The sequence below is a fragment of the Serratia sp. 22264 genome (assembly GCF_052045345.1).
Classification (GTDB): domain Bacteria; phylum Pseudomonadota; class Gammaproteobacteria; order Enterobacterales; family Enterobacteriaceae; genus Serratia; species Serratia plymuthica.
The window spans coordinates 391743-445547 of record NZ_JBQEOY010000001.1; the positions used below are offsets into that span (position 1 = coordinate 391743).

The window sequence follows — 53805 nt, forward strand, 5'->3', positions numbered from 1 at the left end:
ATGCAACGGCGGAGACAATACAGGGCTGTTTGAAGACAGCACTCAAGCCTGTTTTTATGGTCATACCGCGCCGATGGCTCGAGCTTTCAACATCACACCGATGCACTGGAGCAAATACCGCAAGGGCAAACTTGATGCCCGGGCAGCGATCGCAAGTCTGTCTAGGTTGGTAGATGCGGAATGGTGGGAACGCCAGTTAAAAGCCCAGCGCACGCGCTGGCGCGAGGCGTTGCTGATTGCCGTCGGCAATGTGAACCGTGGGGCGTCGTCCTATGCCAGCAAGCAGGCGATCCGTGAAGTGAAAGCTCGTCGCCAGTCTAACTTTGATTACCTCAACAGCCGCGAGCTGGAGAACGTCGAAACCGGCGAGCGATTCAGCCTAATCGATAAGGTAATGGCGAGTATCTCTAACCCGGAGATCCGCCGCATGGAGTTAATGACGATAGTTGCCGGGGTTCAACAGGCTGCCGAGATTAAAGGCGATAAGGGGATGTTTATCACTATCACCACGCCATCCAAATACCATCCGACACGTACCGTCGGCAAAAACAGCCCGAAGGTGCAGTTTAACCACAATTGGGATGAAGAGGCGTATACGCCGAAAGACGGCCAGCGCTACCTTGTGAGCTTGTTTAGCAAGATCCGCACTGCGTTTAAAGATGCGGGCCTGCAGGTCTACGGCGTGCGCGTTGTCGAGCCGCATCACGATGCAACACCTCACTGGCATATGATGCTGTTTACCTCCAAAGAGCAGCGCCAGCAGGTGATCGATATCATGCGCCGTTATGCCATGGCTGAAGATGGCGACGAGCGTGGTGCAGCTAAAAATCGCTTCGACTGCAAACACATGAACAAAGGCGGTGCAGCGGGCTACATCGCCAAATACATCGCGAAAAACATCGACGGCTACGCGCTGGACGGCGAGCGCGATCATGAAACCGGCGAACTGTTGACTGATACGGCCGCAGCGGTCACCGCGTGGGCGTCAACGTGGCGTATCCCACAATTTCAGTTTATCGGCCTGCCGTCGCGTGGGGCATGGCGTGAATGCCGCAAGATCCGCTTTGTCAGTTTGGCCGATGAGTTCGACGAAAGCGTGGAGGCGGTACGCGCTGCCGCTGATGCCGGTGATTTTGCCGCTTACATTTTGGCGCAGGGTGGGCCGAACATTGGCCGCGATGATCAGACCGTGCGTGTTGCCCGCCGGGTTGCCGACGAACTCAACGCCTATGACGAAGAAGTCCAGAAAATCACAGGGATTTTTGCCCCGCATATCGGCGCCGATCGAGTTTATGAAACTCGCACGACGCAATGGCGCATTGTCGCTAAGGCCGTTGCCGTTGAGCCTTTGACTTTGAAAAGCGCCTCCGGCGCGCCTCGGAGTCCTGTCAATAACTGTGGGTTGGCCGATAGCAAAGGCGTGACAGATACGCAGGATAGTGAGCCTGTAGAGGCCGTGGATGTGCTGGAACACCCGCCGGAAACCCCAATTGACTGGGATGATATGACCATTACACGGTCTGTTATGAGCCGTATACGGGCTATTCCTTCACAGATAAAGAAACCCCAGCGCAGTTTTGACCCTTATAGCGTTCCAGATGTTGCCCCTTCAGCAAGATTGACCTCGGTAGAACGTGAACGGCTGGGAGTAATTCGGGCCGATTTGGCACTGCACGACATTGTCGCTAAGCGCTGGGAACTGGAAGCGCTAGCTCGTGGTGCTAAAGTCAAATTTGGTGATATTTCAATGCAGTATGCGCCGGTTAGTGATTGGGCAGGTTTTTAATAATTGGTTGCAGAAGCGAAATTTATGGTTGATACTGTATATGCATACAGTAATTAAGCATCGGAGGAACAGGGTGCATTTACCAGCAGTGGAAGAATTGGTTGTTTTGGAACGTATTGAACTCATCGCCCGTCTGGGGGTTTGCTATGAGAGCCAAGCGAAGGATAAAGACATTGCGTTGATATGGATATCAGAACTGGCAGGGGAGATGAAAACCAATATCGCCCCAGAGAAAGCAGCGGTGATCAAGCGGCTTACTAATATTACCGTATGAAACGAGGTTTAGAGGCTACTTAAGCTTTTTTGAGGACAGCCATGCCGTATCGCATGGCTGCTTGGCAATGTAACTATTGAGTTAGTACATTGATCCCGAAAGTAAGAAGATTAGTGACTGCTCCGGCTAGAACCCCGGGAGTTCCTTCCTTAACTGCGCTCATAATGCGTTCTCCCATTGTTTCATCTCCTCCTAATGCTGCAGGTTTCATATTGAGCGCTACCATTGCCTTTTCGGTTAAGCGTACGTTCGAAAAACCATCCTGTCCGCTGTTCAGGATTATGTACCCATTCTCCTCCAGGAATTTGAATGTGCCTTCAACGACACTACGCAGATCCATCGCGGCCTTGGCTTCTGGCGAGTTAATGTTACCCCAGTAGTCATCAGGCAGTTTTGCATCAAATTTCTCATAGGAGATGTACTGAGGCACTGGGAATGTGGAGAGAAGAGTGGTGAAAATCTCCGCAGTGAATTTATTAAATGAATTGAGGTTATCAGACATGAAAAGATCCCTTTCAAGTGGTCAGCAATGGGCGTTACAAATGGCGCATTTTGCCCGTGTGAAAGACCTTAGCTCAAGGGAAATCGAGGAGCGCACTGATAATTTGGTTGCGTGTAGCGAAATAGCTGAACTTAGTGCCGCAATTAAAGTATTGCTGACTGAATTATTAGCACGAGATTAAAGTCATTAGCACTTATTGCCCCATGCATGCATTAGGTGCATGAATTTGCATGATGATCCGGTGTGGGTTTTCCCCTCTTTGCATCAGCACGGGCGCGGAGCGCGCCGGATCATGCATCTGCATGAGAAGCGACACACGAAGCGGGCAGGCGAGGCGGGGATAGCATTGCGCGGGGCCAGTTGTAGATACTATAAAATTGACTATAACTATATCTATCTCGTTCTGCATTTTGTCATGTGTTGCGATTGCAAAGTTGCTCGCTTTTGCTACTCTACAAGCATAAAAATGAGGGTAAAAGGATGGCTATGAAAGATCAACTTCCTAAGCGGCTGGGTAAGGAACCCTTGGTAAATGTGGTTTTTGAATTGCGATTTTTAACTACACTACCGTTGTCAAATATTTTGCCAGGTATGCTTTATAGTAAGTTAGGGTGCAACGGGTTGTTTAAGACGCCACATGCAGAGATACCGGAGATTATTAGAAATGATGATCCCAACTTGGCTTTTGTTCCTTTGGTTTATACAAACTGGGATAACTACCAAATCCATATTGGTGATAGAGTAATAGTTTTATCTTGCAATATTCCATATATGGGGTGGGGGGAATTTAAAAAATATATTCTGAAACTTGTTTCAGAGCTTAATGATAATAACTTTGATGCATTAGTTTCTGGCGTGAGTAGATTCTCTTTGAAATATATTGATATCATTGAAGCAGAGCGGGGGGGGGATTTCTCCGAACTTATTAATATTGATATCAACATGGGAGGTCATGAGTTAAATCTTTCTTCTACTCAAGTGAGAACAGAGAAGAACCAGGATGGAATATTAGTAATTATGCAAATGGCTGGGCAGGCTCAAGCTATTTTACCAGACGGTAAAGAAAAGAATGGTTTGCTAATTGATATCGATTGTATAAATAACAAAGGAAATATTTCATTTTCAGAGTTTCAGAAGTTATTTGAATCAGACTTGGAAATTTTGCATAGTACTAATAAAAAGATTTTCTTTGATTTCTTAACGACGAAAGGTATCACTGAAATGGAGCCTCATTATGACTGACATGATTCTTCCTATTAATAATGCAAGTAACTCTATTTGTAATGCCGATTGGATTGAGGGGAGGGAGTCAAAGGGGAAAGAGAATATAAGTTCTTTTGGTTTTTATTCAAGGGATAAGTCGGAAGGTGATACTAGCAGGAAAAGTAAATCACTCACCCTTGATGCATTCAATAGAAGTCTTTTAAGTGGGGTTGGGGGTATTAGGGGAATATATATTCTATCTGGGGGTGGGTTAGATAGAAGATATATGGTTAAACATTCTAATAACTCAACTTATTCAATTATTGCCAATGGAGATATTCACAATCTTTATATAGGGGCAAGGAAAAAATTGGACAACTTAATGCAGGATATCACTAGTAAAGGACATTTTGACGATGGCCCTACATTAGATGCGGCAATTGATGCTGAGCATTTTATTGAGAACAATCTTCGTATGGAGGGGTTAGTAAGTCCAAAAATTAGAGCTATATCTGGTGGGGAAATTAATTTTTACTGGGATACTGTAAATATATTATTAGACGTGGCAATTTGTGGTGATAAAACGTTCTCTTACTACTCTAAAATAAAAGGGAGCGGTAATGAAATTTGTGCGGATTCACCAATTAATAATAAACTACCTGCGGTCATACTGGAGGAGTTGAAAGTAAAATGATCATGGAGGAGGGTATTGTTATGATCGAAAATGAAGATTCTTTATTAAGACTACTTTTTTCTAATGAGCATTATTTTAATAATGACATTCAAGATCTGGCGATTTCACTAGATGATCTAAAAAGTAGAGGGTTTAGCTTGGATCTTGAAAAAATTTGTGATTTGAACGTGATTGAGGAAAGAATTAAGTCTCAAGCAGAAAAAGCATCTGATGAAAATGCACGACGCGAAGCATTCATTAGCTCTTTAATTAACGGCGTAGTGACAAGTCTATTAGACCAAGATGGTGATGTTCTATTTGAAACATTTCATTCGCCTATCGCTGAAAATTTCGCACATACATCTTTAATTTGTAAGAAAAAAGAAAAGACAAGAAGTCATTACGTATGGGCGAGGAATAAATTAAAGCCGTTATTGACTGAAAAAATTGTTAAAATTTCAGATTTTAAATTGGATCGATGATTTTATTATAGGGCGCGTGGCCTGCCTTTACGCCCAAGAAAATAAATTAAAGCGAGTAAGGGTGGAAATTTATTACTTCATGTCTCATCCATATGTTTATTTCTTTAATTCTTTCTTGAAGAGGGATTAGCTCATTCCGCACAAATACTTGACTAGCCTTTTCAACATCCCCAAACCCCCCAGTATTATTCGGTATAATCCCCATCATCTGAGGCGGTACGCGGTGAGCGCTCAGTAAATCGTCCCGAGTAGCATTCTTGATGTTGAAAAAATCATCTTTGGTGGCGACCTCACTCAGCGGCAAGATTTTTATGCCATCGGGTTTACCGTTCGGTGCATACATAAACAGATTGCGGAAATTACCCAGACCTTTAGTGTCTCGCATGGCTTGGCGCATCCTGTCGACATCACTGGTACTCTGCGCCGCGTCGGTCATATACAGGATATAACCAGCATGTGCGCCGTTCTGGTAATACTTGCGGCGGAACAGCGTCGCCGCTTCATTTAGCCACGCTGAATTCAACGCACTGAGGTACTCCGGCAGGCCGTACAGCTCTTGGTTAATATCCGGTTCAATCAGGTGAAACACGCTCCCCGGCGCAAATTGGTGAGGCTCTTTCCAGTCTTGTACAAACCAATATGTATCTGGTTTAACACCCCGGCGGGTATATTTTGCCGGTGAGCATTGCAGGCGAAGCGGTTCGCCAAGTTGGTTTTTCCTTACCTCTAAAAATGCATTCCCAAACACCAGATAATCTAGCGCGTAACGGCTAAATTCCTGCTGACTCAGCATGGGGTGAGGGATGAAGGTAGACGCCAAAATGTTGCGTTTCACGAACATTGGCGAACTGTGGTGAACGGCGGCCCGCACGCTGCGCGCTAGCCCGTCGAACGAGATCGGCGGCTCGTACCATTTGCCGTTACCGGTGCATTCGATGTAATCAAGAATTTCCCGCTTATCCAACACCGGAGAAGGCTCTCCAAAGGAGAACGCCTCAAAGTCTTGCCCCTGAGTGGTAGGGGCAGGGGAGGTGAGTGCCTTGCGGCCTTTGCGCTTACTCATTAATAAAACTCCAAAATGTTCGGGCTGCTGTGGCCGCTGCCTGCGGTCAGCGGTTCGTTAAGCAAGGCGTGCATGATTGCCCACGCGACATCGGCGTGGCTGGCTTCTTCGCTGCGGCTGGCGGTGTAGGTGGAGCGTGCGCCGCTGGCGGTCATGGTTTTGCGGATCGCCATAAAGGCGGCGGTGATATCGGTGTGGCTGGTGTCGTATTCCAGACAGCCGCGCCCGATGGTGTCTTTGGCTTTCAGCACCATGGCGGTTTTGATTTCAGGGGTGTATTTGATTTCCCGCGCTGCCGGGAAGAATTCGCGCACCAGTTGGAAAACACCTTGCCCGACGGTGGTCGCATCGATACCGATGTACTCCACGCAATATTTTTCGGTGAGGTCTTTGATTTTCTGCGCTTGATCGGCAAAGTTCATGCCTTGCCACTGGTGGCGCTCCAGCACGCGGAACTTGCCACCGGCCACCATAGGCGGCGCGATCACCGCGCACCCGGCGCTGTCGCCGCCGTTGGCTTCCGATGGGTCGTACCCGATCCACACTGGGCGATAGCCGAACGGTCGCACGGCGTACGGGTTGACGTCCTCCCATTCTTCCAGCGTATCGACCATGCAGCTTTGCAGCTCCGCGAACGGGAACACCGACGCGGTATCGTCCACAAATTCGCACATCAACAGGTTTTGATACTCTGATGGCGCGTATTCAAGGGAGAGCTGATTGAGGTCGAACAGGTTACAGCCGCCGGTCAGTGCGTCTTCTACCGTGACAATCTGCCGCCATTGCCCATCCCCGCACAGCACGCCTTTTGCAAGGTGGCTGTGGCTGAGGTCGAGCTGAATATGGTCGTTCTTACTGCGGCGGCCCTTGTTGAACAGTTCCCCTGACCAGAACGGATAAGCGGAATGTGCAAGACTGGACGGCGTGGAAAAGTAGGTGGTGCGCCATTTGGCGTGCAGTGACATCCCGCTGGCGACTTTGCGCAGTTCCTGAAACTTCGGTATCCAGAAATATTCATCCAGATAAAGGTTGCCGGTGTAGCTCTGCGCGGTGCGCACATTGGTGCCGAGAAAAATCAGACGTGCGCCGTTCGGCAACACCATGGGATCGCCTTTTAGGTCAACCTCGACCAACCGGGCAAAATCAATGATGTAGTTGCGGAATACATGCGCTTGCGCCTTTGAGGCCGACAGGAAAATCTGATTGCGGCCGGTGGTCAGAGCATCCATTAGCGCTTCACGGGCAAAATAGAAAGTTGCACCGATCTGGCGCGATTTCAGGATATTGCGGATGCGGTGTTGCATCCCGGCACGGTGCCAGCCGCGCTGATATTCGAAACAATCCCCCAAAAAAATATCGTTGAGCTTGGCAATGGCCGATTCGCTGAACAGGTTACGCTCAACGGGCTTGCGCTCGCCCTTGTTGCGGTTGGCGACATTCGGGTTTAAGTCTGCCTCGTTACCGCTCATTGAGTAGCGATTGACCCGTGCCAGCCGTTCAATCTGGCGGCCGAGCAGGTCAATTTCTTTGAAGTCGATACCCTCCTTTTGCGTTTTCATAATGAGCTGAATCAACCGCGCTTCCATGCTCTGCTCCACGCGGGAAATGGGCGCGATATCGTCCCATTTGTCGCGCAGCTTCCAGCTCTGCACGGTGGGTGCCTTGGCGTTCAACGTCTCCGCAATTTGGCGCACAGAGAAGCCCTGCCAGTAGAGCAAGGCAGCTTGGCGGCGCGGATCGCTGATGATGGTTGTCGTCGGTGTCGTTTTCATGATGTCAAGGCTACGGAAGCGCCGGACACCCTGCATTAAGCCCTTGTTGTGCCTCAGATCTTCCAACCGCAACGCGTTGAGACGCGACGCCATTCCCCTGAAACTAGCTCCAAACCCAACCACCACAACCGGAGCCGTTTACATGGCAAAGAAAGTTTCTAAGTTTTTCCGCATTGGCGTTGAAGGCGACACCATTGACGGCCGCGAGATCGGCGGTGCGGATATTCAGCAGATGGCTGCGACCTATAGCACGAAGGTGTATGGCGCACGTATCAACATGGAACACATCAAGGGCATTTTGCCGGATGGCTATTTCCGCCGTTACGGCGGTGTGGTTGAGCTGAAGGCCGAGAAAATCGACGAGCCGGGCGAACCGCTGTTGCATGGCAAGTGGGCGCTGTATGCCAGTCTGGCCCCGACCGCCGATCTGGTGTCGATGGTCGGCGCAGGCCAAAAGGTTTTCACCTCGATGGAGATCCGCCGCGATTTCGCCAAGACCGGCAAAGCCTATTTGGTCGGGCTGGCCGTGACCGATGATCCGGCCAGCCTCGGCACTGAAATGCTGGAGTTCAGCCGCCGCCATGAAAACATCGAGTTTTCCGCCCCGCTGGAAGTCCATTTTGATTTTGAGCCAGCCGCTGACCCGGAATCCTCATTCTCTGCCCGCGTTAAGGCGATCTTTACCCGCAAGCAAGCTACCGACGATGTGCGCTTTGGTGAGATGGAAAGCGCGGTGTTGACTGTGGCCGAGCAACTACAGGAAGCGGAGGCGCGTTTTACCCAGACCACGGCCGAGCTTAATGAGGAAGTCGCCAACCTCAAGCAACAGGTAGACACCGGCCGCGCTGCTTTCACTGCGCTGAAAACGCAGTTGTCGACCACCGAAGATTTTAGCCAGCCGACGCGCCCAGACGCCACCGGCGGAAACGGCGCACAGGATGTGCTGACCGACTGCTAAGGCAGTCACACCCGATAAAGACGAATAAAAACAGGAATAAAAATGCGCAAGCAAACTCGCTTTAAATTTAATGCTTTTATGTCTCGCTTGGCCGAGCTGAACGGCGTCGACACCGGTGATCTGGATAAGAAATTCAGCGTAGAGCCATCTGTCACGCAGACCATTATGACCCGCGTACAGGATTCCTCCTCATTTCTGACCCGCATCAACATTGTGCCGGTGCCGGAGATGAAAGCGGAAAAAATTGGGCTGGATGTTAGCGGCACGATTGCCAGCAACACCGACACCGCAGGCGGCGATGAGCGCGAAACCGCCGACTTTGCCACGCTGGATGCAGAAGGCTATTTCTGCCAGCAGGTGAACTACGATTTCCACATCCGCTACAACACCCTAGATCTGTGGGCGCGTTATCAGGATTTCCAGACCCGCTTACGCGATGCGATTGTGAAACGCCAGGCGTTGGACCGCATCATGATCGGCTTTAACGGCACGCACCGTGCGAAAACCTCCAACCGCATCAAGTTCCCGCTGTTGCAGGACATTGCGCCGGGCTGGCTGCAGAAATACCGCGACAACGCGCCGAGCCGGGTGATGAATAAAGTGGTTGCCGAAGATGGCAGCGTGGTGTCTGAAAAGCTCCGCGTAGGTGCCGGTGGCGATTACGCTAATCTCGATGCGCTGGTGATGGATGCCACCAACAACCTGATTGCGCCGTGGTATCAGGAAGACCCGGAACTGGTGGTGATCTGCGGTCGCCAGTTGCTGGCTGACAAGTATTTTCCTCTGGTCAATCAGGAACAGCCAAACACTGAAGCGATGGCTGCCGATCTGATTATCAGCCAGAAGCGCATCGGCAATCTGCCCGCAGTGCGCGTGCCTTACTTCCCGGCGGATGCGCTGCTGATCACCCGCATGGATAACCTGTCGATTTATTGGCAGGAAGACACGCACCGCCGTCATATGGTGGAAAACTCTAAGCGAGACCGCATCGAAAACTACGAATCCATCAACGAGGATTACGTAGTGGAGGATTATGCCTGCGGCGCGTTGGTGGAAAACATCGAGCTGTTGCCTGCTAAGCCAACCGATCCGCAGACCAAGGCGGCGCTGACATCCTCCGGTGAGGACATCAAGACGCTGGCCGGTGCCATCGTTGAAGCGGTGAAGGCTGCTGCAGCCCCGGCGGAGCCTGTCGCTGATGTTGAGGTGACAGGCCCGGAGGAAGCTCCAGTAGACGACAAAGCGAAAGGCGGTAAATAACCATGACCAGCCCTGCCCGCCGTCACCTTTTGCTCCAGTCAGCGGTCGAGGCCGCGCAGCGGAAAAATGACCCGCTGCGCCATGCCAACGGCTACGAACTGATGATGCTTAAACTCTATGAAGATAAGCGAAAGCTCAAGCAGATACGCTCTCAAGAGCGCAAGGCCGAGCTCAAGCGCCAACTGCTGCCGGACTATGCCCCATGGGTTGCCGGAGTGCTGACCGAAGGTAACGGCGCGCAGGACGCCATTCTGATGACGGTCATGATCTGGCGACTGGATGCCGGGGACATCCCCGGCGCGCTGGACATTGCCCGCTATGCGTTGCGCCACAAGCTGGCACCGCCGGGCAATTTCGCACGCTCCACGCCGTACCTCATCGCAGAAGACGTCGCCGAGTCTGCCACCCGCGCCCATGAGGCCGGGGAGCCGGTCAATATTGACCACCTCATGCAGACCATGGAACTCACCGACGCAGAAGACATGCCCGACCAAGTGCGCGCCAAGCTGCACAAGATCACCGGGTACGTCCTACGCGAAACGGGCAGGGCTGAACTGGCATTAAACCACCTGAAGCGTGCGTTGCAGTTGCATAACGGCTGCGGCGTGAAAAAGGACATTGAACGGCTGGAGCGGGCGATACGCACCGCCGCCAGCCGCTGACAGAACGCGCCCCGCGCCGGGCGGCACGACGGCCGCGACAGGTTTCACCTCGTCAACGCCGTCGTCCACCGCCCCCTATTTTTTGAGGTCAAATGAGCATCGTAATTCATACACCACGCCCGGACGCGCCTGCACCGCGCCCGGAGGATGAGCCGATCGTTAAAAACGTCTTTTTCTTCCCGGATATCCGCCCGGCGGAGGTGCGCGATGTTATGCGCATTGAAGGCACGATCACCGCCCCGCGGTTGCGACTGGCGATTAAAAGCGCGATGGCGGAGGTCAACGCCGAGCTGTTCACCTTCCGCCGCAACCAGATGGCCGACGGCTACCAGCGACTGGAGGATGTGCCGGGCGACCAGATTGACGGCGAAAGCGTGCGGGTGAGCGAGTACCGCAACGCCGTTAGCGCCATGACCATGGCGACGCTCTCGGAGCAATACCGCAGTGTAGACACCACCGTCACCGGCGGCCGCAAGGCCGATGTGATTGAAGCCTCAATCGGCGAGCTGTGGCGCAACGCCCGCAATGCGATCAGCAACGTGGCCGAGCGTTCTCACTGCATCATCGGGCTGCTCTGATGAAAGTCTACGCCCTACAGGGCGACACCGTTGACGCGATTTGCTGGCGCTACTACGGGCGCACGCAGGGTGTGGTTGAGCAGGTTTATTCACTCAATGCAGGGCTGGCCGATGCCGGGGTAATTTTGCCCCACGGTCAGCCGGTCGAGCTGCCGGACGTGACCGCCGCGCCGCAGCGTGAAACCGTCAATTTATGGGATTAACAATGGAGCGCATCACCTCATTTTTAGCCTACGCGGTGGCGGTGTTCCTTGCGTGGATCGGCAAGTATTCGCCGCAGGACATCGCTTTTATGGTTGGGGCCGCCGTCGGCGTCGGCACCTTTATCGTTAACTGGTACTACCGCCGCAAAAGCTACCAGTTGCTGAACAAGCTCGGCGTCAGCCGGAGGGCATTCGATGAACTCAATCGCTAAACGCTGCACGGTGGCCGCCGTGCTGGCATTGGCCGCGTTGCTGCCGCAATACAGCGCGCTGCATACCTCTGAGGGGGGATTGCGCCTGCTGGCTGATTTTGAGGGCTGTCAGCTGTCGCCCTACCAGTGCCAAGCGGGTGTCTGGACCAGCGGCATCGGCCACACTGCCGGTGTATCGCCGGGCGCGGTGATCAGCGAGCGCCAAGCCGCCGTCAATCTGGTGGCCGACGTGTATCGGGTGGAGCGTGCCATAGGCCGCTGTATACCTGTCACGATGCCGCAACCGGTTTATGACGCGGTGGTGTCCTTTGCCTTTAACGTCGGCGTGACGGCGGCGTGTGACTCCACACTGGCCGGTTTCATCAAGCGGGAGGACTGGCGCAGCGCCTGTCAGCAGTTGCCGCGCTGGGTGTATGTCAACGGGACCAAATCCAAGGGGCTGGAGCGTCGGCGGGCGGCGGAGATGGCCTATTGCCTGAAAGGGGCCGCATCATGAACCGCGTTGCCGTGCTGTTTCTGTTGTTGGCGCTGGCTGTCGCCGGTTGGCTTAAATGGCAGGTTATCGCTCTGGGTGATCGGTTGGGCGAAGCGCAGCGGGAAAACGGCAAGATAACGGCGGCGCTGACCGACACCCGCACGGCGATCAGCAGGTTGCAAACAGCGGCCGGCCAACTGGCGCAGGAAGAGAAAAACCTGAGAGCTGACCTCGACAACGCATACCGGCTGGCACTGAAGCGCGAGCAAAAAATACAGAGATTACTCAATGAAAACCAAACTTTACGCGATTGGTTCAACACTGCTTTGCCTGCTGATGTTGCAAGGCTGCACCAGCGCCCCGGCTTCACCGGTGCCGCAGATTATCTACGTTGGCTGTCCGACGGTGAACCTGTGTCAGATACCGGCCAGCCGTCCGGCGACTAACGGCGACCTGAGCGCCGACATTCGCCAGCTTGAAGATGCGTTAGCGGCCTGCGCGGTGCAGGTCGACGCCATTAAAACCTGTCAGGAGCAACACGATGTTAAAGCCGCAACAGCTCCGCGCTGAGCTGACAAACTGCCTGCAATGGCTACAGCGTAACCCCGGAAATTTACAGGTGCGGGTAGAGCGGGGCAGCGTGGCTGCCACGCTTGCCACCTCGCTGTCGCATGAATACCGTTATACGCTGAATCTGCTGTTTCTCGACTACACCGGCGATCTGGATTTAATCATGGTGCCGATTCAGGCGTGGCTGCGGGAGAACCAGCCGGACATTATGGCGACTGAGGAAAAACGCCGCACCGGCTGCACTTTCGAGACGGATTTTAATAACGACGGCTCTTATGATTTCAGCGTGTCGCTGCAGTTGACCGAGCGTGTGGTGGTCAAAGAACAGGACGGCGGCGCGCTGCACGTTAAGCATCTGCCGGAGCCGCCATTGCCGGAAAACGTGACGCGCCCCATGCAGCTCTATGTACACGGTGAATTAGTGAGTGAATGGCATGAACGAGTTTAGCCCATTTGACGCCCGGCTGGCCGGGCTGATTGCCAAGTTGTCGCCGCAATCGCGCAAGTCATTGGCCGTTGCCGTGTCAAAACGGCTGCGCGCCAGCCAGCAGCAGAACATCAAACGTCAGCAGGCCCCGGACGGCACGCCCTATGCGCCGCGAAAAACCTCGCTGCGCAGCAAAAAGCGCCTGCGTGAACGGGCGATGTTCTCCAAGCTGCGCACCGCGCGCTATATGAAAGCCAAGGGCAGCAGCGAAGATGCGGTGGTGGCGTTTGTCGGCCGCGTTAAGCGCATGGCTAATGTGCACCATTATGGCCTGCGTGACCGGCCATCACCGCACAGCGAAGCGGTAAAATATGAGGCCCGTCCGTTGCTTGGGTTTAATCCAAAGGATATTATTTTTATTGAAAATATAATATTTTCCTTTTTGTTTGAAAGTACGTTGACAAAGTCTAATTGATAATATATTTTTCAAGTTAGGCGGGATGGTTCCAGTCAGATCAGTAAAATGCTTTGTCTGTATGGGTTCGATTCCCTGACGCCGTATTGAAATGATAGTGTTTTTTTATTTTCTTCTGTATTTTGAATCTGGTCTTAATACTCTCAATCCATCTAAAATCATCTCATCTGCATGAATGTAATCAAGGTTTTCTGCTTTGCTTAGAGCTAATATGTCAATGTTTTTTGATGTTTTAAAATTAACATTTCTCAAATTGCACTTTTCAAAGGTAACATTACTTAGTTCGCAGTTTTTGAATATTGCACCTGATAAATTTGAATTCACAAAAGTCGAGTTGCTCAGATCTACATCCTCGAGTAACAACGCTGAATAAGTACCGTCAATTAATTTCATGTTTCTTATTTGGCATTTTTTAAAAATAACATTTTTTATTTTCCCACCATCTAGATTAAGTGATCTAAGATTACACCTTTCGAACTTGCAGTTCTTTAGTTTTGACCTTTCAAGATTTATCCCTGTTAAATCTGAATCCATTATTGATATGTTCCTTATCTCAACGTCTTTAATACAAATTCGTTGTATATTTATCTTATTCACGCCAAGGTTAATCAATCTTTTTATTATCCCGACTTTCTTTAGGTTTAATTCTACAGTGGAGTGAGGTGCGAAATCTTCTAAGTCTCTAAGTAGTTCCTGAGTTAATTCGGTTTTTCCTCTTCGTTGGTCTAGGAAATATATCACGACCCCAATTACAAAGAAGTCTAATATTGTTGCGTTTGCGTTGATAAGAAAATTATACCAGAACTCCTTATTGTAAATCCCAAGTTCAGTGTTTGGAAATATAATTTTGCTAAGCCAAGGGAAAAATATTGATATTAAAATTACTACGAAGGTGAAAATAATGAATATTTTAACTGTTGTGTGAATTTTTTTATTCGATTTCATCGTTAACTTCCGAAGGTTACTAGGCTATAGCTGTTTAAAGTGTGAGGGGAAGGATTTTACATGGTTGTGTGATGGGACAACAAGGAGACATTTCTAGAAGTGGCTTTTTAAAAGAATCATGATATGTGCCATGACAAAGAATGCTCCTGAAATTCTGCGCCTGCTGCGCAACCTTATCCGCATTGGCACCGTGAACGCCGTCGACCTTGAGCGCGGTCTTTGCCGTGTCGATACCGGTGGCAACCTTACCGACTGGCTGAATTGGCTAACCTGCCGTGCCGGGCGTACCCGCGTGTGGTGGGCACCGTCTGAAGGTGAGCAAGTGTTAGTGCTGGCGCTGGGCGGCGAGCTGGATACCGCCTTTGTGCTGCCGGGCATTTTCTCCGATGATTTCCCGGCCCCATCGGCCTCGGTGGATGCCATTCATATCACCTTCCCGGACGGTGCCGTGATTGAGTACGAACCGGCAACCGGCGCGTTGAGTGTGACCGGCATAAAAACTGCCAACGTACAGGCATCGGAGTCCATCACCGCCTGCACCAAAGTGGTGATGGTCAAGGCTGACAAAATCACCCTTGATGCGCCGGAGGTGGTTTGCACGAACAAGCTCACTACCGGCACGCTGGAAGTGCTGAAGGGCGGGAAGATGACCGGCAGCATTGAGCACAGCGGCGGCTCGTTCTCATCCAACGGCATTGTCGTTGATAAGCACACCCACGGCGGCGTCCAGAACGGCGGCGGCAATACGGATAAACCGGCATGAACAACGCGAAATACCTTGGCATGAACCGCGACACCGGCCGCGCACTGACGAACATCGAGCATATTCGCCAGTCCGTGGCAGACATCCTGATCACGCCGCAGGGTTCACGCCCTATGCGCCGGGCCTATGGTTCGCTGCTGTCGGCACTGCTCGACCAGCCGCAGAATGACACGCTGCGCCTGCAGATCATGGCCGCCTGTTACAGCGCGATTCTGGCATGGGAGCCACGCGTAAAACTGACCGGCATCACCTTTAACACCACATACGACGGCAAGATGGTGATCGACATCACCGGCACCCGCACCGATGCCCCCGGCGCGCTGTCGCTGTCTGTTCCTGTGAGCTGAAACCATGGCAACCATTGACCTGTCCCAACTGCCCGCACCGCTCATCGTGGAGACAGTGGATTATGAAGACATTTTGGCTGAGCGTAAGGCCACGTTGATTTCGCTCTACCCGGAGGAACAGCGGGAAGCCCTTAGTCGCACATTGGCGCTGGAGTCTGAGCCGATCGTGAAGCTGCTGCAGGAAAACGCCTACCGTGAGGTGATTTTGCGTCAGCGCGTCAACGATGCCGCTAAAGCGCTGATGCTGGCTTATGCCACCGGTAGAGATCTTGACCAGATCGGCGCTAATTTCAGTACCCCGCGATTGGTGATCACCCCGGCAGATGAAACCACTATCCCGCCGACACCGGCGGTCATGGAGTCAGACGAGGATTATCGCCTGCGTCTGCAAGACGCCTTTGAAGGGATGAGCACGGCGGGATCGGCCGGTTCATACCGTTTTCACGCCCGCTCGGCGGATGGCCGTGTGGCCGATGTGACGGCGATCAGCCCAACCCCGGCCAGCGTGACCGTCACGGTGTTATCGCGTGACGGCGACGGCACTGCCAGCCCTGATCTGTTGCAGGCCGTCAGCGTAGCGCTGAATGATGAAGATGTGCGCCCGGTCGGCGATCGGCTTACCGTGCAGTCGGCAAAAATTACCCGTTACGCCATCGAAGCCGTTTTGTCTCTGTACCCCGGCCCGGAGGTCGCGCCTATCCTCGACACGGCGGATAAACGGCTGCGCGCTTACGTGCAAAACATGCGACGACTTGGCCGAAATATCCGCCGCTCCGGCATCAATGCCGCGCTGAAAGTCGAAGGCGTGGAAGACGTGCAGATCATCAAGCCGCCCGCTGACATTGTGCTTGATAAGACGCAGGCCGGTTATTGCACCGGTTACACCATTACACCAGGGCGCGCCGATGACGATGAATAACCGCTTGTTACCGGTCGGTTCATCGCCGCTGGAAGTGGCCGCTGCCTCTGCGTGCGCGGAGCTGGAGCATGTGCCGGTTGCGTTGCGTGACCTGTGGAACCCAAAAACCTGTCCTTTGCCGCTGTTGCCCTATCTGGCGTGGGCGTTTTCCGTCGACAGGTGGGATGAGGCTTGGCCGGAGGACATCAAGCGGGGCGTGGTGTCCGCCGCGTTCTACATTCACCGGCATAAAGGCACCATTGGGGCCGTGCGCCGCGTGGTGGAGCCGCTCGGCTACCTGATTAACGTTATCGAATGGTTCCACGGTGACGATCCGCCCGGCACCTTCAGGCTTGATATTGGCGTGCTGGAAACCGGTATCACCGAGGAGATGTATCGGGAAATGGAACGCCTGATCGCCGATGCCAAGCCGCTGAGCCGCCACCTGATCGGCCTCAACATCTTGCAGGACATCCCCGGCCGGATTTACACCGGCGCGGCCGTCGTGGATGGCGATGTCATTACCGTTTACCCCGGATAAAGAGAAAAGCATGAGCAAATACAAAGCGATTATTACCACCGTCGGGGCGGCTAAAATTGCCGCCGCCACCGCTGGCGGTACCCAGTTGAAAATCACCCGTATGGCTGTCGGTGACGGTAACGGTACATTGCCGACACCGAATCCTGCACAGACCAAGCTGGTCAATGAGAAATACCGCGCCGCGCTCAATGGGCTGACAATCGGCGCCGTGAAAAACAACATTGTGGCGGAGCTGATTATCCCGGCCGACGTCGGCGGGTTCTGGCTGCGGGAAATGGGCCTGTATGACGAAGCCGGAACGCTGATCGCCGTCGCCAATATGGCGGAGAGCTACAAGCCAAAACTGGCGGAGGGCAGCGGGCGAACGCAGACGCTGCGCATGATCCTGATTGTCAGCAGCACTGAGGCGATTCAGGTGATCGCCGGGGGCGATACGGTATTGGCCACCAAAGATTTTGTTGCCGATGCTATTAGCGCCCATGAGAAAACGCGCAATCACCCGGACGCCAGCACCACGGCGAAAGGCTTGGTGCAACTGAGCAGCGCCACAACCAGTACCGACGAAACTAAGGCTGCCACGCCAAAGGCGCTGAAAGCGGTCAGTGATGCCAGCGCCAAAAAGGCCGCTAATCTGTCGGACCTTACCGATAAGGCCGCTGCACGCGGCAATCTTGCACTGGGCAGCGCGGCAACAAAAAACGTCGGTGTTGAAGGCGGGCAATTGATGGCCGTCGGTGCGTTTGGGCTGGGTGGCGGTGCGCGAGCGTTTGATAACGCCTATTGCAACACTGCGCAAATTTACCGCGTGAATATGGCTTCCGAAAACAAACCGCCGATCAGTGGCAATATCGCCGCCGGGGTGCTTAGCCTGCCGTGCGATGCCGCGCCGTCCACGGGATATATCAGTGTATCGGGCTTAGGTGCGGCCTTTATTGGTGCGTCTAACCGATCTGAAAACGGGGTTAAGTGGTCGCGGATTTACACCACGGATTACAAGCCCACGGCGGCTGATGTTGGTGCATGGAGTAAAGCAGAAGCTGACGGCCGCTATGCTCAACGCGTTAACAACCTTTCAGATCTGCCGGACAAAGCCAAGGCGCGCCAAGCGCTGGCGTTAAAATCTGCCGCCCAACGTGATATCGGTGAAGCCGCAGGGCAAGTGTTGACGGCCGATCAGGCTTTCGGGCTGGGGCTGACGCCGCCCGCACGGCGTCACGCGCTGGCGGATATCTGGGGGCAAGGGGCGTTTACCGGATTTACATGGGCAGAAGTCAACGACCCGGATAAACCGCCGTTTGCTCAGGCGGGGAGTTCCGTCGGGATTATCAATCAGACGTGGCAGGCCAGCGCCGGGGGCGAGTATTTCGGGTTGCAGATTGGCTGGCGTCAGGGGCGGATGTCATTTCGCACCAAAGAGGCTGGGAAAGGGATCGACGGCTGGTTTGAATTCCTGCACTCCGGCAACAGTTACACCGCAAAAGAGGCTGATGCAAAGTATGCTTTACGCGCCCTCAAGATTAACGGCAAGCCGTTAAGCGGTGACGTTAACCTGTTGGCAAGTGATGTAAATGCGTGGAATAAAACGGAGGCCGACGGGCGTTATCTGATGCTGACAGGCGGCACGGTGAAGAAGCTGGCGATAAAATCCGATAGTGCTTCCACTGAGGGAGAATTCCTGCGGATCGAGAGCAGTGCGCATACCCCATTTGTGATGAGCAGACCTACTGCACAGAGTAATTTATCGCTAGGTTTTCAGATTGGCGCTATGCCATTAATGCGTCTTGGCGTTGCTCTGGATAATGAATTGCATTGGGGAATCGAGGCCAATCAGGCTGCAAATCCCCGTATTTATACGACAGCCAAGCCGCCCACTGCGCAGGAAACCGGTGCGCTGACTGACGCTGAAGCAATGAAAAAATACGCGGTACGTTCACTCAAAATCAACGGCAAGCCGCTGAGTGGTGATGTCAATTTGTTGGCCGGTGATGTCAACGCATGGAATAAAACCGAGGCTGACGGGCGCTACTTGGCGAAAGCTGGCGGGCAATTGACTGGCATAGTCAAAACCAGCGCGGAAATTCAATCAACATCCATCGATAACTATCGCATTGTCGGCGGCGATCACGGGACGTTCTGGCGTAACGACGGCAGCAGCTTGTATTTAATGTTGACCAATGCAAAAAACCAGTACGGCACGTTTAACAACCTACGCCCGATGGCCGTCAATGTGAAAACGGGCGCAATGACGTTGGGCCATGACGTAACGATTCAAGGAACCTTCAATGTAGGTGCGGCAACGCATGCCGGCGATGGCAATATTCTGGGCAGCCGGTGGGGTAATAAATGGTTATGGGATGCGGTTATTGAACAGGTTAATAGCCGCGTTGATTGGGGAACCTTTAACCGTGAGGTTGGGGCGCGTGCAACCGTCGATTGGGTTAACCAAAACTTTATTCAAAACGTCAGGTACAGCGCAGAAACGCAGCACGGTGCTACAGGCATCTATACCTATCACGAAAATACCGTATTGACGGGGTTCAATAACTGGGATGGCGACTACTCTCCCGAAGAATTGTTCTGGAGTTACATCCAGATTTATAAAAATGGACAATGGATCACCATAGGTCGATAAATCATGATGAATATTAAAGGCTTTAAAATTGGCTCACCAAAAACACCGGAGCAGCTTAAATTAAGTAATCAGCATAATGCGTTATTTCTTTTTTCCGAAGATGGCGTGGAATGGTATAGCAGCCAGCAGAGTTTTTCGGCTGACACAATAAAGATCGCTTATGACGAAAAAGGCATTATTCGCAGTATCGCGGCCAATAAGGATGTTTCTACGTTGTGGCCTGGAGGGTTGAATGTTGCCGAAGTAGCCGACACTACCGCAAATCGCCGGGCGAATATTTCGGGTGATTGGGTGTTTGATGGGAAGCAAATCGACAAGCGGATTTACACACCGGAAGAACATCAAGAACAAGCCCGGGTAGAGCAGCGCGCCCGTATTGCTGAAGCCGCCAAGATGATCGCACCGCTGCAGGATGCGGTTGATTTGGATATGGTGAGCGATGCCGAAAAAGCCCGACTGGAAGGCTGGAAAAGGTATCGGGTTATGCTTAACCGTCTGGATGTTTCAGCCGCCCCGGCGATTAACTGGCCGTCAGCCCCCGACGCATAAGAAAAAAGCCCGCAACTCAACGATGCGGGCTTTGTGTTTGCGGCTTTCCCTGATGTTGCCGCGTCTTGTCTGATGACCTTAACCCGTCAGCTCGAATACCGTCCAATTGATTGCGTAGATCAATACGCTGTTATTGATCGGTGAAAACGATCAACCTCTTATGCTATTTCCTCGTTGTATATCGATAATGATCTCGATTGCTTTTATTCTATTTTCTTGAGTTATATCTTTTTGAAGGATTTCTTTAACCTCTTCAAGTAGAAGGTTAACATTTCTTAGGTATTTTTTATGAGCGTCGATACCATTGATATCCCAGTCGAGGTTATTGTAATAATTATCTGCTATGGTTTCTTGGTTAAATTGTTCAACTTGTTTCTCTAAACTCCCTACTTCATTTTTTAATCTGGTTAGCTCCGCTTCTGACTTTATTATCTCTTTCTGTGTTTCGGAGAATTTGTCATTTAGATCTGAGATATTTAATCTTTTCTCAGCAATGGCAGTTTCTTTGTCCGCTATTATTGACTTTATTTCTATTTTTTCAAGCTCCAATGCGCCTTCTGCTTCTGCTCTTAGTTTTGCTAATTTTTTTGTGAAATTATACTCTTGTTGTTCTCTTCGTTCATTGTTTGAGTTTAATAGTTGTTGAGCTATTCGTTGAAGATAAGATACTGTCCACTGAGCATATGGGAATGTGACGCTTAATAAATAACCTGCAAGTAAAGGGTATAATAATGAGTGACCTAATAGGGCTGATGACGAATTAATAATTTCTATTCGTTCTTGTATGTCTTTCTTACTAAGTAATAATGTTGCGATATCTGACCAGTTAAATGAAATCCACGATAATATAATAAACCCAAAAAGAGGGGTGTTAATTCTATCTACCAATGTTTTCTTTACCGCATCGGTTAGCTCTTGCATTTATTGACTCCATTATTGTTATAAAAGTCGCCTTCGATAAGTGTTGTTTGATTGATTAACTAACGGAATCGAAGTGAAAAATAATTATAAAAATATCATTCTCTACACATCGACCACAACAGGAGTTTATCTATGGCTGACTATCATCACGGCGTGCGTGTTGTCGAAATCAACGACGGCACCCGCGTTATTTCCACCGTATCGACGGCCATCGTCGGCATGGTCTGCACGGCGGAGGACGCCGACGCGGCAACCTTCCCGCTTAACGTCCCGGTGTTGATCACCGACGTGCTGGCCGCTTCCGGCAAGGCCGGTAAAAAAGGCACGCTGGCGGCGTCGCTGCTGGCGATTGCCGACCAGTCAAAACCGGTCACTGTTGTTGTGCGCGTCGCCGAAGGCAAAGACGCCAAGGAAACCACCACAAATATTATCGGCGGCGCTAACGCAGAAGGCCGCTATACCGGCATGAAAGCGCTGCTCTCAGCGCAGGCCGAGTTAGGCGTGAAACCGCGTATTCTTGGCGTACCGGGCTATGACAATTTGGAAGTGGCAACGGCACTTGCCGGTATCTGCCAAAAGCTGCGCGCCTTCGGCTATATCAGCGCTTACGGCTGTAAAACGATGGCGGAAGCAATCAAGTACCGCGCCAACTTTAGCCAGCGTGAGCTGATGCTGATTTGGCCGGATTTTGTGAGCTGGAATACCGCCGCCAATAAAAGCGACATTGCCTACGCCACTGCACGGGCGCTGGGCCTGCGCGCCAAAATCGATACGGAAACCGGCTGGCACAAAACCCTTTCCAACGTCGGCGTCAATGGCGTAACCGGTATCACCGCCAGCGTGTTCTGGGACCTACAGGCTCCCGGCACTGATGCCGACCTGTTAAACCAAGCGTGTGTCACGACGCTTATCCGCAAAGACGGTTTTAAGTTCTGGGGTTCCCGCACCTGTTCGGACGATCCGCTGTTTGCCTTCGAGAACTACACCCGCACCGCGCAGGTGATCGCCGACACCATGGCCGAGGCCCACATGTGGGCGATTGACCGGCCGGTCACCCCGACGCTTGTCCGCGACATGATCGACGGCATCAAAGCCAAGTTCCGCGAGCTGAAATCCGCCGGGCTGATTATCGACGGTGATTGCTGGTATGACGAAACCGCCAACGACAAGGACACCCTGAAGGCAGGCAAGCTGTTTATTGATTACGACTACACGCCGGTGCCGCCGCTGGAAGATTTAACCCTGCGCCAGCGCATCACCGATCGCTATCTGGCGACGTTCGCCGCATCCGTGAATCGCTAAAGGAGACGATGATTTATGGCTCTGCCTAAGAAACTGAAATACCTGAACCTGTTCAACGACGGTTTCAATTATATGGGCGTGGTGTCCTCGCTGACGCTGCCAAAACTCACCCGCAAGCTGGAGAAATACCGGGGTGGCGGCATGAACGGTGCAGCCTCCATTGATATGGGGCTGGACGATGACGCGCTGGCGCTGGAATGGAGCATGGGCGGCATTGATGAGCTGGTGCTTAAGCAATGGGGCGCAGTCGATGCCGTGCCGCTGCGCTTTGCCGGTTCCTTCCAGCGTGATGACACCGGCGAGGTGTCTGCCGTGGAGGTAGTCTTGCGTGGTCGCCATAAGGAAATCGACTTCGGCGAGTACAAACAAGGCGAGGACACCGAAACCAAGGTATCCACCGACTGCACTTATTTCAAGCTGACCGTTGACGGCAAAGAGCTGATCGAAGTCGATACCGTGAACATGGTCGAGAAAGTCGACGGCGTTGACCGGCTGGCCGAGCACCGTAAGGCCATCGGCCTGTAATTGCGCGCCAGCCCGCCGGGCTGGCCGTTTCCCTGACTGAGAGAGAAAACCACCATGAACGAAGCCAAAGAAAACACCGTTACCCTCGACAGCCCGATTAAGCGCGGTGAAACCCTCATTGCCGAGGTGCAGGTGATGAAACCCACGGCAGGCACCTTGCGCGGCGTCGGTCTTGCTGCGGTCGCCAATGCCGATGTTGACGCGCTGCTGGTGATCCTGCCGCGCGTGACCGTACCCAACCTGACCAAAGAAGAATGCGCCCGTTTAGATCTGCCGGACTTGGTGGCGCTGGCCGGGCAGGTTGTCGGTTTTTTGTCGCCGAAGTTGGCGGAGTAGCGATTGACGCCCGGCTGGGCGTTGATGACCTGATGGCGGACATCGCAGTGATATTCCACTGGCCGCCCTCAGAAATGGCCGGAATGACGCTCACCGAGCTGTTGAACTGGCGTCATAAAGCCCTGCAACGCAGCGGAGTGAATCACGATGAGTAAAAGCCTGCAGCTTCAGGTCTTGCTGAAGGCCGTAGACCAAGCCACACGCCCGCTTAAAAGTATCCAACAGGCCAGTCAACGGCTGGCCGGTGACATCAAGACTACCCAACACACCCTCAAAACGCTGGACGCACAGGCCGCCCGGATTGAGGGGTTTCGCAAGGCTCAGGGCCAGCTTGCCGTCACCGGGCAGGCGCTGAAAAAAGCCAAAGAAGAAGCGGCCGCGCTGGCCGTTCAGTTTAAGGCGACGGAAAAACCCACGGCGCAGCAGGCGCGGCTGCTGGCAGCGTCAACGCGTGCCGCTGCTGAGTTGCAGACGAAATACAACGGCTTGCGCCAGTCCATGCAACGCCAGCGTAATGCGCTCAACGCTGACGGTATCGCCACCAAGTACCTGAGCGCCGAGCAGCGTCGGTTAAAATCCAGCGCCGGTGAGGCCACCGCCGCTTTAAACCGCCAGCGGGCTGAGCTGGAACGGCTGAGTAAAAAGCAGGAATCACTGAGCCGTATTCAGCAGCGGGCGCAGGCCGGTAAAGCGCTGGGCGCAACCGTCCGCAACCAAAGCGCCGTCGGGCTGGGGGTCGCTACCGGCGGACTGTATGCCGAAAGCCGGTTTATGGCTCCGGGTGTGCAGTTCGATAAGCAGATGTCAGACACGCAGGCCACGTTGGGGCTGGCGAAAAACGACAAGCAACTGGCGGCTATCCGTCAGCAGGCGCGGGACATCGGGGCTACCACCGCCTTTTCCCCGACGGACGTTGCCCGCACGCAGTCCGTATTGGCGAAATCCGGCTTTAACGGTGATGCCATCCTGAAGTCGACGGAATCCACCGTTAATCTGGCGCTGGCTTCTGATTTGGACATTGCCGACGCGGCGGACATCATTACCAACATGCAATCGGCGTTTAACATGCCGATAGACGAGATCCAGCGTGTTGCGGATGTGATGACCAAGGGATTCACCAGCTCAAACAGCAACCTGATGGATTTTGGCGAGGCGATGAAGTACGTCGCTCCGATTGCCGAGGCGGCCGGGGCCAGTATCGAAGACACCACCGCGTTACTGGGCGTGCTGGCAGATAACGGCATCAAAGGCAGTATGGCCGGGACGGCGACGAGCGCCATGTTTACCCGGCTGCAAGCGCCGGTCGGGCAGGCGCAGGATGCGTTGTCAGAGCTGGGGGTGAAAACCAAAGACAGCAAAGGCAACATGCTGCCGATTGAAGACATCCTGAAGAAAATCGACAGCTCGTTTAAAAAGAACAAGCTCGGCACCGCGCAGCAGGCGGAATACCTGAAGGTGATTTTCGGCGAAGAGGCGATGAAAGGCGCTATCAAGCTGATTGCTGCGGCAGGCAACGGCAAGCTGGCCGCGAAAAAGCAGACGGTGACGGATTCCAAGGGGGCGACAGAACACATCGCCAAGACGAAAACGGATAACCTCGACGGCGATTTAAAAAACCTCTCCTCGGCCTTTGAGGATATTCAAATTGAGGTCTTTGATAAACAGGATTCCGGGTTGCGTAAGCTCACGCAAAGTGCCACCAAATGGCTCGGCGTGGCCGGGCAATGGGCGAAGGAAAACCCGGAGCTGTCCGGCACGCTGTTTAAGCTGGCGCTGGGCTTGACTGCAGTGATCGGCGGCATGGCTATTTTGGGCTTTCTGGCCGGGCCGGTGATCACCGGGTTTAGCCTGTTGATGGGGCCGACTCTGGGGCTGACCAAAGGGCTGTTTAAGCTGAGCCGGGTTGCCGCCACGTTTTCGTTTAAGGGCATAACCACCGCTGCACGCGGGCTTGGCAGCGTGATGAAGTTTACCGGTGGTGCGGTGGGGCGCTCCCTGCTGACGATGGGCGGTGGCATGCTGAAATTGATGTCAATCGTCGGGCGCGTGTCGTTTGCCGGGCTGGTTAAAGGGTTGCGCTTTGTCGGTACGGCGGTGATGTGGCTGGGCCGCGTCATGATGGCTAACCCGATTTTGGCCGTTATCAGCCTGATTGCCATGGCGGCCGTGTACATCTGGCAGAACTGGGAGACGTTAGGGCCTAAATTTCAGGCCGCATGGGAAACGATCAAAAACGCCACTTTGAGCGCATGGAACAGCATTTCCACCGCGACGTCGGAGGCATGGGAAAACGTCAAGAAATCGACACAAGCGGCATGGCAAAACCTGAAAACGTGGCTCGGCGGGCAGTGGGATGAGCTTGTAGGGTCGGCTAAAACCTTACCCGGCAAGTTTAAAGAAGCCGGGATGAACATGATTAACGGCATCATGGAGGGCATTAGCGAGCGTTGGCAGGCCCTGAAAGACAAGATTAGCGGCTTAACCGACATGCTGCCGGACTGGATGAAGTTTGGTGGTAAAACCGAAGTGAACCCGGCGATTTCCTACAGCCGTCCCGCACCTGAGCTGACGCCGGGGCCGGGTTATGCGGGGGCATTCGACAAAGGCGGTGATATCCCGTCCGGGCAGTTTGGCATTGTGGGCGAGCGTGGCCCGGAGATCGTCAACGGCCCGGCCAATATCATCGGGCGGCGTAAAACGGCGGCGTTGTCGGCGGCCATGCTGTCACTGTCTACCCCGGTGATGGCGACAGTTCCCCCTGCGGCGCCCGTGCAGATAACCCCGGCGCCGATCACCATTGAGGTGCATGCAGTGCCGGGACAGGACGCGCAGGCCATTGCCCGCGAAGTGTCTCGCCAGCTTGCTGCCGAGCAGCGCAGACAAGCGGCTGCTGCACGTAGCCGCATGAATTACGGGGGGTAACGACATGATGTTAACGCTGGGGCTGTTTGTTTTTATGCTGCAAACCCTGCCGTATCAGTCCCTGAACCGCACGGCAGATTACCGCTGGCCGAGCAATGCGCGTGTGGGCCAGCGCCCGGCGGCGCAGTTTTTGGGGCTGGATGATGAAACTATTACCCTGTCCGGCGTATTACTGCCGGAGATCACCGGCGGCCGCTTTTCGCTGTTAACGTTGCAACTGATGGCGGAGCAGGGGCGGGCGTGGCCGCTGATTGAGGGCAGCGGTACGATTTACGGCATGTTTGTGATCGAGTCGATATCGGAAAGCCATTCGGACTTTTTCGCCGACGGCAGCCCGCGCCGTACCGAGTTCACACTCAATTTAAAGCGGGTGGATGAGTCCTTGTCTGCTATGTTTGGCGATCTGCGGCAGCAAGCTGGAGAGCTATACGATAAAGCGGGCGCGATGGCCGGACAGGCCGCCGGGGCAATGGGAGGGTTTTTATCATGATCACTGGCGTTGCCATGCCTGCCGGGGCATTGATTGCCCCGGACTTTTCATTGTCATTGCAGGAAAAAGACATCACGCGGAACATCCGCAAGCGTCTGATCTCCCTGTCGCTGACGGATAACCGGGGCTTTGAGGCTGACCAGCTCGACATCGAGCTGGACGACAGCGATGGGCTGATGGTGATGCCCCAACGCAATGCGGTGCTGGCGTTGTCACTCGGCTGGAAAGGTGCGCCACTGACGCCAAAGGGGTTGTTTACTGTGGATGAGGTGGAGCACAGAGGCGCGCCGGATACGCTGACCATCCGCGCCCGGAGTGCCGATTTTCGCGGCTCGTTGAATACCCGGCGCGATGAGTCCTATCATGATACCTCCCTGAGCGACATCGTGCAGAAGGTGGCGGCGCGCAATAAGCTCAACGCCACGCTGGCCGCCGGTCTGGGAACCATCAAAATCAGCCATATCGACCAGACGCAGGAAACCGATGCGGCGTTTATTACCCGGCTTGCCTCGCTCAATGGTGCGGTGGCCGTGGTGAAGAACGGTAGTCTGCTGTTTATGCGGCCGGGCAACGGCACCAGTGTGAGCGGCAAGCCGTTGCCGGTGTATACCATCACCCGACAAGATGGCGATCAGCACAGCTTCAGCATTGCCGATCGGGATGCTTACACCGGCGTGACGGCGAGCTGGCTCAATACCAAGCAGCCGAAGCCAAAGAAAGTGAAGTTGCAGCGTAAGCCGAAAGAGCAGCATTTACGGGCGTTGCAACATCCTAAAGCCAAGCCGATTGCCAGCAAGAAACCGGGTAAGCCTGTGGAAGAAAAGAAAGGTGACTATCTGGTGGGGGCTGAAGATAACGTGTTTGCTATCACCAAGATTTACGCCACCAAGGCCGCCGCCATGCGGGCCGCACAGGCGAAATGGGAAAAGCTTCAGCGCGGAGCGGCTGAGTTCTCACTGTCGCTCGCTATGGGGTGCGCTAACATCACACCGGAAACACCGGTACGCGTCAGCGGTTTTAAAGAGGTGATCGACGCGCAACACTGGATAGTAAGCAAAGCCACGCACAGCCTGAGCAATAGCGGCTTTACCACGGCGTTAGAGTTTGAGGTTTTGCTTTCCGATGTGACCTATGAGGTCTCGTAATGTGAATTATTTTTTGTAAATTCACTTAAAGGTTGTTTTGTTCTCGATCGGGGAGGGTATTATCGCGGCAATTGAGAGATTAAGAAGGGGATATCAATATGATGCATTGCCCGCTTTGCCGAACTGCCGCCCATGCCCGCACAAGCCGCTACTTGAGTGAGAACACCAAAGAACGCTATCACCAGTGCCAAAATATCAATTGCAGCTGTACTTTCGTGACGCTGGAATCTATCCAACGGCAGATTGTATCACCGGGTAAAATTGATATTGCTCCACCGCATCCAACAAGGAGCAATCAGGGATCACTTTGGATTTAACAAGAAGCCTGCGAAAGCAGGTTTTTTTGCGCCCCGCAAAATGGCTGTCGCCATTCTGTCGCCACTTGGCGAATTGCTCTCTCTCAATGCATTGTTTTATAACGATATTTTCTATAGGCAACAAAAAACCCGATAGTCTTGAACCTAAAAAGGCGGGACTAACGGGCTCCACAAAATGGGGACATCAAAGAAAAGCAGTGGCACTAATTCAGACTACCCCCGGAAAGGAAAGTTCTCGCCGGCGATAAAAATTTCAAAATATATTTGCCACTGATACATCTTTGCTGCTTATCGGTTAGCCGAGTATCCCCGGCCACAACACCACAATCAACGAACCTGCCAGGGTTAACAACACGTTAGCTATGGCGTAGGTTCCGGCGTAGCCCAGTGCAGGGATGTTACTGCGTGCAGTATCGCTGATGATTTCCATTGCCGGCGCGCAGGTACGTGCTCCCATAATCGCGCCGAACAGCAGGGCGCGGTTCATGCGCAACACATAGGCGCCAAACAGGAAACAGATCACCACCGGCACCAGGCTGACGATCAACCCGGCGATCAGCATCTGGCCACCGACGGCGCCGAGACTGTGGCCGATGCCCGCACCGGCGCTCAGGCCCACGCCGGCCATAAACACCATCAGGCCAAACTCTTTCACCATGTTCAACGCACCCTGCGGAATGTAGCCGAAAGTCGGGTGGTTGGCGCGCAGGAAGCCCAGCATGATGCCGGACATCAGCAGGCCGGCGGCGTTGCCGATGCCGAACGAGAAATTGCTGAACTGGATGGTGATCTGGCCAATCATCAACCCGATGATGAAGAAGGAGCAGAAGGCCAACAGATCGGTCACCTGGCTGTGGATAGAGATAAAGCCGATCTTCTCCGCCACGCTTTTCACCCGGCGCGCGTCGCCGCTGACCTGCAGCACGTCGCCTTTGTTGAGCACTATGCTGTCGTCAATGGGCATTTCAATCTGGCTGCGGATCACCCGGTTGAGGAAGCAGCCGTGATCGGTCAGCTTTAACTGGCTCAGGCGCTTGTTTACCGCATTGCTGTTCTTGACCACGATCTCTTCGGTGACGATGCGCATGTCCAGCAGATCCCGGTCGAACACTTCTTTACCGTTGCGGAAGCTGGGGTCCAGCCGCGCGTGGGCGTCCGGGTAGCCGACCAGGGAAATCTCGTCGCCCACCTGCAGCACCGCGTCGCCGTCCGGGTTCGCCAGAATGCCGTTGCGGCGGATGCGTTCTATATAGCAACCGGTCTGGCGATAGATGCCCAGCTCACGCAGGTTTTTGCCATCGGCCCAGGCCACCAGCTCCTGGCCAACGCGGTAGGCGCGAATGACCGGCAGGTAAACCTTGCGCTGGCTGTCGGTATCCAGACCGCGCTCGCGGGCGATCTGCTGGGCGGAGGTGGAGAGATCCTGATGTTGCAGCTTGGGCAGGTAGCGCGCGCCGAAGATCAGGCTCACCAGGCCAATCAGGTAGGTCAGGGCATAGCCGAGGCTCAGATGGTCCTGCGCCGCCAGCAGCGCCGGGCCGTTGACGATGGTGTTGCGTAGCGTATCGCCAGCACCCACCAGCACCGGGGTCGAGGTCATCGATCCGGCCAGCATGCCGGCGGTTAGCCCGATGTCCCAATGGAACAACTTGCCAAGACCGATAGCGATCACCATTGCGGAGCCGACCATCACCAACGCCAGCATCAGGTAATTTTTGCCGTCGCGGAAAAAAATTGAGAAAAAGTTTGGCCCGGCTTCCACGCCGACGCAGAAAATAAACAGCATAAAGCCGAGATTCAGCGCTTCGGTGTTAATGGCGAAATGTTGTTGGCCCAGCAGCAGCGAAACCACCAAAACGCCAATGGAATTACCGAGTTGAACGGAGCCCAGACGAACTTTACCGAGGCACAGCCCCAGTGCGAGTACCACAAACAGTAACAGGATGTAGTTACCGTTTAACAAACTAGCGACGTTTATGTTCACGGAGGATAACTTATTGTTTACCAGTAAGTGCTTGATATAGATGACTATAAGATATAAATTCAGTCGGAAAATGACGTCATAAATAACTAACCAGCGGAAGGCGATCCGAACCATCGATCGGCGGCGTATATTCTAGTCGCTATGGCGCGCGACAGCCAGCATTAAGCTGAGTTCCTGCGCTGCCGAACGCATTTAACTCTCTTTAGACCAAGGAAAAAGTTCAGCTCAGCGTTGCCGTGTATGGCAAGGCGTCACCTGTTTCGTGACACGGCTGATTTCTACGGGGTAGTGACGACGCTAAAGGGGAGTCTCCGCATGGCGAATTATCGGTATTGGGTGGGCATTTTAAGCTGTTCTCTGCTGTTCAGCCTGGTGTTTCTCGGCCAACAGAGCGGGGCGTTCGGCAGCACGGATCACGAGCATCACGGTGAAACCGGCCTGCTGCTGTTTGTGATACCCGGCATGATCGCCAGCTATTTGTCGAGCAAAAAGCGGATCCTCTGCCCGTTGTTGGGCGCGCTGTATGCGCTGCCGCTGTGCCTGACGATCCGCCATTTTTGGCTGACGCCGTTTTATTCGTTCTGGCAGGAACTGGCCTATGCCACCAGCGCGGTGTTTTGGTGCGTATTCGGCGCCATGCTGGCGCTGTTTGCGCGCAGCCTGTTGCAGGCGTTTCAGCCAGGCCACCGCCGCGAACGGCAATAAAAAAGGCGCTCTAAGCGCCTTTTTGCTGAATAACCTGAGGGTTACTGGAACAGATTCAGGTTTTCTTTGGCGTAGGCTTCGAAATCGGTGAAGCCGCCAACGTGTTTTTCATCAAGGAAGATCTGCGGTACGGTTTCTACCGGCTTGCCGACGGTTTTTTCCAGATCGGCCTTGGTGATGCCTTCAGCGTGGATATCAATGTAACGGAAGTTGAAATCGTCACGGTCTTCAGTCAATTTTTCCGCCAACTCTTTCGCACGGACACAATAAGGACAGCCTGGGCGCCCGAAGATTACTGCAAACATGCATCACTCCTTAGTTGATATTCAATTAGTTAATCGCTACTGCAACGACATTCTGTCAGCCGAAAAAGCCTTGGTCTGCGCATTACCTGCGTTAATGTCGGTTACTATGCCCGTTGGCCCGGTGAAAAAAAAGCAGGAATTACCTGTTAATCTGATTCATGTAACCGATTAAGCCGCCGGGGCTGTCGCCGTCGTAGGGAATTCACTACACTGGGGACAGTGCCTCTGGAGAAAAAAATATGCGTTCGTTCGGTGACTTACCGCGCCCGGTGCTGGTATTGGAAGGCCTGGGTATGGTGCTGTTGGTGCTGGCCTATCTGAGTATTCACGATCATGTCCACCTGCCGGGTTGGCTGGCTTCACAGCAGGCGGCGGTGGCGATGATCTTTCTCGGTGTGGCGTTGATGGTGCCGGCGGCGGCGTTTTTGGTCTGGCGTGTGGCACAGGGCTTTGGCCCGTTGATGCGTGGCGGTCTGCCGCCGGAAAACGATCGGCACAACCCCGCTCCGAAAAATGCGTCGGACGATAAAAATGACCGTGAGCCGCGCGCCTGAGCGCCGGCCGCCGATAAGACGCCTGCCTGGCAGGTAATTGCTTTTTGGGGTGACGAGTGAAAATTGCCATTCTTTCGCGCGATGGAACGCTATATTCGTGCAAACGTCTGTTGGAAGCGGCGGAGCAGCGCGGGCACAGTATTGATATTATCGATCCGCTCTCCTGTTATATGAACATCAACCCCGCCGCGCCGACTATCCATTATCGCGGCCGTCAGTTGGACCGTTATGATGCGGTGATCCCGCGTATCGGCTCCGCCATCACTTTTTACGGCACTGCAGTGCTGCGGCAGTTTGAGCTGCTGGGCAGCTATCCCCTGAATGAGTCGGTGGCGATCACCCGGGCGCGCGACAAGCTGCGTTCGCTGCAATTGCTGGCGAGGCAGGGAATAGACCTGCCGATCACCGGTTTCGCCCATTCGCCTGACGATACCGGCGATCTGATCGAACTGGTCGGCGGTGCGCCGCTGGTGGTCAAACTGGTCGAAGGCACTCAGGGCATCGGCGTGGTATTGGCGGAAACGCGCCAGGCGGCGGAGAGCGTGATTGACGCCTTCCGCGGCCTCAATGCCCATATTCTGGTGCAGGAGTTCATTCGCGAGGCGCAGGGCAGGGACGTGCGCTGTCTGGTGGTGGGTGGCAAGGTCGTGGCCGCTATCGAGCGGCAGGCCAAGGCCGGGGAGTTCCGTTCCAATCTGCACCGCGGCGGTACCGCCCGCAAAGTGAGCATTACCGCCAAAGAGCGGGCTATTGCGGTGAAGGCCGCGACTACGCTGGGGTTGGACGTCGCCGGGGTGGATATCCTGCGTGCGGCCCGTGGCCCGCTGGTGATGGAAGTCAACGCCTCTCCGGGGCTGGAAGGGGTGGAGAAAACCACCGGGCTGGATATCGCCGGCATGATGATCGAATACATTGAACAGCGCGCCCGGCCGGGGTTTCGCCTGAAATCGGGCGGCTGAATGCCCGGCGGTAAAGATTCGCGGCTTTGCGGCTGGTACTGCGGCCCTTTCTCGCCCATATTTATCCTATCAGCGAATTAAGCGGCTTTGATCGTGGCGTATTGGGGCAATATTCCGTAAGCTATGCGCCTTTTTCGCGTTTTGAATATTGTGAGGCTGGTAATATGGATTCACTCATAGTCCCTGATTTGGCGTTGTTGCGACGTTGGCTGGATCAATCGGGCATTTCATTCTTTGAGTGCGATTCCTGCCAGGCGCTGCACCTGCCGCACATGCAAAACTTCGACGGCGTGTTCGACGCCAAGATCGATCTGGTAGACAACGTGATCTTGTTCTCCGCGTTGGCCGAGGTGAAGCCGACCGCGCTGATCCCGCTGGTGGCCGATCTCAGCCAGATCAACGCCAGTTCGCTGACCATCAAGGCGTTTGTCGATATCCAGGACGACAACCTGCCGAAACTGATCGTCTGTCAGTCGCTGAGCATCGCCGTGGGCGTGACGCTGGAGCAGTTCACCCACTTTATGCAGCAGGGCGAAGAACAGATCTCGATGGTGATCCTCGAGGCGCGGGCGAACGATCTGCTGTTTATGGGTGACGAAGAAGAGAACCCGGCTGCCGCTGACCGCCAGCCAATGCTGCATTGATCTCCGCTGTAGATGATGCATGCCGCACCTCCGGCGGCATGCTGCCCTTATTTCCTTCCGCAATAATATATTCTGCGTTTTACCCTCTGTTGCCAGATATTTCTCGCCGTTTATGCCATTAATGGCGTATCACATAGAGAGAAACTGCATAAAAAATCGATAAAAGGCGTTTTTGGCCCTGAAGGCTGGTGCGTTCCTGCAACACCGGTTATGCTGCTGATTCTGCTAAGGGCTTGCGATTCCCCTTGTAACCACGCGAGCTGGACAGCTGAAAAAGGCGTATGCAATCAAATGCATAGCCATTCAATTCGCGGTTGCAACGATTGCGCTCGATCAGGAAAGGTTTTGTATCATTTCGGGATACAAGTTCAATTCTATGATTCACCCCTGTTTTGGAGGAAGTTACGGATGGTCACCCAACGTAAAAAGTGGTTATCGGGTGTTGTTGCCGGCTTGCTGATGGCCGCGTCCGTCACCGCGTCAGCCGATGAAAAAACGCTGCACGTCTATAACTGGTCCGACTATATTGCGCCGGACACCTTAGCTAAATTCCAGAAAGAAACCGGCATCAAAGTGGTGTACGACGTCTTTGACTCCAACGAAGTGCTGGAAGGCAAATTGATGGCGGGCAGCACCGGTTATGACCTGGTGGTGCCTTCGTCCAACTTCCTTGAGCGCCAGTCGAAGGCCGGTATCTTTGAGCCGCTCGACAAGAGCAAAATGCCGAATTACAAAAACCTTGATCCCGATATGCTGAAACTGGTGGCGCATAACGACAAGGACAACAAGTACGGCATTCCTTACCTGATGGTGACCACCGGCATCGGCTACAACGTCGACAAGGTGAAAGCGGTTCTGGGCAAAGACGCGCCGGTCGACAGTTGGGATCTGATCCTCAAACCGGAAAACCTTGAAAAGCTGAAGAGCTGTGGCGTTTCCTTCCTGGATGCGCCTAGCGAAGTCTATGCGACCGTGTTGCATTACCTGGGCAAAGATCCCAACAGCACCAACGCGGCGGATTACACCGGCGCTGCGAACGATCTGCTGCTCAAACTGCGGCCGAACATCCGTTACTTCCACTCTTCCCAGTACATCAACGATCTGGCGAACGGCGATATCTGCGTGGCGATCGGCTGGTCCGGTGACGTGATGCAGGCGGCTAACCGCGCCAAAGAAGCGAAGAATGGCGTGAACGTGGCTTACACCATTCCGAAAGAAGGGGCGCTGACCTATTTTGACATGTTCGCCATGCCGGCGGATGCCAAAAACAAGGACGCTGCCTACCAGTTCCTGAACTTCCTGCTCAAGCCGGACGTGATGGCGGGCATCAGCAACTTCGTGTATTACGCCAACGCGGTGAAGGATTCCACGCCGCTGGTGAACGCTGACATTCGCAACAACCCGAACGTGTATCCACCGGCCGATCTGAGCGCCAAGCTGTTCACGCTGAACGTGCAATCGCCGAAGCTGGACCGTGTCATTACCCGTGCCTGGACTAAAGTTAAAAGCGGGAAGTAATACGGAAGGGCTCAGTTTCCTGAGCCCGGTTTTCAGTCGTGTTCTGACCAGCAGGCGGGGGCTCCCCGCCTGCGTTGCCATTTTGGGCCATGGCAATCGCCGTGGTTTTTTGCACTGCTTTACACCGGAGAGCACCCCGATTGAACGACGTCATTCCTCGTCCTCAAGCCAAGTCGCAGAAGGTTTTCACCCCTCTGCTGGAAATCCGTAACCTCACTAAAACCTTTGACGGCCAAAACGCGGTCGAAGACGTCAGTCTGACCATCTACAAGGGCGAAATCTTTGCGCTGCTGGGTCCATCCGGCTGCGGCAAGTCTACGTTGTTGCGCATGCTGGCCGGCTTTGAACAGCCAACGGAAGGGCAGATTATGCTCGACGGGCAGGACATGTCGCATGTGCCGCCTTACCAGCGGCCAATCAATATGATGTTCCAGTCTTATGCGTTGTTCCCGCACATGACGGTTGAGCAGAATATCGCTTTCGGCCTGAAGCAGGACAAGATGCCGCGTGCGGAAATCGCCGAACGGGTGGCGGAAATGCTGTCGCTGGTGCACATGCAAGAGTTCGCCAAACGCAAGCCGCATCAGTTGTCCGGTGGCCAGCGTCAGCGTGTGGCGCTGGCGCGTAGCCTGGCCAAGCGGCCGAAACTGTTGCTGCTGGATGAACCTATGGGCGCGCTGGATAAAAAACTGCGTGACCGCATGCAGCTTGAAGTGACGGACATTCTTGAGCGCGTAGGCGTGACCTGCGTAATGGTCACCCACGATCAGGAAGAAGCGATGACCATGGCGGGGCGCATCGCCATCATGAACCGCGGCAAGTTTGTGCAAATCGGTGAGCCGGAAGAGATCTACGAGCATCCGAACAGCCGCTTCAGCGCCGAATTTATCGGCTCGGTCAACGTCTTTGACTGCGTGCTGCAGGAACGTCATGAGGATGCGCTGATCCTGCAAAGCCCCGGCTTGCGTCATGCGATAAAAGTGGATCCGGATTCGTCGGTGGTGGACGGCGTGCCGATCCAGGTTGCGCTGCGGCCGGAAAAAATCATGCTGTGCGAAGAGGTGCCGCAGGACGGCTGCAACTTTGCGGTGGGGGAAGTGGTGCATATCGCTTACCTCGGCGATTTGTCGATCTACCACGTGAAGCTGCTCAGCGGCCAGATGCTCAGCGCCCAGTTGCAGAACGGCCACCGTTTCCGCAAAGGGATGCCGACCTGGGGCGATGAAGTGCGCCTGTGTTGGGAAGCCGACAGCTGCGTAGTGTTGACGGTGTAGTTGAGAAGGTGAGGAGTACTTGTTATGACAATGCTTTCTGAACGCACGCCGTCGGAACCGCCGGCTAACGGTCCCGGCCCGCTCAAAGCGTTTTTCCAGCGCCTGCAAATGGCCCATGGCCGCAAGCTGGTGATTGCGGTGCCGCTGCTGTGGCTGATGCTGCTGTTCCTGCTGCCGTTCTTGATTGTGTTCAAGATCAGCCTGTCGGAGCTGGCGTTGGCCGTTCCGCCATACACCGATCTGCTGAGCTGGGCGGAAGGCAAGCTGGATATCGCGCTCAACTTTGCCAACTACCTGCAATTGACCGACGACCCGCTGTATCTGGATGCCTATCTGCAATCGTTGCAGGTGGCGGCGGTATCGACGATTTGCTGCCTGATCATCGGTTACCCGTTGGCCTGGGCGGTGGCGCACAGCAAATCTTCAACCCGCAACATCTTGCTGCTGCTGGTGATCCTGCCGTCGTGGACCTCGTTCCTGATCCGCGTTTACGCCTGGATGGGGATCCTGAAAAACAACGGTATCCTCAACAACTTTCTGCTGTGGTTGGGGGTTATCGATCATCCGTTGGTGATCCTGCACACCAATCTGGCGGTGTATATCGGCGTGGTGTATTCCTACCTGCCGTTTATGGTATTGCCCATTTATACCGCACTGACCCGGCTGGATTACTCGCTGGTTGAGGCTTCGCTGGATCTGGGCGCCAAACCGTTGAAAACCTTCTTTAGCGTGATAGTGCCGCTGACGCGCGGCGGTATCATCGCCGGTTCGATGCTGGTATTTATCCCGGCGGTGGGCGAGTTTGTGATCCCGGAACTGCTGGGCGGGCCGGACAGTATCATGATCGGCCGCGTGCTGTGGCAGGAGTTCTTCAATAATCGCGACTGGCCGGTGGCCTCGGCGGTTGCCACCGTCATGCTGCTGTTGTTGATCGTACCGATTCTCTGGTTCCACAAGCACCAGAACAAGGAAATGGGGGGGCAGGGATGAACAACTTGCCGGTAGTGCGTTCACCGTGGCGTATCGCCATTCTGGTGATAGGTTTCACCTTCCTGTATGCGCCGATGCTGATGCTGGTCATTTACTCGTTCAACAGCTCCAAGCTGGTGACGGTATGGGCCGGTTGGTCGACGCGCTGGTATTCAGAGCTGTTCCATGATTCGGCGATGATCAGCGCCGTTGGGCTGAGCCTGACGATAGCGGCCGCTGCGGCGACCGCCGCAGTGGTGCTGGGGGCGATTGCCGCCGTGGTGATGGTGCGTTTCGGCCGTTTCCGCGGGTCAACGGGGTTTGCCTTTATGCTGACTGCGCCGCTGGTCATGCCGGACGTGATCACCGGCCTGTCGCTGCTGCTGCTGTTTGTGGCGATGGGGCACGCGTTTGGCTGGCCGTCGGAGCGCGGGATGTTCACCATCTGGTTGGCGCACGTCACCTTCTGTACCGCCTATGTCTCGGTGGTGATCAGTTCGCGCCTGCGTGAGCTGGACCGCTCAATCGAAGAGGCGGCGATGGATCTGGGCGCGACGCCGCTAAAAGTGTTCTTCGTGATCACGCTGCCGATGATTGCCCCGGCGCTGGTTGCCGGCTGGATGCTGGCGTTCACTCTGTCGTTGGATGATCTGGTTATCGCCAGCTTCGTTGCCGGGCCGGGCGCGACTACCTTGCCGATGCTGGTGTTCTCCAGCGTGCGCATGGGGGTAAATCCGGAAATCAACGCCCTGGCGAGTTTGATTCTGCTGGTGGTGGGGATTATCGGTTTGATTGCCTGGTGGTTTATGGCGCGCTCGGAAAAACAGCGATCGCGCGAATTACAAAAGGCCGCCCGTAGCTGATTCGGTTCAAACCTGCTATTTTTGCAATTATTGGTATTGCAATTGATTACCTGACTTTATATATGCCGCCTGAATAGGCGGCGTTTGGTTGTATACACGGATATGTCAGACATGCTGAACAGCAGGCAGGGAATGAGATCGACTTCAGATGCGCCAGTACCGGTGATGGTGGCCGGGACGGCAATGGTGGCTATCAAATGCATCAGCGTGCTGTTGCTGTTGGGGGAACTGGGTGTCGACGGCACTCAGGAGTTTGTCAGTACCAGCGCCCAGGCCTGGGATTCCACGTTTATCTTTCTGGCCGGCCTGCTGTTGCTGTGCCTGCAAATCAGCTGCGGTTTTGCGGTGATGCGCGGCCGCAATTGGGGGCGCTGGGGCTACGTGATTTGCCAGTGTCTGGTGGTCGGCTATTTGCTGTTGGCGACTATCGGCAGCTTTCTGCCGGAGGTTTTTACCGTTGAAGGGGAAACCAGCAGCCAGATCCTGCATGTCCTGATCCTGCAAAAAATTCCCGACGCGGTTATCCTGGCGTTACTGTTTGTTCCCGTCACCAGCCGCCGGTATTTTGCCGCCCGCGATTAAGACTTTAAGGGCGCAGAGTGCTAAACTCTGCGCCCTTAATTATTCACCCCGAACTTACAGGGTCATCTTTATGCATTGCGCTTTGTATACGGCAGGAACCTGCCGTTCCTGTCAGTGGCTGGAAAAACCTTATCCGCAGCAACTGACGGACAAACAGCATCACCTGCAATCGCTGCTGGCCGGGCGTGATGTCGCCCAGTGGCTGGAACCGCTTACCGGCGAGCAGAGCACTTTTCGCAATAAAGCCAAAATGGTGGTCAGCGGCAGCGTAGAGCGCCCGCTGCTCGGCATGCTGCATCGCGACGGCACTCCGGTCGATCTGAGTGCTTGCCCGTTGTATCCCGCCAGCTTTGAACCCATGTTCGTGGTGTTGAAAAGCTTTATCGCCCGCGCCGGCCTGACGCCGTATAACGTGGCGCGCAAACGTGGCGAATTGAAGTACCTGTTGTTGACCGAAAGCACCCACAGCGGCGGCGTAATGCTGCGCTTTGTACTGCGTTCGGATAGCAAACTGGCGCAACTTCGCGCCGCGTTGCCGTGGCTGCAGCAACAATTACCGCAGCTCAGGGTGATTTCCGCCAATATTCAGCCGGTACATATGGCGATTATGGAAGGGGAGCGCGAGATCCCGCTGACCGAGCAGCAGGCGCTGGAGGAGCAGTTTAATCAGGTGCCGCTGTATATCCGCCCGCAAAGCTTCTTCCAGACCAACCCCCAGGTGGCGGCCAAATTGTACGCTACCGCGCGCGACTGGGTTAGGGCGCTGGGTATCGACAGCATGTGGGATCTGTTCTGCGGCGTGGGTGGGTTTGGCCTGCACTGCGCGCAGCCGGAAACCCGGCTCACCGGCATTGAAATCAGCGCCGAAGCCATCGCTTGCGCACGCCAGTCGGCGGAAACGTTGGGGTTGCAGCACGTCAGTTTCCAGGCGCTGGACTCCACGCGTTTTGCCACCGCTGAAGGCAGCGTGCCGCAGTTGGTGCTGGTCAATCCGCCACGGCGCGGTATCGGCCAGGCGCTGTGCGACTACCTGAACCAGATGGCGCCAGGCTACATTCTGTATTCAAGCTGTAATGCCGAGAGCATGGCGAAAGACATTGAAGGGCTGCCGGATTATCGCATCGAGCGTGTGCAGCTGTTCGATATGTTCCCGCATACCGCCCATTACGAAGTGCTGACGCTGCTGGTGCGCCATTAAAGGCATTTTTTGGCAGCCGTATAGGCCTCTGAACGCTCACGCTTACCTATCGAAAGCACCAGCACCACAATCTCCTCGTCGATGACACGATAGACCAGACGGTAACCGGAAGCCTTAAGTTTTATTTTATAGCAATCCGGTAGGCCAGAGAGTCTATTGGCGGGAATACAGGGATTTTCTAACACTGTTGCCAGTTTTTTCTTGAATTGATCCCGAAGTACCGGGGCCAGTTTCTTAAATTCCTTTAGTGCATGTTCTTCGAATTCAAGGCTATAAGTCATCCAGATTGACCTTAATACGCTTGCCGCTCATCCGTGAGCGGGCTGTTTTTGCGAGTTCGATATCTTCCAGGTATTCAGAGATTGCTTCCCACGTTTCCGGAGAGACGTAATAGCCGGAGATTTTTCCATTGGTAAGTACTGCCACAGGTTGCCCGTTGGCTTCTTTGAGCGCAGTGTTAGGCGATTTTTTAAAATCACTGATGCTGACGGCTGAATTCGCGAGGATAGGTTGAACGATCATGGTATTGCCTTTAGTATCAAATTTAGTATCAAATTTAACACCAAAGGCAATTGTTGAAAAGCAACAAAGCAGGGCAGGGTATTCCATGCCCTGGTCGTCTTACTGCGGGAACCACTTGTCGTTGATGGCCTTGTAAGTCCCGTCGGCTTTGATGGCGTCCAGCGCGGCGTTCAGCTTGGCCAGCAACGCCTTGTTGTCTGGACGCACCGCAATGCCCAGACCGGTGCCGAAGTACTGCGCGTCGGTGACGTGCTCGCCTACCGGCGCCAGTTGAGGGTTGTTCTTCAGCCATTCGTTCACCACGGCGGTATCGCCGAATACGCCGTCGATACGGCCATTTTTCAGCTCGAGAATGGCATTTTGGTAGCTGTCGTAAGAGACGGTGTTAATCTCCGGGTGCTTGTCTTGCATGTATTTCTGGTGAGTGGTGCCGTTCTCCATACCCACCTTTTTGCCTTTCAGATCGGCCAGTGAGCTGAATTTCCCTTTCTCGGCGATCACAATCGCCGAGTTGGCGTAATACGGCTGGGTGAAGGCGACCTGCTTGCTGCGCTCCGGCGTGATATCCATACCTGAGATCACCGCATCGTATTTTTTGAATTTCAGCGCGGCGATCAGGCTGTCGAACGCCTGGTTGGTGAAGGTGCATTCCGCTTTCATTTGTTTGCACAGCGCATTAGCCAGATCGATATCAAAACCAACGATTTTATTGCTGGCATCCAGTGATTCGAACGGTGGATAGGTGGCGGAAGCGGCGAAGCGAATGGTGTCGGCAGCGCCGGCGTTGAAGGCGATCCCGGCCAGTACCGTCGCGGCAAGTAATAGTTTTTTCATGCTTAAAGCTCCTGTCTGCAAGTCTGCGTGTTTTTATCTCGCCACCGCTTGATTTTACTGACAATAACCCAAAGGTTCTCGCGGTGGTCGCTGGCGTTTACCCTGCCATTTAATGAATTGATATGCAATATAAATGATTAAAAAATTACAGCGGAAATAAAAAGCCCTGCGCGAAGGCAGGGCTTTTAGACTGACTGGCCGATCACTCAGTTGCGGCGTTCGAACGCCAGCGCACGCCGCTCGACGATACGCATCAGCAACGTCAGCAGGCCGTTGACGCACAGATACACCAGCCCGGCGGCGCCAAATACCATCACGTCGTAGGTGCGTCCATACATCAGTTGGCTGTAGCCCATCACTTCCATCAAGGTAATGGTATAAGCCAGCGAGGTGCTTTTGAACACCAGCACCACTTCGTTGGAGTAGGACGACAGCGCGCGCTTGAAGGCGAAAGGCAGCAGAATGCGCAGCGACTGTGAGCGTGACATGCCCAGCGCTTCGCAGGATTGCCATTGACCGGCCGGGATCGCCCGCACCGCACCGTAAAACAGTTGGGTGGTGTAGGCCGCGCTGTTCAGCGCCAGCGCGATCATCGCGCACAGCCACGGCTGCGACAGCAGGTTCCATAACCACGGATACTCACGGATCGCCGGGAACTGGCCGGGGCCATAGTAGATCAGGAATATCTGCACCAGCAGCGGAGTGCCGGTGAACAGCGTGATATAGATCTTCACGAGCGGCGTCAGGATCGGCGTTTTCAGCGTCAGGATCACCGTCAGCAGCAGCGACAACACCAGCGCCACAATCAGCGCGGTGATGGTCAGCGTCAGGCTGGTGTGCAGCCCTTTGATAATTTCCGGCAAGAACTCAAGCATCAGACAGGCCCCCGCTCAAAACGCGTGGTACGCAGTTCGATGCGTTTGATAGCGTACTGGCTGAACAGGGTGACGACCAGATAGATAGCCGCCGCAATGACGTACCAGGTAAAAGGCTCCTGGGTGCGGGTGGCGATGCTCTTGGTTTGCAACATCAGATCGTTAACGCTGATCAACGACACCAGCGCGGTATCTTTCAGCAATACCAGCCACTGGTTGCCGAGGCCGGGCAGCGCATGGCGCCACATCTGCGGCATGATCAGGCGAAAGAAAATGGCTGCCGTACTCATCCCGAGCGCCTGTCCGGATTCCCATTGGCCCTGCGGTACGGCCTTCAATGCCCCGCGCAGCGTCTGCGATGCATAAGCCGAATAGAGCAGGGCGAGCGCGATCACGCCGCACAGGAACGGGCTGACTTCGAAGTTATCGATCGCCAGTTGAATGGGCAGTTGGAACAGGCCGAAATTCAGGGTGAAGCCGTCGGACAGCATCAACAGCAGCTGCGACGAACCGAAATAGATAAACAGCACCACCAGAATTTCCGGCAGGCCGCGCAGCAGCGTGACCCAGGCAGTACCGAGCCAACTGACCACTTTCCAGCGTGACGATTCCCAGACGGCAAACAGCATCGCCAGGATCAGCCCGAGGATAAGGGCGCAAACGGCAAGGCCGACGGTCATCCCGGCGGCGCTTGCTAGAGGTTGAATTTCATTCATCGGGGTTGATTACTGCTGGAACCATTTTTTGTAGATGGTTTCGTAAGTCCCATCCTGCTTGATTTTGTCCAAAGCCGCATTGAACTTGCCCTGCAACTCGGTATTTTTCTGACGCACGGCAATACCCAGACCGGTGCCGAAGTAATCTTTGTCCGTCACTTTATCGCCTACCGCCGCCAGCGCAGCGTTTTGTTTCAGCCATTCGTTGACCACCGCTGTGTCACCGAATACCGCGTCAACGCGGCCATTTTTCAGATCCAGAATGGCATTCTGATAGCTGTCATAAGGTACGGTCGTGATTTCCGGGTGTTTGTCGGTCAGGTATTTTTGATGGGTGGTGCCATTTTGCACGCCCACTTTTTTGCCTTTCAGCGCAGCAACGTCGGCCACTTTGCCTTTCTGCGCGACAAACAGGGCGGAGTTGTCGTAATACGGCTTGGTGAACAGCACCTGTTTTTCACGCTCAGGCGTGATGTCCATACCGGCCATGACCGCGTCGAAGCGCTTGAACTTCAGGCTTGGGATCAGGCTGTCGAAGGCCTGATTGGTGAAGGTGCAGTCGGCCTGGATCTCTTTACACAGCGCATTGGCCAGATCGACGTCAAAACCCTGGATCTTGTTGCCGGCGTCAATAAATTCAAATGGAGGATATGAGGCTTCGGTAGCGAAACGGATCGTTTCGGCTGCAGAGGCGGAAACGCTGATGCCGGCCAGAACGGCGGCGATTATTAGTTTTTTCATCGCAAACTCCCCAAATTACAGCAAGTAAAATTATTAGTGTGATAAGTAATTAGCAAACTCGGTGGTCTGCGGCTGTGCAAAATGACTGGCGTCGCCCTGTTCCACCACGCGACCGTTTTCCATGTACACCACGCGGCTGGCGGTCTTGCGCGCCACTTCCACTTCGTGGGTCACAATCACCTGAGTGATCCCGGTGCCGGCCAATTCGCGAATGATGCTGACGATCTGGGCGGTAATTTCAGGATCCAGCGCGGCGGTCGGTTCATCGAACAGCAGTACCTGTGGCTCCATCATCAACGCTCGGGCAATCGCCACGCGCTGTTGCTGGCCGCCGGAAAGGTGCAACGGGAAACGATCGGCAAAGTCGGTCAGGCGCAAACGCTTCAGCAGTTTGTCCGCGCGCTCCATCGCTTGCGCCTTGGACAGGCACAACACGCGACATGGTGCCTCGATCAGGTTCTGCACCACGGTGAGGTGTGGCCAGAGGTTGTATTGCTGGAACACCATGCCAACGTTCTGACGCAGTTCGCGAATGGCTTTTTCGCCCGGAGCCTGTTTGAAATCGAATTGGTTGCCGGCGATCTGCAATTGGCCCGAACGCGGCATTTCCAGCAGGTTCAACACCCGCAGCAATGAGCTTTTCCCGGCGCCGCTTGGACCAAGCAGCACCAAAGTTTCCCCTGCTGGGCAATCCAGCGTGATGTCAAACAGCGCCTGATGTGCGCCGTAATAGCAGTTGATACCGTTAAGTTGAATGCTCATGCGCCAGAATTGAATAGATATTGATGCCGCGAATGTTAACTTCCACAGAATACTTATGCAATCTTTGTGCGTTAAAATTTATTACTGCGCGGCAGAATAGTAAAAGAATAGCACAAGATACCGCGACTCAGGTTCGAAGGGGGGATTTGTCGTGCATGCTGTGAGGTATGTAGCGAAATTTCTTAAGTTGAGCGAACTTTGAGCGCAGTCAAGGTATTTGGCCACCGACGCCGAAGAGCGCCGGTGGCGGGGGGCTTACTGGTTTTCCAGCACCTGGCGCAATGTGCCGCTGGCGGCGTGCGGCGGTACGTTCAGGTAGCGGATATCATCCACGACCCAACAGGTGCCTTCACGCACCATCAGCACCTCATCTTGCCAGTTGACCGCACTGCCGCCGTCCTTCTGGTGGCTCAATTGAACGCGCAGCGGGATATTTTTCGCATCGGTATTAGGAATGGTAGACGCGCTGGCGACGGTGGCGCTGGTCGCCCCCTGGGCATTGCCGGAGAACAGATCGCCGGTTACCCGATGCTTGCCCGGGTTTTGGTTGGCGGCGACCAGATCCTGGTACAGCACCTTACTCAGGTAGGGCTGCAACTGTGCCAGACGGTTGCTGTCCGGCAGGGAAGCCGCAGGGCCTTGTTGCAGGCGCAGATCGTAAAATTTCTGTGCGACCGTATCCGGGCCGCCTTCCACACAACCGCCGGTACGGGTGCCGATATCCTTGAATGCCGGATCGACGGTGGTACAGGCACTCAATAACAGCGCTAAGGGAAAAACAGCCGCAATCGTTTTTGTTTTCATCTCATTACCTTATGTGAAAGTCTCTACCATGAAGAACGATAACTTACAGTTTATACGCAGAAAACTTTATCACCAAAATAGGTTGGCGGTTTATCAGATGCTGCACTTTCCTGCCGTCGCGCCGCTTTATTTCTTGATCGGGAACGCCACAAAGGGTTTGATTTCCTTGAGCACAAACATGCTCTGCATCTCTTTGATGCCAGGAAGACGGCGGATCACCGACATGGAAAAATCGGCATAGGTATCCAAATCGCCGGCGACGACCTGCAGAAGAAAGTCGGCATCTCCCCCAATACTGTAGCAAGCCACCACGTCTTCTAATTCGATGACTTCTCGTTCAAATTTTCTCGCCTCCGCCTCGCTGTGGCTGTCGATGCTTACGCGGATAAACACCATCACCCCCAGCCCGATTTTGCGTCGGTCCAGCACGGCCCGATACCCCTGGATAACGTCGTCGTCTTCCAGTTTCCGTACTTTTCGCCAGCAGGGCGACGCGGACATGCCCAGCTCATCGGCCAGGGTTTGGTTAGTGATGCGTGCGTCCTGTTGCAGGGCCGCGAGAATTTTAATGTCTGTCTGAGATAGCGGATTTTTGTTCATTTTATTTCTTTAAATGATACTAAATAGGTAAATTTTACCGTAATCGTGCCTTTCTTCAACGCAAGCAGGTCATTATTTCCTCCCCTGAAGTGGCATAATATTTGCCGAGAAGTGAGCTATTCCAGACAGGGCGGCCATTCAGGCGAGTTGGTTTTATGGGGGAGAGTATGCAGTTTGACGTGTCCAGACATAAATGCACCATCGTGATCGATGAAGCGTTGGCGGTAGGATTGGCGATGAACGCCGCCAGTGTGATTGGCATCAGTTTTGGCAAGACGTTCGAGAACTTGGTCGGGCCGGATTTATCCAGCGGCGATGGCGTGCGCTATCCCGGTGTCATTTATGCGCCGCTGCCGGTCTTGCGTGCGTCCAATGCCACGATTCAGGCATTGTTGAACAGCGCGGGCGACGATGAAGACATTTACAGCATGCCATTCAGCGCCTTGGCTCAATCGTGCCGGACCTATGACGAATATGGCGAGCGGATCTCAGCCGTTGACAGCGAACATATTGAGCTGGTGGCGATTGGGCTGGTCGGGCCGAAGAAAAAAATCACCAGGCTGACCGGCAATTTGCCCTTGTTTAAATAGAGGCGCTTGGGTATGCGCATGAGTAATGTGTTTATTGCATATTATATTAAGAACATATGAGTAAACTTGTGGTCTTAGAAGCGTAATCAGCGAATCAAACAAGGAGTTCTGATGCAGCTTTCAACCACCCCGACCCTGGAAGGGTTTACCATTACCGAATACTGCGGTGTCGTCACCGGCGAGGCGATCCTCGGCGCCAATATTTTTCGTGACTTCTTCGCCGGCGTGCGCGATATCGTCGGCGGCCGTTCCGGTGCTTACGAGAAAGAACTGCGTAAAGCCCGTTTGATCGCTTTCCAGGAACTGGAAGAGCAGGCGAAAGAGCTGGGCGCCAACGCGGTGGTCGGCATTGATATCGACTATGAAACCGTGGGCAAAGACAGCAGCATGCTGATGGTGACCGTCAGCGGCACCGCAGTGAAAGTCAGCCGCTAACCCCCATTTTATGAAACGCCCCGGCAACCGTCGGGGCGCAGTTTATTTATCCCACCTTGTGTTCTTCAGGCTTCAGCGGGCGATGTTCCTGCGGTTTTGCTGCGGGTATCAAATGCTGTGCCTGCGGTTTTGCTGCGGGTATCAAATGCTGTGCCTGCGGTTTTGCCGCGGGTATCAAATGCTGTTCCTGTGGTTTTGCCGCGGCTATTGGATGTTGCTCCTGCGGTTGACGCAACGGGGGTTGATGCTGTTGCATCGGTGTCGGACGATTCATCACCGGCGGCGCAATAGCATGACTCACCGGCCTGAGTGCCGGTGACGGCGCGTAGACCGGATGAGGAGCCGCAGCCAATGGCGCAGGCTGATGCGTTGCCCGGTTATCCGCCTGACGCGGTGGTGGCGTTTCCGTCCGCGGAGGTTGTGGCATTGCCGCAGGGGCGGAATGGTTAAAGTTTGGCATGCTCATCGGCTGATGGACGACGGAGGGCTGCGTTACCGGGCGGGGTGCCGGAGGCGCAGAATGGGTGAAGGCGGGCATACCTACCGGTGGATGCGCATTGCCCGCCTGCTGGGGGGCAAAGTGCGGTTTTGCCATGGTGGCAACATTCGGTGCCAGGTGCTCTGCCGTTGGCATGGTCGGAGCGAAATGCGGTGCCTGATTCACCTGCGTATTGTAGTTATTCACTGTATTGGTGCGGTTCACATTATTGTATTGATTGATATTGGTAACGCGATTAATCACAGTGGTGGAGTGCGATATATAAGGCGCATTGTTGTAAATCACCGGTTGACGCCGATCGCCCCAGTGCACATCCCAGTTATGCCAGCTGTTGTCGTGCTGATTGATCAAGGCGCCGACCGCGATGCCGACACCAAAGCTGATAACGCCAGCCGCCAGCATATCCCCACCGCTGTAGCCAGAGGCCGGTTGATAGCGATAGCCGGGGTAGCTCGGCACCGTTTCGCCGTAGGCCACCCAGGGATCGTAACGCGGCACATAAACCACATCCGGCTGGCTGGGTTCAATCACAATCACCCGATCGGGCGCGGCGACCACGGTTTGTTGATAGGGTTGCTGCTGGAGAGCGTGGGTAGCCGGCGCAAGCACCACCCGTTGTTGAGGGGAGTTTTTCAGCGTGCCTTTGTTCGCCGCACGTTGGCGCATCACCTGGATTGCGTTCATTACGTCGGTGGGATCATTGGCATAAGCATTGCCCAGCGCACTGGTCCAGGGAAGGTTTTTCGCCATCTGGTCCAGCACGTCAGGGAATTGCACCAGGCTGCGAACGCTGGGATCCCAGGGTTGGGCGTCAGCGGCCGTGGCGAGCGCCGCCGGTTGCAGGCTGCGGTTCTGCGCCAGCCAATTATCTGCGGCGCTGATTTGATCGGGATAACCCGCACCGGCCAACACCTGGGCCAGTAGCTTGTCGGGGAACAGCGCTACCGGGCTCACCAACTGATAGAGTTGATCGGCGCTTAGCGGCGTATAGGCAGGTGCAGCGGCGGGCTGAGTTACACCCATTACGCCGGCGACACTTTTCTGATCGCAACCGCTGAGTGGCAGCAGAGCGAGACAGATCAACCCGGTTAAACACTTCGATTTGCGCATGGTTTATTCGCTTATTTCAGCACAGGTAATATGATGAGGCTATCACCTGTCAGGCGAGTAGCCAGTGCAGAGCAATACTCGCTTGCACATCTGGCGGGTCTGTCATCATTTATTGATTAACTTGATTATTGGATACAAGTTAATCAACCTGAGTTACAAATTTGGGAACCTGAACCAGGGGAGGGCGACGTGAAAATTTGGCCAGGGATTATTGCCGCCACGCTGCTTGCCGGCTGCCAAACTGCACCGCAGGGTACCACCGTCGATCGCGGCGGCTACCAGCTTGAAACTCTGCATCAGGCGCAAGGCGCCGACCAGCGCATCCGTTTTCTGGTGATGCACTACACAGCGGAAGATTTTCATTCTTCGTTGAAAACCCTGACGGATGAACACGTCAGCGCACATTACCTGCTGCCGGCGCATCCGCTGCGCGAACAGGGCAAACCGGTTGCCTTTCAACTGGTGCCGGAAGCGTTGCGCGCATGGCATGCCGGAGCCAGCTATTGGCGCGGTCGTACCAGCCTGAATGACACCTCTATAGGCATTGAAATCGTCAATCGCGGGTTCAGCCGCCGCATGCTGTTTACCCACTGGCAGCCGTATACGCCGGAGCAAATCGCGCTGTTGATCCCGCTAAGCCGGGATATCATCCAGCGCTACGGCATTCAGCCGACCGACGTGGTGGGGCACAGCGATATAGCGCCGCAACGCAAGCAGGATCCCGGCCCGCTCTTTCCCTGGCAGCAACTGGCAGAAGCGGGGATCGGCGCCTGGCCGGACGCGGCAGAGGTGCAAAGGCGATTGGCGGGGCGTGACCGCCATGCGGCGGTGCCGTTGGCGCCGCTGCTGGAAAAGCTGGCGCGCTACGGGTATGGCGTCGATGCGTTGTGGGATGCGCGGCAACAGCGAAACGTGTTGGCGGCGTTCCAGATGCATTTCCGGCCCAGCGATTTTCGCGGTGAGCCGGATGCTGAAAGCGAGGCGATTGTCGATGCGTTACTGCAAAAGTACGGTGCGGCGCGTTGATTACAGGCCGTACAGCTTGCCGTGTTCTTTCAGCCAGCGGGCGGTGCGGGTAATGCCTTCATCCAGCGAAACAATCGGCTGATAACTCAGTTCCTGTTGCGCGCGGGTGGTATCCAGCGTCAGATCAAAATTGAGCTTGGCGACGCCATAATGGGTGAGCACCGGTTCTTTCTCGCTTTTACTGCCGAGCTTCTCCATGCCGCGCGCCATCATATCCAGCATCGGGTAGGGCACCGAGCGGATCCGGCATTTCATGCCCAATTCGTCGATCAACTGCTGTACCACGCTGCGCAGCGGGCGTGCCTGCTGGTTGGTGATGTTGTAGGCGCGCCCGGACGGCGTATCCTCTTTTTGGGTCGCCAGCCACATGGCGTGTACCGCGTTCTCCAGATAGGTCATGTCCACCAGCGCTTCACCGCCGCGCGGCAGCAGCAGGTTGCCGTAATGCTTAATCATCTGCAGCAGGCGCGGCAACATCACTTTGTCGTGAGGGCCAAACAGCCCCTGAGGGCGCAGGATGGTGAAGTGGGTCTGCGGGTTGGACAGCGCCAGTTGCTGGATCACCTGTTCGCCGGCGGCCTTGCTGCGTGCAAACTCGTTGGCGTAGCGCGCCGGCCGGAAGTCTTCGGTAATGTTGCGATGGTGATGATAATCGAAATAAATCGCCGGCGAAGAGATATGGATAAACTGCGAAACGCCGTAGGCCGCCGCCCATTCGCCCAGGCGACGGGTGGCGCGCACGTTGGCCAGCTCAAACGCCTCTTCGGTGCCCCAGGGGGAGGTAAAACTGGAGCAATGCCACAGCACGTCCACCTCGGCCAGCATCGCTTTGGCCTGCGACGAGATCAGGTTGGTGAGATCGGCATGAATGAATTCCGCGCCCATTTTTTCCAGCAAACTGCCCATGGCCTGGTTACGGCCGGTGGCGCGTACTTTTATGCCCTGGCGGCGGAGATATTCAACGGCGTTACGGCCTAACCCACTGGTTGCACCGGTGACCAATACCTTCATAACGAACTCTATTCTCGCCAAAAATCAGAATGCTGAAGGCCGTCAGCGGCACCCCAGCAAATAAGATGCCATTCTTCCGTGATTTCGTGCGCTATGCAATCGGAAAGGACCTAACCGCAGCAGCAAACTGTGCGGTTGATCGACAAATGAACATCAGGCCGTGCCGCGGGTCACGGCAGATTGTATTCGTGCTCTTCGGCCAGCTTCGCAATACGCCGTGCCATGCCGCGAAAAATGAACAGGTGGGCGGGCATCATGGCGAACCAGTACAGCAACCCGCTGAAACCGGCGGGATGCCACCAGGCGCGGACATCAAGGCTGCGGCGATCGCCGTGATCTTTGATAGTGAAGGTTAAACGCCCCAGGCCGGGCGCTTTCATGCCGAACAAGAGCGCCAACTGACGTAGCGGCTTGAGGGTGATCACTTTCCAGCCGTCGACCAGATCGCCCACAGCCAGCGTATCGCGCGGCGGGCGGCCATACACCACCTGATTGCCGATCATATCGTCCATGCGGGCGCGGATCTGCCACAGGAGGTTGGCATAGAAATACCCCTCTTTGCCGCCCAATTGCTGCACCACGTGCCACAAAGCCTGGCTGGACGCGTGGGTTTCCAGCGTGCAACCCGCCTGTTTGGGATAGAAACCGTAGCCCGGCCGCCAGCGTGCCCGCGCCTCCGGATCGTAGCCCCAGTCGGCGGAGTCGACCACCTCCTTCTCGCGACGCAGGGTTTCGCGTACCGCCTCATCGAAGGTTTGCAGCGTTTGCGGGATCAGTGCTTGCAACGGTTTGCCGTCGGCGGGCAGATCGTGGTTCAGGCCTTGAATCAGCGCGCTGGCGATGGACGTGGGCACGGAGGTGATCAGGCTGATAAACCAGACTGAAATAAAGCGCGTGGGCAGGGGAATGGGGATCAGCCAGCGCTTCTTGCCGCTGATCCTGATGAAACGCTCAAACATCGTCTGGTAGCTGATATATTCCGGCCCGGCGACGTCAAAAATGCGATTTTCTTCCGCCGGATACGCCAGCAGGTCGGCCAGATACACCAGCAGGTTTTCCAGCGCCACAGGCGAAGATTTAGAGCGCACCCAGCGCGGCGGCGTCAGCACCGGCAGGTTGTAGACCATGTCGCGCATCACTTCGAACGCCGCCGAACCTGGGCCGACGATAATACTGGCGCGCAATTCGGTGATCGGGATGCCGCTTTGGCGCAGTATCTCACCGGTTAGCTTGCGTGCCACCAGGTGCGGCGAACTGTCGCCGGTCGGCTGCAGGGCGCCGAGAAAAATGACCTGTTTGACGCCGGAGCTGCGCAGCGCATCGCGCAGGTTTTCCGCCGCCTGGCGTTCCTTTTCAATAAAGTCATCACCGTCGCCCATACCGTGGATCAGATAATAAAGGGTATCTATATCCCATAGCGCGGCGCCCAGGGTTTCCGGGCGATAAACGTCGACATAGTGGCAATTAACCTGCGGCCAGTTCTGGTCCTGCAACCATTCCAGACGGCGCGCGGCGGCGGTAATGGTATGTCCCTGCTCGATCAGGTGAGGGATCAGGTTCTGGCCAATGTAGCCGCTGGCTCCGAGAACCAATACGCGTTGGGGTGTCATCAGCGCTGCCTTATGCAGTGAAAGTCGGTGACAGAATGCCAAACCTGGCGTTTAAATGCACTTTTTGTGTGGTTATGAGGGAGTTGCATCTGCCATGAGGCGGGGTCACACTACGGGCCGTTTGCCTGTGATAAGCCGGATGATATGAAACTGAATGCTGTTTGTTATGCCCTGTTGGGCCTGGCTTTAGTCGCCAGCCTGTTTTTCCTGCATCCGATTGGGATGTGGTGGCTGTTGGCCAACCTGCTGACGTTGCTGGTGTACGGCGCGGATAAGTTTGCTGCGCGCAAGGGTTGGCAACGGGTGCCGGAAAGCACCTTATTGGTGTTTGGGCTGGTGGGGGGATGGATTGGCGCGATAGTCGCACAACAACTGTTTCGCCATAAAACCCAGAAACAGCCGTTCAAAACCTGGTTTATCCTCAGCGTGGTGCTGAACCTGGTGGCGACGCTGGGGATCTGGTACTGGGTTTACGGCCGCTGGATCCTCTGAAGGCGGGGCGCAGTGGCGCCCCGTTCGGGTCAGGATTCAGGCATGCTGGCGGAGGAACTCCCGCCATAAATCGACGACTTGCTGCAGATCCTGACGGTTGACGTCGATATGGGTCAGAATGCGCGTCAGCGGCCCGCTGCTGATCAGCACGCCACGCTCTCGCATCCACGGCCCCAGCTTTGCCGCCAGATCCGGCGATTGGCGCAGGTACAGCACGTTGGTTTGTGCGCCCGGCTCAGCAATTTCCACGCCCATCCCCTGCAATTGCTGTTCCAGCCATTTGGCGTTGTCGTGGTCATCGCGCAGCCGTTCGACGTTATGCTCCAGCGCATACAAACCCGCGGCCGCCAGAATACCGGCCTGGCGCAGACCGCCGCCGGTCATTTTGCGCCAGCGCATGGCGCGCTGAATAAAGGCTTCACTGCCGCACAGCAGCGAGCCTACCGGTGCGCCCAGCCCTTTCGACAGGCAGATGGTGAAGGTGTCGCAGTATTGCACAATCTCTTTCAGCGGCAGGTTCAGCGCGACGGCGGCATTGAAGATGCGCGCGCCGTCGATGTGCAGCGCCAACTGATGCTCGCGGGTGAATCGCCAGGCCTGTTGCAGGTATTCCTGCGGCAGCACGCGGCCGCTGATGGTGTTTTCCAGGCTCAGCAGACGGGTTCTGGCGAAGTGAATGTCATCGGGTTTGATGGCCGCTGCGACCTTGTCCAGCGGCAGGGTGCCGTCCGGGTTCGCCTCAATCGGCTGTGGCTGGATGCTGCCGAGCACCGCTGCGCCGCCGGCCTCGTATTTATAGTTATGCGCCTGCTGGCCGACAATATACTCATCGCCGCGCTGACAATGGCTCAACAGCGCCACCAGGTTGGCCTGGGTGCCGCTCGGCAGAAACAGCGCCGCTTCCTTGCCGGACAGACGAACCGCTTCCGCCTCCAGCGCGTTTACCGTGGGATCATCGCCATAAACGTCATCGCCCACTTCGGCCTGCGCCATGGCTTGGCGCATGGCGGCGCAGGGGCGGGTCACGGTGTCACTGCGTAAATCGATAAGCATACAACTCCTCAGCATCAATCCGGAAAATGGCTTCCATCATAGCCGGATTATCGCGTGGCAAAAGCGGAAAATGGCAGGCGCAGCGGTTGCCGCGCCCGCACAGGATCAGCGCAGCCAGTTGGTTTTCGCCAGTTCGACCACTTCGTCGCCACGGCCGTTGATAATGGCACGCAGCATATACAGACTGAAGCCTTTGGCCTGTTCGAATTTGATCTGCGGCGGCATCGCCAGTTCCTGTTTGGCGGTCACCACATCCAACAGGGCCGGGCCGGGGTGCGCCAGCATTTCTTGCAGCGCAGCGTCCAGATCCGAAGCCTTCTCGACGCGAATGCCCTTGATGCCGGCGGCGTTGGCAATCGCCG

General features: G+C 54.9%; 66 protein-coding genes (2 of these 66 running past the window's edge). 45 read left to right on the forward strand and 21 right to left on the reverse strand.

The window, feature by feature from the left end:
- A protein-coding gene (locus ACTJJ1_RS01890; protein WP_440832159.1) for a replication endonuclease crosses the window boundary here: on the forward strand, positions 1 to 1786 show its 3' portion. 425 nt of this gene lie to the left of the window's left edge; only the last 1786 of its 2211 coding nucleotides appear in the window; its start codon lies off the left edge, out of view; its stop codon occupies positions 1784 to 1786.
- Between the two features lie 88 nt (positions 1787 to 1874).
- A complete protein-coding gene (locus tag ACTJJ1_RS01895; protein WP_440832161.1) occupies positions 1875 to 2060 on the forward strand; it encodes a hypothetical protein in 186 nt (61 codons plus the stop codon).
- 73 nt (positions 2061 to 2133) lie between these two features.
- On the opposite strand, the gene ACTJJ1_RS01900 is transcribed toward ACTJJ1_RS01895, so the two are convergent.
- Positions 2134 to 2562: a hypothetical protein gene (locus tag ACTJJ1_RS01900; RefSeq protein WP_440832163.1), complete on the reverse strand. Its 429-nt coding sequence runs from the start codon at positions 2560 to 2562 to the stop codon at positions 2134 to 2136.
- On the opposite strand from ACTJJ1_RS01900, the gene ACTJJ1_RS01905 reads away from it, so the two are divergent.
- From ACTJJ1_RS01905 to ACTJJ1_RS01920, 4 genes are all read left to right on the forward strand, one after another.
- A complete protein-coding gene (locus ACTJJ1_RS01905; protein WP_440832165.1) occupies positions 2561 to 2743 on the forward strand; it encodes a hypothetical protein in 183 nt (60 codons plus the stop codon). The genes ACTJJ1_RS01900 and ACTJJ1_RS01905 overlap by 2 nt on opposite strands.
- A 305-nt stretch (positions 2744 to 3048) precedes the next feature.
- Complete coding sequence (locus ACTJJ1_RS01910) at positions 3049 to 3804, forward strand: TIGR04255 family protein (protein WP_440832167.1); 756 nt, start codon at positions 3049 to 3051, stop codon at positions 3802 to 3804.
- Entirely contained in the window at positions 3797 to 4459 is a 663-nt protein-coding gene (locus ACTJJ1_RS01915; protein WP_440832169.1) for a hypothetical protein, read from the forward strand. The genes ACTJJ1_RS01910 and ACTJJ1_RS01915 overlap by 8 nt, the downstream gene beginning before the upstream one ends.
- 20 nt (positions 4460 to 4479) lie before the next feature.
- Complete coding sequence (locus tag ACTJJ1_RS01920) at positions 4480 to 4920, forward strand: hypothetical protein (protein WP_440832171.1); 441 nt, start codon at positions 4480 to 4482, stop codon at positions 4918 to 4920.
- Positions 4921 to 4966: 46 nt separating this feature from the next.
- Here the strand turns inward: ACTJJ1_RS01920 and ACTJJ1_RS01925 are convergent, their stop codons facing one another.
- Together ACTJJ1_RS01925 and ACTJJ1_RS01930 are read right to left on the reverse strand one after the other, a co-directional pair.
- Positions 4967 to 5983: a phage portal protein gene (locus tag ACTJJ1_RS01925; protein WP_440832173.1), complete on the reverse strand. Its 1017-nt coding sequence runs from the start codon at positions 5981 to 5983 to the stop codon at positions 4967 to 4969.
- Entirely contained in the window at positions 5983 to 7755 is a 1773-nt protein-coding gene (locus tag ACTJJ1_RS01930; RefSeq protein WP_440833584.1) for a terminase ATPase subunit family protein, read from the reverse strand. Before ACTJJ1_RS01930 ends, ACTJJ1_RS01925 begins: the two co-directional genes overlap by 1 nt.
- Before the next feature lie 142 nt (positions 7756 to 7897).
- Here ACTJJ1_RS01930 and ACTJJ1_RS01935 point away from each other — a divergent pair, with 142 nt between their 5' ends.
- The 11 genes from ACTJJ1_RS01935 to ACTJJ1_RS01985 all read left to right on the forward strand — a co-directional run bounded on the left by ACTJJ1_RS01935 (position 7898) and on the right by ACTJJ1_RS01985 (position 13575).
- A complete protein-coding gene (locus tag ACTJJ1_RS01935) occupies positions 7898 to 8713 on the forward strand; it encodes a GPO family capsid scaffolding protein (protein ID WP_440832175.1) in 816 nt (271 codons plus the stop codon).
- 42 nt (positions 8714 to 8755) lie between these two features.
- Positions 8756 to 9973 carry a phage major capsid protein, P2 family gene (locus ACTJJ1_RS01940; protein ID WP_440832177.1) on the forward strand — a complete coding sequence of 406 codons (1218 nt, stop codon included), beginning with the start codon at positions 8756 to 8758 and terminating at the stop codon, positions 9971 to 9973.
- A 2-nt stretch (positions 9974 to 9975) separates the two neighbouring features.
- Entirely contained in the window at positions 9976 to 10635 is a 660-nt protein-coding gene (locus tag ACTJJ1_RS01945; RefSeq protein ID WP_440832179.1) for a terminase endonuclease subunit, read from the forward strand.
- 92 nt (positions 10636 to 10727) lie between these two features.
- Entirely contained in the window at positions 10728 to 11213 is a 486-nt protein-coding gene (locus ACTJJ1_RS01950) for a head completion/stabilization protein (RefSeq protein ID WP_440832181.1), read from the forward strand.
- Complete coding sequence (locus tag ACTJJ1_RS01955; protein WP_440832183.1) at positions 11213 to 11416, forward strand: tail protein X; 204 nt, start codon at positions 11213 to 11215, stop codon at positions 11414 to 11416. The genes ACTJJ1_RS01950 and ACTJJ1_RS01955 overlap by 1 nt, the downstream gene beginning before the upstream one ends.
- Positions 11417 to 11418: 2 nt before the next feature.
- Entirely contained in the window at positions 11419 to 11628 is a 210-nt protein-coding gene (locus tag ACTJJ1_RS01960; RefSeq protein ID WP_006324488.1) for an HP1 family phage holin, read from the forward strand.
- The gene (locus ACTJJ1_RS01965; protein WP_440832185.1) at positions 11612 to 12124 is read left to right on the forward strand and encodes a lysozyme; all 513 of its coding nucleotides are present in this window, start codon (positions 11612 to 11614) and stop codon (positions 12122 to 12124) included. Before ACTJJ1_RS01960 ends, ACTJJ1_RS01965 begins: the two co-directional genes overlap by 17 nt.
- The gene (gene lysB / locus ACTJJ1_RS01970; protein ID WP_440832187.1) at positions 12121 to 12549 is read left to right on the forward strand and encodes an Rz-like lysis system protein LysB; all 429 of its coding nucleotides are present in this window, start codon (positions 12121 to 12123) and stop codon (positions 12547 to 12549) included. The genes ACTJJ1_RS01965 and lysB overlap by 4 nt, the downstream gene beginning before the upstream one ends.
- Positions 12440 to 12673: an Rz1-like lysis system protein LysC gene (gene lysC / locus ACTJJ1_RS01975; protein ID WP_440832189.1), complete on the forward strand. Its 234-nt coding sequence runs from the start codon at positions 12440 to 12442 to the stop codon at positions 12671 to 12673. The genes lysB and lysC overlap by 110 nt, the downstream gene beginning before the upstream one ends.
- A complete protein-coding gene (locus tag ACTJJ1_RS01980) occupies positions 12645 to 13121 on the forward strand; it encodes a phage tail protein (protein ID WP_440832191.1) in 477 nt (158 codons plus the stop codon). Before lysC ends, ACTJJ1_RS01980 begins: the two co-directional genes overlap by 29 nt.
- Entirely contained in the window at positions 13108 to 13575 is a 468-nt protein-coding gene (locus tag ACTJJ1_RS01985) for a phage virion morphogenesis protein (protein ID WP_440832192.1), read from the forward strand. The genes ACTJJ1_RS01980 and ACTJJ1_RS01985 overlap by 14 nt, the downstream gene beginning before the upstream one ends.
- Before the next feature lie 105 nt (positions 13576 to 13680).
- Here ACTJJ1_RS01985 and ACTJJ1_RS01990 read toward each other — a convergent pair whose 3' ends face one another.
- Positions 13681 to 14520 carry a pentapeptide repeat-containing protein gene (locus ACTJJ1_RS01990; protein WP_440832194.1) on the reverse strand — a complete coding sequence of 280 codons (840 nt, stop codon included), beginning with the start codon at positions 14518 to 14520 and terminating at the stop codon, positions 13681 to 13683.
- Positions 14521 to 14650: 130 nt separating this feature from the next.
- Here ACTJJ1_RS01990 and ACTJJ1_RS01995 point away from each other — a divergent pair, with 130 nt between their 5' ends.
- From ACTJJ1_RS01995 to ACTJJ1_RS02020, 6 genes are read left to right on the forward strand one after another with little or no spacing between them, the layout of a single operon-like run.
- Positions 14651 to 15283 carry a phage baseplate assembly protein V gene (locus ACTJJ1_RS01995; RefSeq protein WP_440832196.1) on the forward strand — a complete coding sequence of 211 codons (633 nt, stop codon included), beginning with the start codon at positions 14651 to 14653 and terminating at the stop codon, positions 15281 to 15283.
- Positions 15280 to 15630 carry a GPW/gp25 family protein gene (locus ACTJJ1_RS02000; protein ID WP_440832198.1) on the forward strand — a complete coding sequence of 117 codons (351 nt, stop codon included), beginning with the start codon at positions 15280 to 15282 and terminating at the stop codon, positions 15628 to 15630. Before ACTJJ1_RS01995 ends, ACTJJ1_RS02000 begins: the two co-directional genes overlap by 4 nt.
- A gap of 4 nt (positions 15631 to 15634) precedes the next feature.
- Positions 15635 to 16549, forward strand: a complete 915-nt coding sequence (locus tag ACTJJ1_RS02005) for a baseplate assembly protein (protein ID WP_440832200.1) — start codon at positions 15635 to 15637, stop codon at positions 16547 to 16549.
- Entirely contained in the window at positions 16542 to 17069 is a 528-nt protein-coding gene (locus ACTJJ1_RS02010; protein ID WP_440833585.1) for a phage tail protein I, read from the forward strand. Before ACTJJ1_RS02005 ends, ACTJJ1_RS02010 begins: the two co-directional genes overlap by 8 nt.
- A gap of 10 nt (positions 17070 to 17079) precedes the next feature.
- Positions 17080 to 19701, forward strand: coding sequence for a phage tail protein (locus tag ACTJJ1_RS02015; RefSeq protein WP_440832202.1), 2622 nt, complete (start codon positions 17080 to 17082; stop codon positions 19699 to 19701).
- A gap of 3 nt (positions 19702 to 19704) precedes the next feature.
- Positions 19705 to 20250: a tail fiber assembly protein gene (locus ACTJJ1_RS02020; RefSeq protein ID WP_440832204.1), complete on the forward strand. Its 546-nt coding sequence runs from the start codon at positions 19705 to 19707 to the stop codon at positions 20248 to 20250.
- Between the two features lie 150 nt (positions 20251 to 20400).
- On the opposite strand, the gene ACTJJ1_RS02025 is transcribed toward ACTJJ1_RS02020, so the two are convergent.
- Complete coding sequence (locus ACTJJ1_RS02025; RefSeq protein ID WP_440832206.1) at positions 20401 to 21171, reverse strand: hypothetical protein; 771 nt, start codon at positions 21169 to 21171, stop codon at positions 20401 to 20403.
- Positions 21172 to 21303: 132 nt separating this feature from the next.
- Here ACTJJ1_RS02025 and ACTJJ1_RS02030 point away from each other — a divergent pair, with 132 nt between their 5' ends.
- The 8 genes from ACTJJ1_RS02030 (at position 21304) to ACTJJ1_RS02065 (ending at position 28208) form a co-directional block, all read left to right on the forward strand.
- A complete protein-coding gene (locus ACTJJ1_RS02030) occupies positions 21304 to 22473 on the forward strand; it encodes a phage tail sheath protein (protein WP_440832207.1) in 1170 nt (389 codons plus the stop codon).
- 15 nt (positions 22474 to 22488) lie between these two features.
- Complete coding sequence (locus tag ACTJJ1_RS02035; RefSeq protein ID WP_440832209.1) at positions 22489 to 22998, forward strand: phage major tail tube protein; 510 nt, start codon at positions 22489 to 22491, stop codon at positions 22996 to 22998.
- Positions 22999 to 23052: 54 nt separating this feature from the next.
- Positions 23053 to 23334, forward strand: coding sequence for a phage tail assembly protein (locus tag ACTJJ1_RS02040; protein ID WP_440832211.1), 282 nt, complete (start codon positions 23053 to 23055; stop codon positions 23332 to 23334).
- A gap of 32 nt (positions 23335 to 23366) precedes the next feature.
- Positions 23367 to 23489, forward strand: coding sequence for a GpE family phage tail protein (locus tag ACTJJ1_RS02045; RefSeq protein WP_026142543.1), 123 nt, complete (start codon positions 23367 to 23369; stop codon positions 23487 to 23489).
- Positions 23482 to 26256 carry a phage tail tape measure protein gene (locus ACTJJ1_RS02050; RefSeq protein WP_440832213.1) on the forward strand — a complete coding sequence of 925 codons (2775 nt, stop codon included), beginning with the start codon at positions 23482 to 23484 and terminating at the stop codon, positions 26254 to 26256. The genes ACTJJ1_RS02045 and ACTJJ1_RS02050 overlap by 8 nt, the downstream gene beginning before the upstream one ends.
- A gap of 4 nt (positions 26257 to 26260) precedes the next feature.
- Positions 26261 to 26746: a phage tail protein gene (locus ACTJJ1_RS02055; protein ID WP_064799384.1), complete on the forward strand. Its 486-nt coding sequence runs from the start codon at positions 26261 to 26263 to the stop codon at positions 26744 to 26746.
- On the forward strand, positions 26743 to 27891 hold the full coding sequence (locus tag ACTJJ1_RS02060) for a phage late control D family protein (RefSeq protein ID WP_440832215.1): 1149 nt from the start codon (positions 26743 to 26745) through the stop codon (positions 27889 to 27891). Before ACTJJ1_RS02055 ends, ACTJJ1_RS02060 begins: the two co-directional genes overlap by 4 nt.
- Before the next feature lie 98 nt (positions 27892 to 27989).
- Positions 27990 to 28208 (forward strand): DNA-binding transcriptional regulator, encoded by a 219-nt coding sequence (locus tag ACTJJ1_RS02065; protein ID WP_071531438.1) that lies wholly within the window; start codon positions 27990 to 27992, stop codon positions 28206 to 28208.
- Between the two features lie 295 nt (positions 28209 to 28503).
- On the opposite strand, the gene ACTJJ1_RS02070 is transcribed toward ACTJJ1_RS02065, so the two are convergent.
- Entirely contained in the window at positions 28504 to 30192 is a 1689-nt protein-coding gene (locus tag ACTJJ1_RS02070; RefSeq protein ID WP_006320902.1) for an aspartate:alanine antiporter, read from the reverse strand.
- Between the two features lie 315 nt (positions 30193 to 30507).
- On the opposite strand from ACTJJ1_RS02070, the gene ACTJJ1_RS02075 reads away from it, so the two are divergent.
- Positions 30508 to 30897 carry an inner membrane protein YbjM gene (locus tag ACTJJ1_RS02075; protein ID WP_004942514.1) on the forward strand — a complete coding sequence of 130 codons (390 nt, stop codon included), beginning with the start codon at positions 30508 to 30510 and terminating at the stop codon, positions 30895 to 30897.
- A gap of 41 nt (positions 30898 to 30938) precedes the next feature.
- On the opposite strand, the gene ACTJJ1_RS02080 is transcribed toward ACTJJ1_RS02075, so the two are convergent.
- The gene (locus ACTJJ1_RS02080) at positions 30939 to 31202 is read right to left on the reverse strand and encodes a GrxA family glutaredoxin (protein ID WP_004942515.1); all 264 of its coding nucleotides are present in this window, start codon (positions 31200 to 31202) and stop codon (positions 30939 to 30941) included.
- A 239-nt stretch (positions 31203 to 31441) separates the two neighbouring features.
- On the opposite strand from ACTJJ1_RS02080, the gene ACTJJ1_RS02085 reads away from it, so the two are divergent.
- The 9 genes from ACTJJ1_RS02085 (at position 31442) to rlmC (ending at position 39763) form a co-directional block, all read left to right on the forward strand.
- Entirely contained in the window at positions 31442 to 31756 is a 315-nt protein-coding gene (locus ACTJJ1_RS02085) for a YbjC family protein (protein WP_440832218.1), read from the forward strand.
- Positions 31757 to 31812: 56 nt separating this feature from the next.
- Positions 31813 to 32715, forward strand: coding sequence for a 30S ribosomal protein S6--L-glutamate ligase (gene rimK / locus ACTJJ1_RS02090; RefSeq protein ID WP_004942517.1), 903 nt, complete (start codon positions 31813 to 31815; stop codon positions 32713 to 32715).
- 164 nt (positions 32716 to 32879) lie between these two features.
- Positions 32880 to 33359: a YbjN domain-containing protein gene (locus ACTJJ1_RS02095; protein ID WP_004942518.1), complete on the forward strand. Its 480-nt coding sequence runs from the start codon at positions 32880 to 32882 to the stop codon at positions 33357 to 33359.
- A gap of 408 nt (positions 33360 to 33767) precedes the next feature.
- Positions 33768 to 34877: a spermidine/putrescine ABC transporter substrate-binding protein PotF gene (gene potF, locus ACTJJ1_RS02100; protein WP_004942519.1), complete on the forward strand. Its 1110-nt coding sequence runs from the start codon at positions 33768 to 33770 to the stop codon at positions 34875 to 34877.
- Between the two features lie 140 nt (positions 34878 to 35017).
- The gene (gene potG / locus ACTJJ1_RS02105) at positions 35018 to 36151 is read left to right on the forward strand and encodes a putrescine ABC transporter ATP-binding subunit PotG (RefSeq protein ID WP_037432607.1); all 1134 of its coding nucleotides are present in this window, start codon (positions 35018 to 35020) and stop codon (positions 36149 to 36151) included.
- A 24-nt stretch (positions 36152 to 36175) separates the two neighbouring features.
- A complete protein-coding gene (gene potH, locus ACTJJ1_RS02110; RefSeq protein ID WP_421416092.1) occupies positions 36176 to 37141 on the forward strand; it encodes a putrescine ABC transporter permease PotH in 966 nt (321 codons plus the stop codon).
- Positions 37138 to 37983: a putrescine ABC transporter permease PotI gene (potI, locus tag ACTJJ1_RS02115; protein WP_004942522.1), complete on the forward strand. Its 846-nt coding sequence runs from the start codon at positions 37138 to 37140 to the stop codon at positions 37981 to 37983. The genes potH and potI overlap by 4 nt, the downstream gene beginning before the upstream one ends.
- 102 nt (positions 37984 to 38085) lie before the next feature.
- Positions 38086 to 38565 carry a YbjO family protein gene (locus ACTJJ1_RS02120; RefSeq protein ID WP_004942523.1) on the forward strand — a complete coding sequence of 160 codons (480 nt, stop codon included), beginning with the start codon at positions 38086 to 38088 and terminating at the stop codon, positions 38563 to 38565.
- A 70-nt stretch (positions 38566 to 38635) separates the two neighbouring features.
- On the forward strand, positions 38636 to 39763 hold the full coding sequence (gene rlmC / locus ACTJJ1_RS02125) for a 23S rRNA (uracil(747)-C(5))-methyltransferase RlmC (RefSeq protein WP_440832222.1): 1128 nt from the start codon (positions 38636 to 38638) through the stop codon (positions 39761 to 39763).
- Here the strand turns inward: rlmC and ACTJJ1_RS02130 are convergent.
- The 9 genes from ACTJJ1_RS02130 to ACTJJ1_RS02170 form a co-directional block, all read right to left on the reverse strand.
- Positions 39760 to 40044, reverse strand: coding sequence for a type II toxin-antitoxin system RelE family toxin (locus ACTJJ1_RS02130; protein WP_006320891.1), 285 nt, complete (start codon positions 40042 to 40044; stop codon positions 39760 to 39762). The two genes, rlmC and ACTJJ1_RS02130, sit on opposite strands and share 4 nt — an antisense overlap.
- On the reverse strand, positions 40034 to 40285 hold the full coding sequence (locus ACTJJ1_RS02135) for a type II toxin-antitoxin system Phd/YefM family antitoxin (protein WP_041416850.1): 252 nt from the start codon (positions 40283 to 40285) through the stop codon (positions 40034 to 40036). Before ACTJJ1_RS02135 ends, ACTJJ1_RS02130 begins: the two co-directional genes overlap by 11 nt.
- 99 nt (positions 40286 to 40384) lie before the next feature.
- Positions 40385 to 41119, reverse strand: coding sequence for an arginine ABC transporter substrate-binding protein (gene artJ / locus ACTJJ1_RS02140; protein ID WP_004942526.1), 735 nt, complete (start codon positions 41117 to 41119; stop codon positions 40385 to 40387).
- A gap of 206 nt (positions 41120 to 41325) precedes the next feature.
- Complete coding sequence (gene artM / locus ACTJJ1_RS02145) at positions 41326 to 41994, reverse strand: arginine ABC transporter permease ArtM (RefSeq protein ID WP_004942528.1); 669 nt, start codon at positions 41992 to 41994, stop codon at positions 41326 to 41328.
- A complete protein-coding gene (artQ, locus tag ACTJJ1_RS02150; protein ID WP_004942529.1) occupies positions 41994 to 42710 on the reverse strand; it encodes an arginine ABC transporter permease ArtQ in 717 nt (238 codons plus the stop codon). Before artQ ends, artM begins: the two co-directional genes overlap by 1 nt.
- A gap of 9 nt (positions 42711 to 42719) precedes the next feature.
- Positions 42720 to 43451, reverse strand: coding sequence for an arginine ABC transporter substrate-binding protein (gene artJ, locus ACTJJ1_RS02155; RefSeq protein ID WP_004942530.1), 732 nt, complete (start codon positions 43449 to 43451; stop codon positions 42720 to 42722).
- A gap of 33 nt (positions 43452 to 43484) precedes the next feature.
- A complete protein-coding gene (artP, locus tag ACTJJ1_RS02160; protein ID WP_004942535.1) occupies positions 43485 to 44213 on the reverse strand; it encodes an arginine ABC transporter ATP-binding protein ArtP in 729 nt (242 codons plus the stop codon).
- A gap of 255 nt (positions 44214 to 44468) precedes the next feature.
- The gene (locus ACTJJ1_RS02165) at positions 44469 to 45017 is read right to left on the reverse strand and encodes a lipoprotein (RefSeq protein ID WP_020438783.1); all 549 of its coding nucleotides are present in this window, start codon (positions 45015 to 45017) and stop codon (positions 44469 to 44471) included.
- Between the two features lie 126 nt (positions 45018 to 45143).
- Positions 45144 to 45617 carry an Lrp/AsnC family transcriptional regulator gene (locus ACTJJ1_RS02170; RefSeq protein ID WP_004942540.1) on the reverse strand — a complete coding sequence of 158 codons (474 nt, stop codon included), beginning with the start codon at positions 45615 to 45617 and terminating at the stop codon, positions 45144 to 45146.
- 167 nt (positions 45618 to 45784) lie between these two features.
- Here ACTJJ1_RS02170 and ACTJJ1_RS02175 point away from each other — a divergent pair, with 167 nt between their 5' ends.
- Together ACTJJ1_RS02175 and ACTJJ1_RS02180 are read left to right on the forward strand one after the other, a co-directional pair.
- Positions 45785 to 46207, forward strand: a complete 423-nt coding sequence (locus ACTJJ1_RS02175; protein ID WP_440832227.1) for a DUF2000 domain-containing protein — start codon at positions 45785 to 45787, stop codon at positions 46205 to 46207.
- A gap of 111 nt (positions 46208 to 46318) precedes the next feature.
- On the forward strand, positions 46319 to 46642 hold the full coding sequence (locus ACTJJ1_RS02180; protein WP_004942542.1) for a heavy metal-binding domain-containing protein: 324 nt from the start codon (positions 46319 to 46321) through the stop codon (positions 46640 to 46642).
- Positions 46643 to 46688: 46 nt separating this feature from the next.
- Here ACTJJ1_RS02180 and ACTJJ1_RS02185 read toward each other — a convergent pair whose 3' ends face one another.
- Positions 46689 to 48251 carry a DUF3300 domain-containing protein gene (locus tag ACTJJ1_RS02185; RefSeq protein WP_440832229.1) on the reverse strand — a complete coding sequence of 521 codons (1563 nt, stop codon included), beginning with the start codon at positions 48249 to 48251 and terminating at the stop codon, positions 46689 to 46691.
- A 189-nt stretch (positions 48252 to 48440) separates the two neighbouring features.
- On the opposite strand from ACTJJ1_RS02185, the gene ACTJJ1_RS02190 reads away from it, so the two are divergent.
- Positions 48441 to 49277 (forward strand): N-acetylmuramoyl-L-alanine amidase, encoded by an 837-nt coding sequence (locus tag ACTJJ1_RS02190; protein ID WP_004942546.1) that lies wholly within the window; start codon positions 48441 to 48443, stop codon positions 49275 to 49277.
- Here ACTJJ1_RS02190 and ACTJJ1_RS02195 read toward each other — a convergent pair whose 3' ends face one another.
- Entirely contained in the window at positions 49278 to 50288 is a 1011-nt protein-coding gene (locus ACTJJ1_RS02195; RefSeq protein WP_004942550.1) for an NAD-dependent epimerase/dehydratase family protein, read from the reverse strand. It lies immediately after the preceding gene.
- A 170-nt stretch (positions 50289 to 50458) separates the two neighbouring features.
- Positions 50459 to 51898: a DUF2867 domain-containing protein gene (locus ACTJJ1_RS02200; RefSeq protein WP_440832231.1), complete on the reverse strand. Its 1440-nt coding sequence runs from the start codon at positions 51896 to 51898 to the stop codon at positions 50459 to 50461.
- A gap of 144 nt (positions 51899 to 52042) precedes the next feature.
- Here ACTJJ1_RS02200 and ACTJJ1_RS02205 point away from each other — a divergent pair, with 144 nt between their 5' ends.
- A complete protein-coding gene (locus ACTJJ1_RS02205; RefSeq protein WP_004942554.1) occupies positions 52043 to 52390 on the forward strand; it encodes a DUF1294 domain-containing protein in 348 nt (115 codons plus the stop codon).
- Positions 52391 to 52426: 36 nt separating this feature from the next.
- Here the strand turns inward: ACTJJ1_RS02205 and ltaE are convergent, their stop codons facing one another.
- On the reverse strand, positions 52427 to 53443 hold the full coding sequence (ltaE, locus tag ACTJJ1_RS02210) for a low-specificity L-threonine aldolase (protein WP_440832233.1): 1017 nt from the start codon (positions 53441 to 53443) through the stop codon (positions 52427 to 52429).
- A 105-nt stretch (positions 53444 to 53548) separates the two neighbouring features.
- Positions 53549 to 53805: the 3' portion of a ubiquinone-dependent pyruvate dehydrogenase gene (poxB, locus tag ACTJJ1_RS02215; protein WP_440832235.1), read on the reverse strand. Its footprint extends 1465 nt past the window's final position; the window shows 257 of its 1722 coding nt (coding positions 1466-1722); the start codon falls outside the window, past its right edge — the gene reads right to left on this strand; its stop codon occupies positions 53549 to 53551.

Coding starts and splice junctions, on each gene's coding strand:
- ACTJJ1_RS01905 (WP_440832165.1), top strand. CDS start 2,561: ATGAAAAGATCCCTTTCAAGTGGTCAGCAATGGGCGTTACAAATGGCG.
- ACTJJ1_RS01900 (WP_440832163.1), bottom strand. CDS start 2,562: ATGTCTGATAACCTCAATTCATTTAATAAATTCACTGCGGAGATTTTC.
- ACTJJ1_RS01910 (WP_440832167.1), top strand. CDS start 3,049: ATGAAAGATCAACTTCCTAAGCGGCTGGGTAAGGAACCCTTGGTAAAT.
- ACTJJ1_RS01915 (WP_440832169.1), top strand. CDS start 3,797: ATGACTGACATGATTCTTCCTATTAATAATGCAAGTAACTCTATTTGT.
- ACTJJ1_RS01920 (WP_440832171.1), top strand. CDS start 4,480: ATGATCGAAAATGAAGATTCTTTATTAAGACTACTTTTTTCTAATGAG.
- ACTJJ1_RS01925 (WP_440832173.1), bottom strand. CDS start 5,983: ATGAGTAAGCGCAAAGGCCGCAAGGCACTCACCTCCCCTGCCCCTACC.
- ACTJJ1_RS01930 (WP_440833584.1), bottom strand. CDS start 7,755: ATGAAAACGACACCGACGACAACCATCATCAGCGATCCGCGCCGCCAA.
- ACTJJ1_RS01935 (WP_440832175.1), top strand. CDS start 7,898: ATGGCAAAGAAAGTTTCTAAGTTTTTCCGCATTGGCGTTGAAGGCGAC.
- ACTJJ1_RS01940 (WP_440832177.1), top strand. CDS start 8,756: ATGCGCAAGCAAACTCGCTTTAAATTTAATGCTTTTATGTCTCGCTTG.
- ACTJJ1_RS01945 (WP_440832179.1), top strand. CDS start 9,976: ATGACCAGCCCTGCCCGCCGTCACCTTTTGCTCCAGTCAGCGGTCGAG.
- ACTJJ1_RS01950 (WP_440832181.1), top strand. CDS start 10,728: ATGAGCATCGTAATTCATACACCACGCCCGGACGCGCCTGCACCGCGC.
- ACTJJ1_RS01955 (WP_440832183.1), top strand. CDS start 11,213: ATGAAAGTCTACGCCCTACAGGGCGACACCGTTGACGCGATTTGCTGG.
- ACTJJ1_RS01960 (WP_006324488.1), top strand. CDS start 11,419: ATGGAGCGCATCACCTCATTTTTAGCCTACGCGGTGGCGGTGTTCCTT.
- ACTJJ1_RS01965 (WP_440832185.1), top strand. CDS start 11,612: ATGAACTCAATCGCTAAACGCTGCACGGTGGCCGCCGTGCTGGCATTG.
- lysB (WP_440832187.1), top strand. CDS start 12,121: ATGAACCGCGTTGCCGTGCTGTTTCTGTTGTTGGCGCTGGCTGTCGCC.
- lysC (WP_440832189.1), top strand. CDS start 12,440: ATGTTGCAAGGCTGCACCAGCGCCCCGGCTTCACCGGTGCCGCAGATT.
- ACTJJ1_RS01980 (WP_440832191.1), top strand. CDS start 12,645: ATGTTAAAGCCGCAACAGCTCCGCGCTGAGCTGACAAACTGCCTGCAA.
- ACTJJ1_RS01985 (WP_440832192.1), top strand. CDS start 13,108: ATGAACGAGTTTAGCCCATTTGACGCCCGGCTGGCCGGGCTGATTGCC.
- ACTJJ1_RS01990 (WP_440832194.1), bottom strand. CDS start 14,520: ATGAAATCGAATAAAAAAATTCACACAACAGTTAAAATATTCATTATT.
- ACTJJ1_RS01995 (WP_440832196.1), top strand. CDS start 14,651: ATGACAAAGAATGCTCCTGAAATTCTGCGCCTGCTGCGCAACCTTATC.
- ACTJJ1_RS02000 (WP_440832198.1), top strand. CDS start 15,280: ATGAACAACGCGAAATACCTTGGCATGAACCGCGACACCGGCCGCGCA.
- ACTJJ1_RS02005 (WP_440832200.1), top strand. CDS start 15,635: ATGGCAACCATTGACCTGTCCCAACTGCCCGCACCGCTCATCGTGGAG.
- ACTJJ1_RS02010 (WP_440833585.1), top strand. CDS start 16,542: ATGAATAACCGCTTGTTACCGGTCGGTTCATCGCCGCTGGAAGTGGCC.
- ACTJJ1_RS02015 (WP_440832202.1), top strand. CDS start 17,080: ATGAGCAAATACAAAGCGATTATTACCACCGTCGGGGCGGCTAAAATT.
- ACTJJ1_RS02020 (WP_440832204.1), top strand. CDS start 19,705: ATGATGAATATTAAAGGCTTTAAAATTGGCTCACCAAAAACACCGGAG.
- ACTJJ1_RS02025 (WP_440832206.1), bottom strand. CDS start 21,171: ATGCAAGAGCTAACCGATGCGGTAAAGAAAACATTGGTAGATAGAATT.
- ACTJJ1_RS02030 (WP_440832207.1), top strand. CDS start 21,304: ATGGCTGACTATCATCACGGCGTGCGTGTTGTCGAAATCAACGACGGC.
- ACTJJ1_RS02035 (WP_440832209.1), top strand. CDS start 22,489: ATGGCTCTGCCTAAGAAACTGAAATACCTGAACCTGTTCAACGACGGT.
- ACTJJ1_RS02040 (WP_440832211.1), top strand. CDS start 23,053: ATGAACGAAGCCAAAGAAAACACCGTTACCCTCGACAGCCCGATTAAG.
- ACTJJ1_RS02045 (WP_026142543.1), top strand. CDS start 23,367: ATGGCGGACATCGCAGTGATATTCCACTGGCCGCCCTCAGAAATGGCC.
- ACTJJ1_RS02050 (WP_440832213.1), top strand. CDS start 23,482: ATGAGTAAAAGCCTGCAGCTTCAGGTCTTGCTGAAGGCCGTAGACCAA.
- ACTJJ1_RS02055 (WP_064799384.1), top strand. CDS start 26,261: ATGATGTTAACGCTGGGGCTGTTTGTTTTTATGCTGCAAACCCTGCCG.
- ACTJJ1_RS02060 (WP_440832215.1), top strand. CDS start 26,743: ATGATCACTGGCGTTGCCATGCCTGCCGGGGCATTGATTGCCCCGGAC.
- ACTJJ1_RS02065 (WP_071531438.1), top strand. CDS start 27,990: ATGATGCATTGCCCGCTTTGCCGAACTGCCGCCCATGCCCGCACAAGC.
- ACTJJ1_RS02075 (WP_004942514.1), top strand. CDS start 30,508: ATGGCGAATTATCGGTATTGGGTGGGCATTTTAAGCTGTTCTCTGCTG.
- ACTJJ1_RS02080 (WP_004942515.1), bottom strand. CDS start 31,202: ATGTTTGCAGTAATCTTCGGGCGCCCAGGCTGTCCTTATTGTGTCCGT.
- ACTJJ1_RS02085 (WP_440832218.1), top strand. CDS start 31,442: ATGCGTTCGTTCGGTGACTTACCGCGCCCGGTGCTGGTATTGGAAGGC.
- ACTJJ1_RS02095 (WP_004942518.1), top strand. CDS start 32,880: ATGGATTCACTCATAGTCCCTGATTTGGCGTTGTTGCGACGTTGGCTG.
- potF (WP_004942519.1), top strand. CDS start 33,768: ATGGTCACCCAACGTAAAAAGTGGTTATCGGGTGTTGTTGCCGGCTTG.
- potH (WP_421416092.1), top strand. CDS start 36,176: ATGACAATGCTTTCTGAACGCACGCCGTCGGAACCGCCGGCTAACGGT.
- potI (WP_004942522.1), top strand. CDS start 37,138: ATGAACAACTTGCCGGTAGTGCGTTCACCGTGGCGTATCGCCATTCTG.
- ACTJJ1_RS02120 (WP_004942523.1), top strand. CDS start 38,086: ATGTCAGACATGCTGAACAGCAGGCAGGGAATGAGATCGACTTCAGAT.
- rlmC (WP_440832222.1), top strand. CDS start 38,636: ATGCATTGCGCTTTGTATACGGCAGGAACCTGCCGTTCCTGTCAGTGG.
- ACTJJ1_RS02130 (WP_006320891.1), bottom strand. CDS start 40,044: ATGACTTATAGCCTTGAATTCGAAGAACATGCACTAAAGGAATTTAAG.
- ACTJJ1_RS02135 (WP_041416850.1), bottom strand. CDS start 40,285: ATGATCGTTCAACCTATCCTCGCGAATTCAGCCGTCAGCATCAGTGAT.
- artJ (WP_004942526.1), bottom strand. CDS start 41,119: ATGAAAAAACTATTACTTGCCGCGACGGTACTGGCCGGGATCGCCTTC.
- artM (WP_004942528.1), bottom strand. CDS start 41,994: ATGCTTGAGTTCTTGCCGGAAATTATCAAAGGGCTGCACACCAGCCTG.
- artQ (WP_004942529.1), bottom strand. CDS start 42,710: ATGAATGAAATTCAACCTCTAGCAAGCGCCGCCGGGATGACCGTCGGC.
- artJ (WP_004942530.1), bottom strand. CDS start 43,451: ATGAAAAAACTAATAATCGCCGCCGTTCTGGCCGGCATCAGCGTTTCC.
- artP (WP_004942535.1), bottom strand. CDS start 44,213: ATGAGCATTCAACTTAACGGTATCAACTGCTATTACGGCGCACATCAG.
- ACTJJ1_RS02165 (WP_020438783.1), bottom strand. CDS start 45,017: ATGAAAACAAAAACGATTGCGGCTGTTTTTCCCTTAGCGCTGTTATTG.
- ACTJJ1_RS02170 (WP_004942540.1), bottom strand. CDS start 45,617: ATGAACAAAAATCCGCTATCTCAGACAGACATTAAAATTCTCGCGGCC.
- ACTJJ1_RS02175 (WP_440832227.1), top strand. CDS start 45,785: ATGCAGTTTGACGTGTCCAGACATAAATGCACCATCGTGATCGATGAA.
- ACTJJ1_RS02180 (WP_004942542.1), top strand. CDS start 46,319: ATGCAGCTTTCAACCACCCCGACCCTGGAAGGGTTTACCATTACCGAA.
- ACTJJ1_RS02185 (WP_440832229.1), bottom strand. CDS start 48,251: ATGCGCAAATCGAAGTGTTTAACCGGGTTGATCTGTCTCGCTCTGCTG.
- ACTJJ1_RS02195 (WP_004942550.1), bottom strand. CDS start 50,288: ATGAAGGTATTGGTCACCGGTGCAACCAGTGGGTTAGGCCGTAACGCC.
- ACTJJ1_RS02200 (WP_440832231.1), bottom strand. CDS start 51,898: ATGACACCCCAACGCGTATTGGTTCTCGGAGCCAGCGGCTACATTGGC.
- ACTJJ1_RS02205 (WP_004942554.1), top strand. CDS start 52,043: ATGAAACTGAATGCTGTTTGTTATGCCCTGTTGGGCCTGGCTTTAGTC.
- ltaE (WP_440832233.1), bottom strand. CDS start 53,443: ATGCTTATCGATTTACGCAGTGACACCGTGACCCGCCCCTGCGCCGCC.